Below are 51,181 nucleotides of genomic sequence, written 5' to 3'. Positions count from 1 at the left end.
CGAACCCCACTCTCGCCGCCATCATCGGCTGAACTTCGTCCCTCCTGTCCGGCTCCGTACGCCCGGGCAGGCTCGACGCACGATGATCCCGGTAAGCATGCGGATCGCGGCATGAGCGTGCGTCCGGGTTCCATGTGTCATCGATCTGGCCGAAGCTGGCTGCGGTAGCGTCCGGGGCCGGCAGCAGCAGCGTTGCGGGCGTGGCTCGCCACGATCACACGATAGCCATGGTGGAGAAGGAGCAGACCCATCGACGTCTCCGACACGATCACCTTGTGGCGGCCCACCGGACAGGCTGAGCTTGACCTTGTCGCGGCGTCCGGATGGCGGGCTTGGCCACCACGCCTTCCGGACCAGCCGGTCTTCTACCCGGTACTCAACCGTTGGTACGCCACAAAGATCGCCCGCGAGTGGAATGTTCCTGCCGGTGGCGTCGGGTACGTGACCCGGTTCGAGGTCCAACGTGCGTATCTGGACCGTTACGAGGTTCATCAGGTCGGTGGCCGCGAGGTGCTGGAGTACTGGATCCCCGCAGAGGAGCTTGCCGACCTCAACGCCCACATCGTCGGCGCGATCATCGAGGAAGCCGACTACCGCGGACCCGTGGGCGACCAGGAGTTCACCGACGTCCATCACGCGCTGGGCAGAGCGCTGCCGGCCGCGTGGCGGGGCTACCTGCAAGGTTCGTCATGGTTCCGGCGAGGGTGGATGACAGGCGGGGCCTATGTCCGGCTCAACACGCCACGCGAGATGCTCGAGTGGCACGACGCATGGGGCGAGAGCGTCGACGCGCACCCCGGCATCGCGATCATCGGCGGTGACGGGTCTCGCGAACAACTCGTGCTCGACCTGCGCAGCGATCCCGCACCGGTGCTGCTGGTCGACATCACCAGCAGCGGGTGGGACAACGCCAGCCGGCAAGCCGATGATGTCGGCGAACTCATCGACCGCCTCGAAGCGGGCACCTTCGCATTCGACTTCGAGGATTAGCGGACATCAGCGAGCGGCCCACCCCGCACCTCGCGGCAGAAGCGGATGCGGTGCGAGTCGGCTCACGGGCAGCCAGTCCTCAACGGTCGACGCCGTCCGGGTACCAGCCGGTGGCGGCAGCCCATTCCTCCGCGATGGTCACGACGAGGTCGACCACCGGGTCTTTGACGTCCGTGTAGACGTCCAGGTCGCCGACGGCGGCGGCCAGAGTGCCCTTGAACCGTGCGTACGCCGGCACTGCCGGCGGGTGCGCCCTGAACCAGTCCCGGAACAGCAGGGCGAGCCGCTCATTCGGTGAGCCTGCGAGCCGACAATGCAGGTTGACATGCCGCTCACCGGCGCTTCGCTTGTTCCAGTATCGCTTGGCCCACCTGTCTGGCGGGTCGTCACGACCGGCCGGAACATGGTCTCGCTCGTATGGTCGTCGGCAGAATCCGAGGGCGGCCAGTGGTTTATCGAACACGGCTGCGGCGGCGTCGAGGTCAGCGACGCTGACCTGCAGGTCTAGCACCGGCTTGGCTGCCATGCCGGGGATCGAGGTGCTGCCGATGTGATCCACCCTCCGCGCCACCGGACCCAGAACAGCCTGCAACTCGTGGATGAGCGCGGCTCCCTGCTGCTGCCAGGCTGGGTCAGGCGCAGCGATGAACGTGGAGGCGAGTGAATCTGGAACGAACACGTGTAGCAAGGTAACGCAGCGGTTTGGGTCGAGCCGCCCGACGCCACACTCCCAGGCCGCGTGACTGAAACTGTCACCTACCGGTGCAGCAGGCCCCGCGGCGGTGGAGGCCATGAAGGAGGTCGGTATCGACATCACCGGCCAAAGGCCGACCAAGCTGACCTGGGACGCCGCCAAGGACTCCGACGCGATCATCACCATGGGCTGCGGCGATGCCTGCCCCGTCCTCCCCGGCAAGCGCTACGAGGACTGGAAGCTCGAAGACCCCGCCGGTAAGGGCGTCGAGTCCGTGCGCCCGATCCGCGACGACATCAAGGGCCGCATCGAGAAGCTGCTCGCCGACCTCATCCCAGCAGACTGACCATGAACGACATCCGGAACCTGATCATTATCGGCTCGGGTCCGTCCGGCTACCGCCCCCATGTACGCCGCCCGCGCCAACCTCAGGCCGCTGGTCACCGAGGGTGTGCAGTCCGGTGGCGCGCTGATGACCACCACTGAGGTGGAGAACTTCCCGGGCCACCCGGGCGGCATCAGGGGCCCAGAGCAGATGGACCCCATCCGTAAGCAGGCCGAGAACGTCGGCGCCGAGTTCATCACCGACGACGTCACCCGCGTCGATCTGACCGGTGCCCTGGCGCGTCCGTCGGCTGGCGTCGGCCACGGTACGTGCAAGCCCGGCCCCCGCATCAGTCTTGCCGGCGTAGCCGCACGCGTACAGACCGCAACCACCGGCGACTCCCGCGCCGACGCATACCTCGACGTACCCGACCGTGCCCTTGCCGACCATGTCCTCAGTCACGCCGAGGTGGCGGCCCTTGTCGAAGTGGCCCGGACATGGGGACTCTCCGGCGGCCGAGTACACCTCCTCCACCAGTAATACCTCGCCGCTCTGCGTCGCGAAGTGGCGGCAGCCGGAACTCCGGGGCAATTTGCTGACCTGGAAGCGCAGTTACGCGAACTGACCCAAGCCCTAAAATCCGCTGCATCAGCCACCCAGGAATTCCGGCCAGATCCAGTCGGTGGACGTGAACGTCCCCTCTGACTGGACGTCTTGTTCGCCTTGCGTCTGATTAGCCCGACCACAAAGCTGAAGATCATCGATCGGCCTGCCGATTTCATTGCACCTTCACCCTGATCGACAGCATTCGCGAACGTTCAGCTTTAGCGCTTTTGCTACGCCATGAGTGTCTGGCCGGAGTTTGTCCCCAAGTCGCTAACGGCCGGCACACTACAGGGGTCGGCGCCCTTATGTATTGCCCGGTTGGCCCGCCCATATGGGGCCAAGGCCTCAAATCGGCAAACGTGAATCAGGATCAGACGTCCTCTCGGCAATTCCATGATCACCGACGGGCCACACCCGTTCCGCATCACCCTCCACGCAGGCCGCGACAGTACTACTGTCAGGTCAGGTGCACCTCAATCGACTACGCAAAGACCCTGGGGTAGCGGATCGCGGATTGGGCGGGTAGCATCATCGCCGCCACATTGAAACATGCGAACATATGATAGACGGGAGTGTTCGGTGGGCATGCTTCACCTGTGTCTTCCTTCGCCATCGATATCGCTGGCCACCGCGCTTGTCGCGATTCGATGAAAATAGGAGTCGTCGGCGTAGGCCGAATTGGTTCCGTACACGCACGAAATCTCGCCACGATGCTCCCCGCCCGTTCCCTGCTCATTCACGACGCCGACCCGGTGGTGGCTCACCGGGTGGCAGCCGATGTCGACGGCTCGGTTCGCCCGTCCGTGGCGGCCCTCGTCGAGGACGCCGACGCGGTGGTCGTGGCTACCCCGGCGACGGAACGGTTCGGTCTTCTGGTCGCGGCGATGACCGAGGGATTGCCGGTCTTCTGCGAGAAACCACTCGCCGCCGGTCTGGACGAGGCACGCGAGCTGGCGGAGGCCGCCCGTCGGACGGGTGCCCGGGTGCAGGTGGGCTTCCACCGCCGGTTCGACCCGGACTATCGCAGGCTCCACCAGCTGGTGGGATCCGGTGCGGCCGGTCGGGTGATCATGATCCGAGGCACCGCGTTCGACCGTCAGCCACCGGACGAGGGCTATCAGCGGACGTCGGGCGACATCTTCACCGACTGCCTGATCCACGATATCGACGCCGCGCGGTGGATCGCGCACGACGAGGTCGTGGCGGTGCAGGCGGAGGCTCACGAGTTGCCCGGCGGACCCACCGGTGGGCGCGAGATCGGCGTGGGCGCGGCGGTGCTCACCTTCTCCGGTGGCGCGATCGCCGTGCTCACCGCCTCGCGCCTGAACCCCCTCGGGTACGACCACCGTATGGAGGTGCTCGGCACCCGGCTGTCGGTGGCGGCCGGCCTGAACGCCATGACTCCGCTGCGGGCACTACAGGCAACCCGACTGCCCGGCACGCGGCTCAACACGACCGACCGGTCCTCCGAGGCGCTGACGTACGCGGGGTTCACCGAGCGGTTCGCCGCGGCCTACCGGGCCGAGATGCGCGCCTTCCTGGACATGGCCACCGATGGCGGTCCGAGCCCGTGCAGCCCTGACGATGCGGTCCGCGCCCAGGAGATCGCCGCCACCGCCACGGCGGCGACCCGCGCCGGCGTCAGGACGCCGGTGACTCCCTCGCGCGACGGCGCGCTGACCAGCTGAGCCACGGCGTCCGGCGGCACCGAACCAGCCGTGAACCCGAAGGATGGAGGGCCATGTCCACCCTGCCTCGTGCCGCACGTTCGTCGGCCCGGCAGGCCGTCGCCGGCGGCCTGCCGGAGGTGCAGGGGATGCCGGCGGTCGAACCCAAGGGATTCACCGTCCTCGCCCACGCCGACCACGGCCTGCGGTTCGTCGCGCACTGGGGGGCGGACTCGGGGCACGGCGCCGACCTCATCTACGAGGAACGCCCGGCGGGTGGCCGGGTGCTGGACGCCGGATCGACGAACTATCCCGGCGCGCTCGCGGTCGACCCGGGCCTGCAGGCACTGACCCGTAACGTCCTGCACCACATGGGCGTCGATCGGGACTGACGGGCGGACGAGCAGGGTGGGGCGGTCGGTTCTGCCCACCGCCCCACCCTGCGGCACCGGTCACCTGCCGCGCCTGCGCTGCGGCTGTGGGAAGACCCGCGACTCGACCGGCCGTGACGGCCGGCATCCGTACCGGAGGTGCTCTACAGTGGCCACGATCAACCCGATCGAGATCAGCGTCGTGGTGATGCATCACCCCCGCCGAAGCGACCGTATCCCGGCGTTGCTCGCCGCGTGCCGGCCGCTGCCCGTGCAGGTGGTGGTGGACCCCGACCCCGACGGGCCGCCGAGTCCGCTGCGTACCGCCAAGCGGGCTTGGGCGGCGATCGCACCGGGTGCCACCCATCACGTCGTCCTCCAGGACGACATCCTCCCGACGGCGGGGTTCGCCGAGCACCTGCACCGGGCACTGGCTGCCCGGCCGACCGACGGCGTGACGCTGTCGGTGCAGCAGACCAGCCCGCGCAACTCGTACGCGGTGCGTCGCACCGCCCTCGCCGGTCGGCCGTTCGCCCAGATGTCCGCCGCGGAGTGGACCCCCACCCTCGCTCTCGCCCTGCCGGTCGCGTACGCCGAGGAACTGGCGCGGTTCCTGGCGGGGATACCCGACGAGGAGGTCGACGACGATGGGCCCGTGACCAGGTTCTGTGCCGAGCGGGCGATCCAGGTGGTCGCCACCGTACCCAACCTCGTGGAGCACGCCGATCTGGTGAGCCTGTGCATCTACGGTGACCAGGGACGCCGACCGGCCATCGTCTACGCCGAGGATCTCAAGATCCCGTCAGCCTGGTGGGAGTCGGACCCCGCCGCCCCGGTGCCTGCCCCCGAGCGGCCCGGCGGTGGCGGGGTGGCCGTCGAACTACGGGAGTCGCGCTGCGGGCTGCGGCTGGTGTCCCTGTCCGCGGACGAGCCCCTGCAGCATCCGTTCACCTGGGACTGGCGGGACCAGGCGCAACTGGTGGGGGTGCCGGCCGAGCGGATGATCGCCGACTGGCGGACCGCCGTGACGGGGGCGGGATCCGGCTCGCCGGCCACGCCGGGCGGGGTCCGCCCGGCGCTGTCCCTGGAGATCTGGGCGGCGGGGTACCTGCTCGGTGCGGACCTCCGGCGCCACGTGCCGGCGGCCGACCCGGGGGCCGACCGGGACTTCACCGACCTGGTGCCGCCTCTGCGCAGATGTGCCATCCGCTCCTGGGTCGAGATGGGCCTCACCACGCGGGACCGGCGGACACTGACGCCGGACGGTTGGGCGGCGCTGGTCGACCTCGGGCTGCTGGCGGTCACGGCGGGAGGGCGGTTCGCGACGCAGGAACCGCTGCCCCGGTCCAGGCCCGACGATCACGACCCGGCCGAGCTGACCGGCGTGCTGCGCCGGATGGCCCACCGGGAGGCGTCCGCACTGCTGCTGCGGCCGAACCTCACCGCCTGGGTGGTCTCGCCGACCACCCGGGTCCTGGTGCGGGCGTGGCCCTGCCCGTGGTGCGGGACGGATGCCGGAGCGGCGGACCCGACGGCACTTGAACCGATGGACGAGGTACGGATGTGGCGGCCGGACGAGTCGGGTGAAAGCGCGGCGGTGACTCTGCACGCGCTGTCCTGCGAATGGCTGACCGCCAGGTCGGTGCTGCCGCTGGTGCGGGCTGTCCAGGACGACCGTGGGGACCTGCCGACGGACGTGTCCACCCGTGCGGCCGCGGTGGCCGAGGTGCTGGCCCGCGCTCCGGGCACCTCCCTGGCGGACCTGCTGGCCGAGGTGGACGCCCGGGAATCCTGGTGGACCGTGGAGTCGTTGACGGCGGGGCAGCCGGACCACACCCAGCCGGTCCGACCGGTGCTGCCGGCGTCGACCCGGCTGGCGCCCTCCGTCGCCCGGCCCGGCAGAGACCGGGATCTCGTCGGCCCGCACGTCCTCTTCCCTCACCGACTGGACGACGAGCCGGTCGGCCTGCGGGAGACGTACCTCCGGTACCGCGCCGAGGCGTACCCCTGGACCGAAGCCCGGCCGGTGCGATGACGCGCCGGCCGGCTGCCCGGCGCCGGGGGAGCACCGCCGACCGGATGGCCCGTGGGCGGGGCCGGACGGGACCGGTGTCACCGTCTGCTTCAGCTGTCACCTATCGGTGCAGCAGACCCGCCGCTCTCACCGTCGACGTGGCGTGCACCCGGGTCCGTAAGACGGTTCGGCTTGGACCCGCGACGTGACGTGCAGGTCCCCGCCCCGATGCACCACAGCCCGGCGGGGGCCGGGTGAATCCCGAACGGCCCGTCGCGGCTCGCGGGATGCCTGCCCGTTACCTGACCTTCGAAGGTCTCCCAAAAGACCGACCTTCGAAGGTCTCCAAGAAGACCGGCAGTGTGGGCTCGGCGAGCCGTTCGTGGTCCGGCTCGCCGAGTACACGCCTACACCTCTGGACCGAGCCAGGTCTCGTGCAAGACCGGCGGATCTCGGGGGTGTGGTTCGGAGGGCTCATGGCTCGCAGGGCGGGGGACCGGGTTCGTCGGGGGCGTACCGCTTCCACTCCGCCTCGGTGGGTGGGCCGTAACGGGCGCACAACTCCGCGTACGCGACCCGGGGCGCCGGCACGTACCAGGCCCGGGTCTGGGAGATCTCGTCCACCGACTCGACCAGGGCACCGTCGGTGCTCATGGCCAGGCCCGCGATCCGGGACGGGTGGCCGGTGCGGGTGGCGAGCAGGCGTGCGGTGGCGATCTCCCAGAAGCGGATCGTGCCGGGTTCGCGGAACGCCCCGTCGCTCACGGCGAGGACCGACCCGTCGGCGGTGAACGCCAGGGCCGTCGCCTCCTTCGCGTCGTCGGTTTGCAACCGGGTGAGCAGGGCACCGGTACCGGTGTCCCGGATCTCGACCGGTCCGTCGCGGCTGCCCGTCGCGAACCGGGTGCCTGCGGTATCCAGTGCCAGCGCGCTGATCGGGTACCGGTAGGTGGTGCGGTGGTCGTGGATCAGTGTTCCGGTGTCCGGGTCGTAGAACCGGACACCGGTTCCGCTGCCCGCGGTGACCAGGGAGCCGTCGGGGGCGAAGATCGCCTCTTGGACGAAGAAGTCGCCGCCGGTACGGATGAGCTGGATCAGCCGTCCGGTGGCGATGTCCCAGATCCGGACCCGGTCGTCGTTGCCGGAGGCGGCCAGGCGGGTGCCGTCGGGGCTGATCGTCAGACTTGCGATGTAGTCGCCGTCGGTGCTCACCGGCCCGGCGATCTGCTCACCCGAGCGCGGATCCCACACCCGTATGCGATAGCCGGCCCCGGCCGCGACGACGCGCCGGCCCGGGTCGGCGGCGACATGTGACACCGCGCCGGCGGAACCTGGCAGCGGTACCCCGTACGGCTGATCGGTCGTCGCCTCCCAGAGGCGGACGGTGCCGGCGCCGTCGACGGTGGCCGTCAGGGTCGACGTCCCAGCCGTGGTGACGGGCAGCGATTGCCCGCCGTCGAGAGGCCGTGGCGCGGTGGTCGGCGCGCCGGTGGTCGAGTCCCACAGCCGGATCCGGCCGTCGGCGCCGCCGGTGGCGAGGACGCGGCCGTCGGCGTTGAACGACGCCGACCACACCGTTCCGCTGTGGCCGGTGATCGGCGGACCCACCGGGACCAGTGCGGCCGGGTCCCAGAGACGGGCCGTCCGGTCGATGCCGGCGGCCGCCACCCGGGTGCCGCCGGGGCTGATTGCCACGGTGAGCACCGGGTCGGAGCCGGCGGGCAGTCCGGTGGGCCGGCGTCTGCCGACGTCCCACAGGGTGACGTCGCCTCGTTGACCGCCCGTCACGAGTTTCGTCCCGGTGGGGTCGAAGGCCAGGGCACGGATCGAACTCCGGGTCTTGATCGGGGAGCCGGCGGCCCGGCCGGTACGCGGGTCGCGGAGAACCACCGTCCCGTCGTCGGCGGCGGACGCGAGCCATCTGCCGTCCGGGCTGAACGCCACCGCCTGGACCCGGGTGGAATGCGCGATCGAGGCGATCTGCTGGCCGGTGCCGCGGTTCCAGAGACGGACGGTTCCGTCCCACCCGGCCGACGCCAGACGGGTGCCGTCGGGGGCGAACGCCACCGAGCTGACCTGGTCGGTGTGGCCGGTGAGCGGTCTGCCGGTGGGCTGCGCCGTCGTCGTGTCCCACAGCCGGACGGTGTTGTCCGCCGCGGCCGAAGCCAGCACCGTCCCGGCCGGGTCGTACGCCACGGCGGTGACCGCCCCGGTGTGCCCGGCCGATGGCGCGGCAGCGGGCCTCCCGGTGGCCGTCTGCCAGACCCTCCCGGTGGCCGCCTGCCAGAACCGAACGGTGCCGTCCTCGCCGCCGGACGCCAGTTGCCGGCCGTCCGGCGAGAACGACACGGCGTGGACCGCGCCGGAGTGACCGACGAAGCCGGACTGCCCCTCGGTGAGGCGCGTGGCCAGGGCGTCCCCGGCCTCGGCGGTGTGTGCCCGCTTCCAGGCGGCGACCGCGAGCCGGCGGGCGGTCACCGGCTGCGTGCCGTCGATGCTGCCACTCTGCGCCGCGAGCTGCCGGGACAGGGCGATGACGTGCTGCTCGTTCGCCTTCCTGGCGTAGCGGAGCGCGGCGACTGCGGCGACCGTGGCGACGAGGGTCAGCACGCACAGGCCGGCCAGCAGGGACCGGCGTACCCGGGTCGCCCGCCTGGTGGCCCGCTCGCTGGCGGCGAGGAAGTCGGTCAGGTCCTGGGGCAGCCGCCGGTTGGCTGACCAGTCCCGTCCTTCGCTGAGGTCCCGACCGCGGAGCAGCTCGGCGGGCTCGCGCCGGTCGGACCAGCGGTGCTGCTTCTCCTCGGCGCGCTGCAGCCACTGCTGGAACCGCTCGTCGTTGCGCACCCAGCCGCGCAACGTGGCCCAGTCACGGATCAGCGCGTCGTGGGCCAGCTCGGCGACCGGTTCGGTGCCGGGTGCCGGGGCACTGGTCACCACCAGCCGCTGGGCGGTGAGGACCGCCAGCACGTCGTCGGCCTCGCCGGCCAGCTCCCGCAGCTCGGACAACCGGCGCCGGCGGCGTACGGCGGGGATGTGGTGTGCAGCGTCGGCCGGGCGCACGAGCACCGTCAGAACGTCCCGGGTGGCGGCCTGCGGGAGACCGGTGACGGTCTGGTCGCACCAGGTCGTGATGCTGCCGCGCAGACCCCCGAACCTCTCGTACGCGTGGTGCGTCAGAACCCCGTCCGCCTGGCTCTCCCACAGCTGCTTCAGCGCCACCTCCAGCAGCGGCAGGACCGCCGTGGCCGCCCGGGGATCGGCGGCGAGGACGTCGTCGATGATCCGTTCCGGCAGGCCGTCCTGCAGCCGCGCGCCGCCTGCGGCGGCCGGTGCCGCGATGATGGCGTGCAGTTCGGCGCGGGTGAGCGTGGTCGGGATGTTGATGATTCCCGGGCCGACGAGGTCGAGCAGGGCGGGCGCTTCGGCGGCCAGCCGGGGGTAGAAGTCGTCCCGCATGACCAGCAGCACGGTGCGTCCCGGCCGCCCGGCGGCGACCAGACCGTCGAGGACCGGCTCCGCCTCGCGCGTGATGAGCAGGTCCTCGAACTGGTCGATCACCAGCAACTCGTGTTCCCCGAGCGGGAGGCCCGCGCCGTCCGGCCTGACCACGAGCGTCGACCACGTTGCGCTGCCCGGCAGCCGTCCTGCAACGAGTGCCGGGAGGACACCCGCCTGGACGAGCGACGACTTCCCGGCGCCGGACGGGCCGAGCAGCAGCAGGAGCGGTGGCCGGTCGGCCAGCGCGGCCATGACCCGGTCGACGGCGCCGGCCCGGCCGTGGAAGACCCCGGCGTGTTCCGGCCCGAACGGGTCCAGTCCCCGGTACGGGCAGGAACCGGACACCGCCAGCGCGGGCCAGGCCGACCGCAGGGCCGCGACGGACGTCGCATACCCGATGCCGGTGCCCCGGTTGAGCGCGTCCGGGCGGGTCACCGCAGAGACCATGCCGATCACCGCGTCGGCGCTGTCGTCCCAGACCGGGCCGCCGCTGAACCCCTGGGTCAGGTCGTTGGCTGCGGTGAGTTGTAGCAGCGCCGGTTGCAGCAGGTCACCGGCCCGCCCGTACCCGAAGTGGCCGCCGGGACCGGCCTGGGCGGGGAAACCGAAGGACCGCACCCGGTTCCCCCGCCGGCCGCCGGACTCGGCCAGGGGCAGCGGTCGCAGACCCCCGGGGACCGACTCCAGCCGTACGAGGGCGATGTCGTCGCCGTCCGGCGGCTGCCAGCCGTCGGCCAGCACCCGGCCGCTGACCATCGGGGTGCCTGCCGCCTGCGGGAACCGGAGCCGCACCGGGTCGCCGATCCGGGCCCCGGCCGCCAGCACCACGTGCGCGCAGCTGACCAGGACGTCCTCGGCGATCAGGAAGCCCGCCCCGGCCGCGGTGTCCCGCGCGTCGAGGATCTGGGCCACGCCGCGCGCCCACCGCAGGTCGACGGCATCGGTCACGCGATGTCCACGCTGCCCGATTCCTCCTGCACCAGCACCTCCGGCCCGTCCCGCCGCCACTTCATCTTGACCTTGAGGTTGCCGCTCATCGCCGTCTTGGTGATCACCGCACCGGCCTGGGCGGACAGGGCGAGTCCGAACTCGACCTCGAGTTCGGCCGGCTTGGCCCGGCTGAGGTGGTCGAGCAGGACCTGGGCGGCATCGACCACCGGGTCCAACAGGTCCTGCAGGGTCGCGGACATCTCGTGCACCCGGTCGCCGACGCGACCGGCCTTCACCGGACCACCGGCGGCGTCCACCTCGGCCGACTCGACCAGGACGACGCCGCCTCCGGCGAGCGGTATCCGAGCAAGCTCAGTCATCGACATTCCTTCACTGTTCGGACTCGAGCGCACGCCAGGGCTTGGGGAAGAAAGCCCAATGACCGTTGACGTACGTCAGACCGTTGTACGCCATCCCGTGCTCCTCGCCGGGAACCACCATGTCGATGGAGTAGATCGTCAGTCCAGGCCGCAACTGGTCCTTGATCTTCTCGTACCCGCCCGGGAAGTTGGCCTGGGTGTTCTTCCCCCAGGCCCGCAGTTCCTCGGTGGTCGCGCCCCAGACCCGTACCTCCGTCTGGTCCGGCTTGGCGAACGGCTCTGCCGTGGGCGGCATCGAGGCCCAGAGGCTTTTTTCGTAGAAGCGCTGCGCGCGCTCGGCGAAGGCCGGTTCGAACAGCGCCTGATAGTCCGCGGTCGTCGGGCGCAGGGAGGCGACCAGCGCGAGGTCGCCGTGCGCGGCGAGCTCCGCCATCAAGGCTCGGGCGCCCTGCTTGTCGCCGGGATAGGCGGCCTGCGCGGAGACGCCGGCGGGTTCCGGGGCCGGACGAGCGGGGGTGCCGTCCGAAGGGGAACAACCGCTGACCGCGATGAGCAAGGCTGCGGCGGCCACACTCCGTGACGCCCGAAGCGACTTCCGACTCCACACCATGAGGACTCCTGAACCGAGGTGACGCGCGCAAGAGTGGCATGGCCCTGAGATCGAAGTGTGCGAAGTTCGCGATTCGACACTGTCGACAATCAGACGCTCTGGGCAGGGGCGGCGGTTGCCGGGGAGGGGGTCAGGCCGCCGGATCGAGCCGGGTCAGTCGGACGACCTCGTAGCGGGAGTGGTCGCCCCGCTGGGGTCATACGGTCACGCGGTGGCGGCCCTCGACCGCCTCCAGGTCGACGTGCCGGACGCCGTCCGCCCGTCCGGCAGGCCGAGCGAGGGGGCGCTCCGCGTCCAGGGCGTTCAGGCCGGTGACCCGCCGCAGGGCGCCCTCCGGCGTGGCGACCGCTGATCGTGAGCAGTCGGACGGCGCCGGGGGGTGTCCCTGTGGGTTTCGTCAAGAGTTTGGGTATGACTCAGCTTCGAATCGGTATTGCGGTGGGCAAGATAGGCAACAGAGAGGTTGTTGGTGGGTCGCGCAATACAATCGGATTCGTTGCCATCAGGGGTGAAGGCGGAGTCATCAATTTGCGGTGGAACTCAGCTAGCGTGAATGTGCGAAATTCGGGCAGCGTGCGGCACCGGAAGTGTGGCGAGGTCGGATTGTGTCGCGGGCATTACCCGGCCGGCACCACCCGCCGCACATTCTCCGCCGGCCCGCCGGCCCGCCGGCCACCTGCCCAGCCTGCTCGGCGACCCGGCGCAGCGTCGCCGCCACCAGCAGTGTCGCCTCGACCTGCCGCCCATCGACGGTGAGGGCCTGCTCGGCGAACCGCTGGGGCACCGCGACGAACCGCTGCGGCTGACGCGCGGCGGGCCCGCCACGCCTGCTGCCCCGTCCACACACCCGCGTCCTCGGCCACAGGGCTTCTCACGTTGCTCTCGGCGCTCACAGTTGAAAAACGGCTCCAGATGAAACGCGCGCGCTACGCCCGCAACGCCGTCTCCGACGCCGGGATGAAGCCCTCGGGCGCATGCTGGGTGTCGACTGGTGTCGGAGGGCAGGGCTAAGCTGCGAGCAGGCATTCATCGACGCAAGGAGATGTCGTGTCGCGCCGTACCGGTAAGCCCTCCTACCAGTTGTCCGTGCCTGACACCCGCCGTGGTCGTCTGGTGCGTGTCGCCGTGGTCGTCGCGGTGATTGGGCTCGTGGGTGTTCTCGTGGGAGGCGTCGCCGGTTACACGGCTGGTCAGCCGGACGGTGTCGATGCGGCTATCGCCGACATACGCAAGGCCGAGGCGCAGCGTGACAGTCAGCAGATAGTCGAGCTGACGGCGACGGCCCGGCGCCTTCGTGAGGAGATTTCCCCCGTTCTCAGCGCCCTGGGGGCGGATGCTCCCATCAGTGGGCAACCGGGCCCCGAGCAGGCCCGCCAGTGGCGACAGACCATGCTGCGGGCGGCGGAGCCGTTCGCCAATCCTCCGTCGGGCACTACCGCCACCAATGTGGCGCGCGGAGGGCTGCGCAGCGCGGTGGAGCAGGCGTCCCTGGCTGTCGAGTCGTACTTCCTCGCGGTTACGGGCCCGCCCACCCAGCGGGCCGCCCTGACGGAGCTGGCGAAACGACAGGCAGTCCAAGCGGCAGCCGCTTGGTCCGTCGCGGCCACCCAGCTCGATCAGGTCAACATCGATGCCGGCCAAGGCCATCAGCACGTCTACCTGGACGCTGGCCCCGGCGGCGGCGCTCTTGCCCCAGACGGCGCGACCGAAGGCTCTGGCGGATGACCGATCGCCGGTAGGAGGCGAGACAACCGGTCTGCTTTCCTCGTCGGAGCCGCAGCCTTCGTGGTGCTCCGGCAGCCCCAGTCGTCCGGGGGCGCGAACGACTACTCGTACGGGTCCTTGGGGACGGTCACCTGTCGCCAGGATTCGACGTCGATGTAGGGGATCTCCTCGTCGTTGATGGGGTCGTGGGTGATGCGGCCGGTGACCTGGATGATCCAGGTGTCGTTGCCAGACCGGTGGGCGCGCTGCCAGCCATGCCGAGTGTGACCGGTCGGCCGTCGGCGGCGCAGCAGGACAGGATCATGCGGGCGAGGATCGGCTGTCCGTCGGGTCCCGGGGTGATGAAGCCGGTGAGCTGGACCCGGCGGTTGCCGATCGACTCGCCCTTGTCGAACAGGGCGCGGGAGGCGTAGTCGAACACGGTGGTCGTCGCCGGATCACCGGCAGGCAGGGGAGGGTAGTCGTAGTCCTGGTCAGTGGTGAGGGCGGTGCCCGCCTGGCTGGCGGCGTACGAGCCGAGGGCGGGTGGGGACAGGAGCAGCAGCCCAATAGCGGGAAGGATGAGCAGCCAGGCGACTCGTGGTTCGTGGTGGGTGTGTTCGTCGCGGAGATCTCCCGCCGTTGACCCGCTCGCGTTCTGCTCAGACGCTGGCACGCAGGACTGCGGCCCCAAAGAAGATCATGACGCAGGCCTGGGCCATCCGGTTCACAGCAGCACCTTCCCGGTGATGACGGCGACAGCGCCGGCCACCGTGAAGGTGGCCGGCGCGAATCGCGCGGCGAAGCGCCGGCCGAAGATGCCGGCCTGCATGGAGATGAGTCTCAGATCGACCATCGGGCCGACCCCCAGGAAGGCCAACCTGGCCGTGAGGGAGAACTGCGACAGGGAAGCGGCGACGATCGCGTCCGCCTCGGAGCAGATCAACAGGAGGACCGCGAGCCCGGCCAGGGCAAGCACGGACAGCGCCGGCTGGTCGGCGAGGGTCTGCAGCCACTGCTCGGGGACGACGACGTTGATGGTGGCCGCGGCCATCGCGCCGATGACGAGGAACCCACCTGGCGGTGATCGTCAACGACATGAGCGAGATCAGCATTGACGCCGCGTTGGTGCGTGACGGCGCGGCTTTGTCGCGGCGTCGGACAATCCTGTGTTGAAGGTGGCGAAGCCGCGGCGGTTGCCGAACACGCGGCGGGCGGTGGCGGACGTCCGGCTGGCCGAGATCAACGAGGGCGCGGGCAGTACAGGAGACGATCCGGCGCTCGACGCCCTGCTCTTGCGGTTGCATACCGAGACGGCATGCCGGCCTCCTGTGGGTGATCGATAACTGTAGGTGGGGAGAGTGGTATGAGCCACGGCGGTGCCGCAAAGGACCGCGAAGGCGAAGCCGAATCAATCGGCGAACCGGCCCTCGGCCTACGGGAGGTGCTGCTCAAGCTCGGTAGGCATCTGTGGGGTGAGGCGCGAAACACTCGGGGCGACCACAGGGCCGCCGTGCCGAGATCGCGACCGCCCACCGCGAAGGCGTGCCGGGCCGCACCCGGGAAAGAACCTGCTCCGAGTGGCCGGCGACCGGGCGTGGCCCTTTCCGCACCGAAGTTGGCGCCCGGTGAGGATCAGCGATGCGCGGCCCACCGATACGGCTGAGATCAACTGCCGTCACCAGCGGGCTGAGCAGGCGCTTGGTGTTGGTTTCACTGCCGTTGTCTTCAAGGATCGAGCCGTCGAGGAAGATCACTTGACACAGCTGGTTAACGCCATTAACTTACAGGAAGCGCCGTTAACCAAACCTGTGGAGGTCGTCAGTGACCGAGTACTTGAGCATCGCCGGCAACAACCTCGCCTATGAGGTGTCCGGGCAGGGTCCTCTCGTGGTCCTGGCGCACGGGATCGGCGACAGCCGGCACTCCTACCGTTTCCTCGCTCCGGCCCTGGCCGGCGCGGGGTACCGGGTCGCCAACGTCGACATCCGCGGCTGCGGCGACTCCAGCCTGGGCTGGGACGGCTACAGCCGCACCGACATCGCGGGCGACCTCGTCGCCGTGGTGCGCCACCTGGGCGGGCCCGCCGTGATCATCGGTCAGTCGATCAGCGGAGGTGCGGCGACCATCGCGGCGGCCATCGCGCCCGATCTGATCAACGGCGTCATCGAGCTGGCGCCGTTCACCCGCGTACAACCCCTCGATCTCGGCGGGCTGATGCGGGTGAAGCGCTTCCGGAGCGGCTACAGCCAGATGGCGCAGGTGATGGTTCTGGGGCGTCTGGCGAGCTGGAAGAAGTACCTCGACGTGGCGTACCCGGTCAAGCCCGCCGACTGGGACACCGAACTGGCGCGTATCGAGGCGAAGCTGAACGAGCCCGGCCGGATAAAGGTCCTGCAGGCCATGTGTAAGACCAGCCCGACCGACGCCGGCGCGCAGCTGGCCAACGTCACCTGCCCGGTCCTGGTCATCGAGGGCAGCCTCGACCCCGACTGGGCCGACCCCCGCGCCGAGGGCGAGAAGATCATCGCCGATCTGCGCAGGGGCGTCGGCGAACTCGCCATCATCGAGGGTGCCGGGCACTACCCGCACGCCCAGACACCAGATCAGGTCCTCGCGCTGGCCCGGCCTTTCCTCGACAAGACGCTGGCGAATGCCTAGGGCCCGGCTCACCCCGCTGTCGGTCACCGAAGCAGGCGCCGCCCTGATCGACGAGATCGGCTTCGCGAACCTCAGCATGGGCCTCCTCGCCGAACGGCTCGGCGTCAAGACCCCCGCGCTCTACAAACACGTCACCAGCCAGGCCGATCTGGCCCACCGCATCGCTGTCCGGGCCATGGCCGAGTTCGCTGACGCCATTCGCGACGCCATTCAGGGTCGGGCCGGCAGCGATGCCCTCGCCGCCGGCGCGCAGGCGATGCGGACCTACGTGCGGGAACACCCCGGCCAGTACGCGGCCGCCGATGCTGCTTCCCGCCCCACCGGGCCCGACGACCCGATCATCCCCGCCGTCGAACGGGTAGTCGCCTCCTGGGCGGCCATGCTGCGCGGCTACCACCTGGACTCCAGCCAGGAGATTCACGCCCTGCGGATGCTCCGCAGCGTCCTGCACGGGTTCTCGACCCTGGAAGCAGCCGGCGGGTTCCAGATCGACGCACCTGTCGATGACAGCTTCACCTGGATGGTCAATTTTCTCGACCGCGGCCTGCGCGACATCCCTACGGGCAGCGCCCCCGTCAGCTGACGGATCGTCGATGGCGCGACCCGACCATCTCATCCTGGAGGTCCGACATCAGCATCACCCGCGCACCCGTGATCACCGCGACGTCACCACTCGGCGGCCGCCGGTGGTGAACATCGACGAAGAGTCCAGAGACAGGGTCGAGCGGCACGCGAGCTGGGCCGAGCTGTTCTTCGATCTGGTGGCGGTGGCCGGCGTGGCCGCGCTGGCACACGTGCTCGGGCCTGAACTGGACGCGGCGGCGCTCGGTCTCTACGCACTGCTGTTCCTGGCCCTGTGGCTGTCCTGGACGACGTTCATGCTGTACGGCAACGTCGCCGCCGGCCAGACCCGCGTGTTGCGACTGATGGTCGGCATGTTCGGCCTCGGGACCATGGCCGCGTCCGTGCCAGGAGTGGCGCACACCGTCCTCGGGCACGGCAGCGACATCCGTCCGCTCAACGTCTTCGCCATCGCCTACATCGCCACGCGCATCTACGGGTCCAAGTCGTGGCAACGCGGCGCAGTGCTGCTGGACTTCCCGGTGGTGCAGTACTCGGCGGGACTGCTGCCCTGGGTCGCGTCACTCTGGGCCGACGAACACTGGAAGCTCGCGCTCTGGGCCGCAGGAGTCAGTCTCGACCTGCTGCTGATCGTGGTCCTGTCCGGCAGCCGGATCCTTCAGCGGGTCCAGTCGTACCTGACCGCGCCGGCACGTACTCGGCGTCGGCCACGAGCAGGGGGCCGCCACGACGCCACGGGACCCGTCATGCACGGAGTATCGGTCGATCCGGCCCACCTCTCCGAGCGGCTGGGCCTCTTCGTGATCATCGTGCTGGGCGAATCGGTGGTGCAGGTCGTCGCCGCCGCCAGCGAGGCACGGTACGACCTCGGCCTGCTGGCGACCGCAATCGCATCCTTCATCCTGCTGGCCGGCATGTTCGGCCTGTCCGTCGTCTACGGATACGCCGGCCTGCCGCACCTGCGCGCCGGCCGGATCCCCACCCGCGCAGCCCTCGGCCTGCACTGCCTGGTCACCGGCGTCGTCGCCACCATCGCCGTACCGCTCGCACTGGTGGTCCAGCACGGCTCCGACCCGCTGTCCGGCCCAGGTCGCTGGCTGCTGTGCGGCGCGGTCGCAGCCTACTTCACCCTCGGCGTCGTCACCGGCGTCGCCAGCCACAGTTCCGACCTGCCAAGGACGATCTCACGGGTCACCACAGGCATCGCCGCCCCACTCCTACTCGGACTGCTCGCCACCAACGTCAGTGGCCGCACGCTCGTGGTCTACCTGGCCCTGATAGTCCTGGCCCACCTCTGGTTCGAACGACGACTGACGCCGATCCAGGCTGCTCCCACTGAGGAAGCGCCACCGGCCGCGCCTGGTGGCTCATGGACCCTTCCGGTGCGGTGACTCGGCCCCTGACACACCTCTCCCTCCACGTGTGACCGACCAATCAGTCACCTAGACGGAACGGATCACATCATGAAGATGCTCCGCACCCTCGCCGCTGCCACCTTTCTTCTGGGCCTGACGATCTACCTCGCCGCCGAAGCGATCACGGCCGCGGCATGGAAGTCACCTCGCTACAGCTACGCCGACAACTGGATCAGCGACCTCGGATCCGCAACATCCGGGGTGTTCCAAGGCCGCGAACTCAACTCGCCGCTGCACGTCGTCATGAACTCCGGATTCATCGTTCAGGGCATCCTGTTCGGGATCGCCACAGCGCTGCTATCGCGGACGATCAGCGGGCGGCGTACCTTCACCGCCGTGACGGGGGTCGTGACCATGATCGGCTACATCCTGGTCGGGACCTTCCACGGTTCCCTGCAGGCGCAGCAGAACGGCACGCTTCCCCTGCACTTCACCGGAGCAACGCTGGCAATCGTCGGCGGGAACGTGCTTGCCCTCGTCCTGGGCATCCACTGGCGAAAGACTCCCGAGACGCGGCTGATCGGCCTCGTCAGCATCGTCGTCGGAGCATTCGGCCTGGTCTGCGTAGTCGCTCTCTTCCTCACCTTCGATGCCGGCCTGCCCTCGGGTGCGATCGAACGCGGCTCCGTCTACACCATCGTCATCTGGCAACTCGCCGTCGCCATCGCACTCCTCCGCAACCGGGCCAACTCTGGCGCACCCCGCGTCGCCGCGACCAGCTCATCCAGAGGCAACTGACCGCCGGCTCCACAACGCCGATCAACGACCAGAACCCAGCCCCAGGTCCGAAACCGCCATCACATCCGGTGAATCGACCCCGGTTTCCCCGACGCGAGGGATCGCGTCGGGGAAACCGGGGCAGCTGCTGCGGTGCCGCAACGGGCAGCCGATCACCTACCGGCGCTACGACCACCTGTGGGTGCGCCTCGGTGAGCACCTGCCGTGGGGTGCACGTGCCGCAGATCATCAGCACTGGTTGCGGCACACGACGTCGACGTGGGTCGAGCGGAACGTCGGCTACGCCGTGGCGCGGGCATACGCCGGGCACTCCGACAGCGGCAGCGATGTCGGGACCACCAGCACGTACGTCCGGGCGTCCGCCACTCCCACCGAGCTGGTTGGTCCGTTCAACTGCCGTGCCTCGGCACTTGAACGAATGCACGTGCCGGGTGGGCCTGCCAGACCTTTCGATGGGCTCGTCCAATACATGGATCAAACACCTGTTGTCGGCGAGAGTGGCCAGCGTCCCGGCATCGCGAGGAGGAGCCTGATGATCCCGTTGTCGTACGCTCAGCGCCGACTCTGGTTCATCGAACAGCTCGAAGGCCCGAGCACCCTCTACAACCTCGCCCCGTTGGTGCTGCGACTGCACGGCGATCTCGACCGGGTCGCGTTGGGTGCAGCGCTGCGCGACACCCTTGACCGGCACGAGGTTCTGCGCACGCTGCTCACCGTCATCGACGGGGAGCCCCGGCAGCGCATCGTCTCCGTCGACGAGCTGGGGTGGCAGCTCACCGAGGTGACGACGGCCCCGGACGAGCTCGACGCGGCCCTCGCCGACGCGCTGGGCCACGTCTTCGACCTGGCGCGTGAGGCGCCAATCCGCGCCTGGCTGTTCACCACCGCCCCGGACGAGCACGTGCTCGCCGTCGTGATGCACCACATCGCGTCCGACGGCTGGTCCATCGGTCCGCTCATTCGCGACCTCGCCACCGCGTACACGGCCCGCCACACCGGGCAGGAGCCCGGCTGGTCCGCGCTGCCGGTGCAGTATGCCGACTACGCGCTGTGGCACCAGGAACTGCTCGGCGACGAGCGCGACCCGGAGAGCCTCGCCGCGCAGCAGCTCGCCTTCTGGCGACGGTCTCTCGCCGGGATCCCGGAGGAGCTGACGCTGCCGTTCGATCGTCCTCGCCCGGCCGTGGCCGGGCACGACAGCCACGTGGTCGCACTCGACCTGCCCGCCGACGTCCACGCCCGTCTGGCCGAACTCGCCCGGCGCGAGGGCGTGACCATCTTCATGGTCGTGCAGGCCGCGATCGCGGTCCTGCTGTCCCGGCTCGGCGCCGGCACCGACATCACGATCGGCACTCCCGTCGCCGGCCGCACCGAGGTAGCCCTGGACGACCTTGTCGGCTTCTTCGTCAACACCCTGGTCCTGCGCACCGACCTGACCGGCGACCCCACCTTCACCGAGACGCTGGCCCGGGTCCGCCGGTCCACCTGGGACGCGTTCGAACACCAGGACCTCCCGTTCGACCGGCTCGTCGAGGACCTGTCGCCGACCCGCTCGCTGTCGCGGCACCCGCTGTTTCAGGTGATGCTGACGGTCAACAACGTGGATCAGGGCGCCCAACCGGCCGCACCGTTCCTTCCCGGTCTACACATCGAGTGGGACGACATGGCCGCCTCGGCGGCCAAGTTCGACTGCGAGTTCACGTTCGAGGAGGTCAGCAGCCCCACCGGTGCCCCAGCGGGGCTGCGCGGCACGCTCGTGGTCGCCGCCGACCTCTTCGACGCCGCCTCCGCCCGGCGGATCGCCGACCGGTTCGTTCGCGTGGCCACCGCCGTCTGCACCGAGCCGCACCGCCGTCTGAGCGTCATCGACCTGCTCGACGACGCCGAACGGCGTCAGCTCCTCGTGGAGTGGAACGGCAGCCCGGTCGAGCGTCCGGCCGCGACCCTGCCTGAGCTGTTCGCTGCCCAGGTCGCGCGCACGCCGGACGCCGTCGCGGTGCTGATGGGCGACACCACCCTGACGTACGCCGACGTCGAGACGCGCTCGGACGAGGTGGCCCAGGTTCTCCTGGCGCGGGGAGTGGGCCCGGAGTCCGTGGTGGGCGTATGCCTGGAGCGTGGCATCGACCTGCTGGTCGCCCTGCTCGGCATCCTCAAGGCCGGCGGGGCCTACCTGTCGATCGATCCGGCCTACCCGACCGACCGGGTGGCCTTCATGATCGCCGACGCCGTTCCGGTGGCCGTGATCACCTCGCCGCAGACGGAGGACGTGCTGCCACTCGGTGTCGCACGGCTGTCGGTGCACGACCGGGTTGCCGCCGGGACAACCGTGCCGCGACCCCCGCTACGCCCCGACAATCCCGCGTACGTCATGTTCACCTCGGGGTCCACCGGCCGCCCCAAGGGCGTCGTCGTCGAGCACCGCAGTGTCGCGAACCTCGTCGCCTGGGCCCGGGAACGCTTCGGCGGTGCCGGCTTCACCCGGGTGCTCGCCTCGACGTCGCTGAACTTCGACGTGTCGGTGTTCGAGCTGTTCGGGCCGCTGGTCAGCGGAGGCAGCATCGAGGTGGTGCCGGACCTGCTCGCGCTGGCCGACCAGGATCGCGAGTGGGACCTCAGCCTGGTCAGCGCCGTTCCATCCGCGCTCGCCCAGGTGTTGACCGGTGGCGTCCGCGCGACGGTCGGCACTGTCGCGTTCGCCGGCGAGGCGCTGACCCCGCGGGCCGTCGCGGACGTGCGCCGAGCGCTGCCGGGCGTGCGGGTGGCGAACATCTACGGACCGACCGAGGCGACGGTCTACTCGACCGAGTGGTATGCCGACGGCGACCTCCACGGCACGCCCCCGATCGGCCGCCCGGTCACCAACACCCGCGCCTACGTGCTCGATGGCGGGCTTGCTCCCGCTCCGGTCGGCGTCGCCGGTGAGCTGTACCTCGCGGGCGCCGGGCTGGCCCGCGGCTACTTCGGACGCGCCGCGCTGACCGGCGAGCGGTTCGTGGCCTGCCCCTACGCCGCCGGCGAGCGGATGTACCGGACCGGCGACCTGGTGCGCTGGAATGGTGATGGCCAGCTTGAGTACCTTGGCCGGACCGACGACCAGGTGAAGATCCGGGGCTTCCGGATCGAACTGGGCGAGGTCCAGGCGGTGGTCGCCGACCACCCGGACGTCGCGCACGCCGCCGTCGTCGCGGTCAACCGGCACGCCGACGACGACACCGACAAGCGGCTCGTCGCATACCTCGTTCCGGTTTCCGGCGCCGACCGCGCCGCGCTGCCCGGTGCCGTGCAGGCGTACTGCTCCATCCGCCTGCCCGGCCACATGGTGCCCTCGGTCTGCCGCGTTCTCGACGCGCTCCCGCTCAACAGCAGCGGCAAGCTCGACCGCGCCGCCCTACCGACGCCCGAATTCGCCGCCGCCTCGAGGAGCGGCCGTAGCCCGGCGGACGCCCGCGAGGAGTTGCTGTGCGCTGGCTTCGCCGAGGTGCTCGGGGTGGACCAGGTCGGCCTCGACGACGACTTTTTCGCCCTCGGCGGCCACTCACTCCTCGTCGTCCGGCTCGTCGACTGGCTGCGGCAGCGTGGTGTGACCGTCTCGGTCCGGGCACTGTTCCAGACTCCGACCCCGGCCGGTCTGGCCACCGCCGCCGGTGCGCGGCCCGTCGAGGTGCCGCCGAACGCCATACCGGAATCTGCCGACCGGATCACTCCCGAGATGCTGCCGATGGTGGCGCTGACGCAGGACGAGATCGACCGGATCGTGTCGACGGTGGACGGGGGTGCCGCCAACGTGGCGGACGTCTATCCCCTCGTGCCACTGCAGGAGGGCATCCTCTTCCACCACCTGCTCACCGAGGGCGGCGGACAGGACGCCTACGTCCTCCCCACCGTCCTGGAGTTCACCGGACGTGACCAGCTCGACCGGTTTCTGGCGGCGTTGCAGCACGTGGTCGACCGCCACGACGTCTTCCGCACCGCGGTGCTCTGGCAGGACTTGCCCGAGCCGGTGCAGGTGGTAAGCCGGCACGCCCGCCTGCCGATCACCGAGATCAGCCTGCGGCGGGGTGATCCGGCCGAACTGGTCGCCGCCGTGGGTTCGGCGATGGACCTCAGCCGGGCGCCGTTGATCGACACCCACGTCGCCGCTGTGCCCGGCGCCGCCACCTGGCTCGCGCTGGTCCGGATACATCACCTGGTCCAGGACCACATGGGTCTCGACCTCGTCGTGGCCGAGGTCCAGGCGTTCCTGGCCGGCCGGGGCACCGACCTGCCGGCCCCGGCACCGCTGCGCGACTTCGTCGCGCGGACCCGCGCCGGCGGCACCGCGCACGAGCAGCACTTCGCCGACCTCCTCGGCGACGTCACGGAGCCGACCGCGCCCTACGGCCTGCTCGACGTTCGAGGTGACGGCTCTGGCCAGGTCCATGCCGGTATCCGGCTCGACGACGAGTTGACCAGCCGGCTGCGTCAGGTCGCCCGCAGGCTCGGCACCAGCCCCGCTACCGTCATGCATGTCGTGTGGGCCCGCACGGTGGCCACCCTCGCCGGCCGCGAGGACGTCGTCTTCGGCACCGTCCTCCTCGGGCGGATGAACACCGGCGCCGCGGCTGCCCGCGTCCCCGGCCCGTTCATCAACACCCTGCCCGTCCGCGTCGACGTCGGGCAGGGGACCGCTCGGGAAGCCGTGGTCGCCATGCGCGACCAACTCGCCGGCCTCATCGAACACGAACACGCCTCCCTGGCGGTCGCCCAGCAGGCCAGCGGAGTCGCCAGCGAGGTCCCGCTGTTCACGGCGCTGTTGAACTACCGGCACAACGAGGCACCCGTCGTCGACCCGGAGCCCGACGTCGACGTCGACGGCCCGCGAATCGTCCTGTCCCGGGAGTACACCAACTACCCGCTCATGCTCTCCGTGGACGACTTCGGCGACGGGATGAGCCTCGCCGTCGAGGCGACTGCGCCGATCGACCCGGCCGCCGTCGCCGCCCTGGTGCGGACCGCGACCGTCGGGCTCGTCACCGCGCTCCAGGCCGACGACGACGCCCCCCTCGCGGACGTCGCGGTGCTGGACACCGACGAGCGGCGGCGGGTGGTGGAGAGGTTCAACGACACGACGGTGGCGTATGCGGGCGGGACCCTGGGGGAGCTGTTCGAGGCGCAGGTGCTCCGGTCGCCGGACGCGGTGGCGGTGGTGTTCGAAGGCGTGGGGCTGACCTACGCCCAATTGGACGTGCGGGCGTCAGCGGTGGCCCGGTTCCTGGTGGGACGCGGTGTGGGGCCGGAGTCGGTGGTGGGCGTGCGGATGTCACGCGGCGTCGACCTCGTGGTGGCGTTGCTGGGCGTGGTGAAGGCGGGCGGGGCCTACCTGCCGATCGACACCTCCTATCCGGCGGAACGGGTGGAGTTGATGGCCCGGGACGCGGCGCTGGTTCTGGAGTCGGTCGAGGGTCTGGATGGCCCACCGGCACCGGTGCGGGTCGACCCACGACACCCCGCGTACGTGATCTTCACGTCGGGTTCGACGGGTCGCCCGAAGGGCGTGGTGAATTCGCACGAAGGGATCGTCAACCGGTTGCGGTGGATGCGGGACCGCTGCCGGTCCGGCGTGGGCGACCGGGTGTTGCAGAAGACGCCCTTCACGTTCGATGTCTCGGTCTGGGAGTTCTTCTGGCCGCTGGTCACGGGGGCCACGTTGGTGGTGGCCCGACCGGGCGGTCATCAGGACCCGGCCTATCTGGCGGAGCTCATCCGGACCGAGCGGATCACCACCGCGCACTTCGTGCCGTCGATGCTGGAGGCATTCCTGCCGCACGCGGCGAGCTGCGCGGGGCTGACCCGGGTGCTCTGCTCGGGGGAGGCGTTGCCGCAGGGCGTGCAGGACCGCTTCTTCGAGCTGCTGCCCGGCGTGGAGTTGCACAACCTGTACGGCCCGACCGAGGCCGCCGTGGAGGTGACGGCGGCCCGCTGCCAGGCGGGTCACCCGGTGACGATCGGCGGGCCGGTTCCCAATACGCGTACCTACGTGCTGGACGCGCGGATGCGACCGGTGCCGGTCGGGGTGGCGGGGGAGTTGTACCTGGCCGGGGTGCAGGTGGCGCGGGGCTACGCGGGTCGGCCGGGGCTGACCGCCGAACGGTTCGTGGCATGTCCCTTCGGTGGGCGGATGTACCGCACGGGTGACCTGGTCCGATGGACCTCCGGCGGGGAGCTGGAATATCTCGGGCGAACCGACGACCAGGTCAAGATCCGTGGCATGCGCGTCGAGCTGGACGAGGTGCGGGCCGCGGTGGCCGGGCACCCAGGTGTGGCCGGTGCCGCGGTGGTGGTCCGCGACGGGCGGCTGGTGGCGTACGTCGTCGGTGTGGATGACGGGGTGCGGGAGTTCGTCGCGGCACGGCTGCCCGACTACATGGTGCCGACCGCGGTGGTGGTCCTTCCCGCGTTGCCGGTGACTGCCAACGGAAAGCTCGACCGCGCGGCGTTGCCGGCGCCGGAGTTCAGCACGGGACGCGGACGCGCGCCGGCCAATCCGCGCGAGGAGCTGTTGTCCGCGGCGTTCGCGGAGATCCTGGGGCTCGACGACGTCGGTGTCGACGACGACTTCTTCGCTCTCGGCGGTCACTCCCTGCTGGCGGTGCGGTTGATCAGCCGGGTCCGGACCCTCCTCGGGGTCGAGGTACCGCTGCGGGCGTTGTTCGACGCGGCGACCCCGGCGGGCCTGGCCGCCCGACTCACCGGCGCCGACCAGGCCCGCGCACCCCTGACCGTCACCGAACGCGCCGGCCGGGTGCCGCTGTCGTACGCCCAACGCCGGCTCTGGTTCATCAACCGGCTGGAGGGGCGGAACCCCTCGTACAACATGCCGGTGGTGCTCGACCTCGAAGGCGTACGACCGGAGGTGCTCGAGGCCGCGCTGCGGGACGTCATCGGCCGTCACGAGGTGCTGCGGACGATGTTTCCGACCATTGGGGACGAGCCCTACCAGCACGTGACCGACATGGACGCCCTCGACTGGTCGGTCACCGTCGCCGACGTGCCGGACCTCGACGCGGCCGTCGCGGAGGCGGCGGCGCACCCGTTCGACATGTCGCGCGAGGTGCCGATCCGGGCCTGGTGGTTCAACGAGGCGGTGCTCGTCGTCGTCGTGCACCACATCGCCGCCGACGGCTGGTCGATGGCCCCACTGGCCAGGGACTTCTCCACGGCGTACGCGGCCCGGCTCGCCGGTCGGGCACCGGGCTGGGCGGCGCTGCCCGTCCAGTACGCGGACTACACCCTGTGGCAGCGACGTGTCCTCGGCGACGAGGATGCCCCGGGCAGTCTGCTGTCGCAGCAGGTCACCTACTGGCGGCAGGCCCTGGCGGGCGTCCCGGAGGAGCTGGCGTTGCCGTTCGACCGGCCGCGTCCGTCGGTGGCCAGCCACGGCGGGCACGTGGTGCCGATCGACGTTCCCGCCGAGGTCCATGCCCGGATGATCGCGCTGGCGCGGGCGCAGGGCGTGACCGTGTTCATGGTCATGCAGGCAGCCCTCGCCCTGTTGCTGTCCCGGCTCGGCGCCGGCACGGACGTACCGATCGGGTCGGCGCACGCCGGGCGTTCAGACGACGCCCTCGACGACCTTGTCGGCCTGTTCGTCAACACCATCGTGTTGCGCGCCGACCTGTCCCTCGACCCCACCTTCGCCGAGCTGCTGCTCCGGGTACGGTCACGGGTGCTGGCTGACGCGGAACATCAGGACGTGCCGTTCGAGCGGCTCGTGGAGGAACTCGCCCCGACCCGGTCGGTCGCCCGGCACCCGCTGTTCCAGGTGGTGCTCACCAAACTGGACACCGTGGAGGCCGCCCTCGACCTGCCGGGCGTGGTGGTGTCCGGCCGGGAGGGCGGCACATCGACGGCGAAGTTCGACCTCGACGTGCTCGTCGGCGAGGTGTTCGACCGCGACGGCGCCCCCGCCGGCCTGCACGGCACCGTCACCGTCGCCGCGGACCTGTTCGACCGGCCCTGGGCGCAGCGGATCGCCACCTGGTGGGCGCGGGTCCTCGACGCCGTGACCAGCGACCCGCAGCTGCGGGTGCACGCCGTGGAGATCCTCGGCGACGACGAACTGGCCACTGTTCTGCGGACCTGGAACGACACCGCGGTCCCCGCCGCGCCGACGCCGATCCTTGAGCTGTTCGCTCGGCAGGACCCCGCCGCGGTCGCCGTCGTCGTCGACGGGACCCCGACCACGTACGGCGAGCTGGACGCACGGGCCAACCGCATTGCCAACTATCTGCGGGCCCAGGGCGTCGGTGCGGAGACCGTCGTCGGGCTGTGCCTGCCGCGCGGCGTGCAGATGGTCGCCGCGATCCTCGGCGTCTGGAAGGCGGGTGCGGCGTACCTGCCAGTCGACGCCCATCAACCGGTCGCCCGGATGGCGCACCTTCTCAAGGACAGCCTGGCGGTGCTGGTCCTCACCGACCATGACCTGTTCGACGAACTGCCCGCCGGCCGGGTGCGGATCGTCGCCCTGGACGACGGGATCCTCGCCCGCTGCGCCGGGACGACGCCGCACGCCACGGTCCACCCCGACAACACCGCCTACGTCATCTACACCTCCGGCTCGACGGGTCGCCCGAAGGGCGTCGCCGTGAGCCACCGGGCCCTGGCCAACTACGTCGCCTCCGTCCCGGACCGGCTCGGCTTCGCGCCAGAGGGTGGCCGCTACGCCCTGCTGCAGGCGCAGGTCACCGACCTGGGCAACACCATTCTGTTCGCCAGCCTCACCCGCGGTGGCGAGCTGCACATCCCGTCCGAGGACGTGGTCACCGACCCGGTGAAGGTGGACGCGTTCCTGCGGGACAACGCGATCGACTACCTGAAGGCCGTGCCGTCCCACCTCGCCGCCCTCACCGCGGCCGGCGCCGACGTCATGCCGCGGCGCGCCCTGGTCCTCGGCGGCGAGGCGGCCAACCTCGCATGGGTCCGCGAGCTCCTCGCCAAGGGCACCGTCTACAACCACTACGGTCCCACCGAGACCACCATCGGCGTCCTCACCACCCGGCTCGAGCCGGGCGACACCGTCCCGATCGGCACGCCCATCGGTGACATCCGCGCGTACGTCCTCGATGCCGCGCTCCGGCCGGTCCCCGCCGGCGTCGCCGGTGAGCTCTACATCAGCGGCCCGGGAGTAGCCCGCGGCTATGTGAGACGCCCGGGGCTGACCGCGGAACGTTTCGTCGCCTGCCCCTACGACGGTGGCGGCCGGATGTACCGGACCGGTGACCGCGCCCGCTGGAACACCGCCGGGCAGATCGAGTTCCGGGGCCGCACCGACGACCAGGTCAAGATCCGCGGCTACCGCGTCGAGCTGGGCGAGGTGCAGGCCGTCGTCGCCGCCCATCCCGAGGTCGATCAGGCCGCCGTCGTCGCCCGTACGGATGACGGCGGTGAGCAGCGCATCGTCGCCTATGTCGTCAGCGAGGACGCCGAGGACGACCTGCCGGGCTCGGTGTCGACGTTCGTGGCCGCCCGGCTGCCCGCCCACATGGTGCCGGTCGTCGTCGTGCTCGACGCCCTGCCGCTCACCAGCAACGGCAAGCTCGACCGGAAGGCACTGCCGGCCCTCGGCCTGACCGCCACCGCCGATGCCCGCCGACACTCGACCGACGTGCGGGAGGAGATTCTGCGCGTCGCGTTCGCCGAGGTGCTGGGCCTGCCCATGGTGGGGCCCGACGACGACTTCTTCTCTCTCGGCGGCCACTCCCTGCTCGCCGTGCGTCTCATCAGCCGGATTCGCACACTGCTCGGCGTCGAGGTCGAGGTCCGGGTTCTGTTCGAGTCGCCGACGCCGGCCGGGCTGCTGGCCCGGCTCGCCGAGGCGGACGAGGCCCGCGCACCGCTCACCCCCCGGCCACGGCCCGACCGGGTGCCGGTTTCCTACGGACAGCGGCGGCTGTGGTTCATCGCGCAGTTGGAGGGGCGCACCTCCACCTACAACATCAGTAGGTCCGTCCGGCTCACCGGCACGGTGCACCCGGAGGTCGTCGAGGCCGCCCTGCGTGACGTCCTCGACCGGCACGAGGTGCTGCGTACCGTCTATCCGGTCGTCGACGGCGAGCCGTACCAGCTGATCCGCGACGTGCGTGACCTCCCGCCGTTGCTGACCACCGCCACCCACCCGATCGAAGCCACTGCCGCCGTCGCGCTCGCCGAGGCGAACGAACTCGACCTGTCCACCGACGTGCCGCTGCACGCCTGGCTCTTCACCGAAAGCCCCGACGAACACCTCCTCGTCGTCGTCGTGCACCACATCGCCACGGACGGCTGGTCGTGGGCGCCGCTGGCCCGCGACTTCGCCACCGCCTACGCCGCGCGCAGCGAACACCGCGCCCCCGACTGGGCGCCGCTGCCCGTGCAGTACGCCGACTTCGCCTTGTGGCAGCACGAGGTGCTCGGCGACATCGCCGACCCGGGCAGCGTCATCGCCCGGCAGGTCGCACACTGGCGCGACGCGTTGGCCGGTGCCCCCGAGGAGCTGTCGCTGCCATTCGACAAGCCCCGCCCGGCGGTCGCGAGTCATCGGGGCCACGCCGTGCCGGTGCACATCCCGGCCGAGGTGCACGCCCGACTCATGGAGATCGCCCGCACCGAGGGCGTGACACTGTTCATGGTCCTGCACGGGGCGCTCGCCACCCTGCTGTCCCGGCTCGGCGCTGGCGACGACATTCCGATCGGCTCGGCCATCGCGGGACGTACCGACGAGGCGCTCGACGGGCTCGTCGGCTACTTCGTCAACACCTTCGTCCTGCGTGCCGACCTGTCGGGCGACCCGTCGTTCGGCGAGACGCTGCGCCGGGTACGAGAGACCAGCCTGGCCGTGTTCGGCAACCAGGACGTGCCGTTCGAGCGGCTCGTCGAGGAGTTGGCGCCCACGCGCTCGCTCGCCCGCCACCCGCTGTTCCAGGTGATGCTGCTGCTGGAGAACACCGCGGAGGTCACCGTCGACCTGTCCGATGTCGACAGCGGCCGGGGAGCGCCCGGTGGTGCGGCGACGGTCAAGTTCGACCTGGATTTCAGCATGGCCGAGACCCGCACGGCGGACGGCGCACCGGCCGGACTCGTCGGCCGGCTCACCGGTGCCGTCGACCTGTTCGAGGCCGCCTCGGTGGAGCGCATCGCCGAGCGGTGGGCCCAGCTGCTGCGAATGCTCGCCGCTGACCCGGCGCTGCGCCTCGGTGCCGTCGACCTCTTCGAGGAGGCCGAACGCCACCAGGTTCTGCGCGACTGGAACGACACCGCCCTCGACCGGTCGGGCGATACCGTCGTCGCACTGTTCGAGGCGCAGGCGGCGCGGACGCCGGACGCCACCGCGGTGGTGTTCGCCGCCGTCGAGCTGACGTACGCACAGCTCGACGCGCGGGCGAATCGGCTCGCGAGGTACCTCGTGGAACGCGGTGTCGGCCCGGAGTCGATCGTCGCCACGGTCTTCGAGCGGACCGACGACCTGATCGTCGCGTTGCTCGGTGTCATCAAGGCCGGCGGCGCGTACCTGCCGATCGATCCGGCCTACCCATCGGACCGCACCGCCTACGTCATCGCCGACGCGGGTGTCGTGTGCCTGCTCACCAGCACCGATCTGCGCGATCACCTGAGCGGCTTCGGCGTCGACTCCGCCGGCGGCGTTCCGGTGGTGTTCGTGGACGCTCCGGACGTCGCCGCCGACCTGGCCGGGCGCGATCCAGCCCCGCTGGGCGTGGCGCTGCGCCCCGAACACCCGATGTGGGTGATCTACACCTCTGGCTCCACCGGGCGGCCGAAGGGCGTCCTCGTCGAACATCGCGCCATTGAGAACTTCCTCGTCGCGATGCAGGACCGGTTCCGCCTGAGCGTCGATGACCGGCTCCTGGCGGTGAGCACCGTCGGGTGCGACATGGCCGGCTTCGAGTTCTACCTGCCGCTCGTCACCGGTGCGCGGATCGTGCTCGCCTCGCAGGACCAGGTGCTCGACCCGTGGGAGCTGCGCCGGCTCGTCCGTGACTCCGGGACCACCATCGTCCACGCGACTCCCAGCCTCTGGCGTGGCCTCGTCGCCGACACCGACGATCCCGTCGACTGGACCGGCGTCCGGGTCATGGTCGGTGCCGAGGCGCTGCCCTCGGACCTCGGCCGCACGCTTGTGGAGCGCGCTGGCGGTTTCGACAACCTCTACGGCCCGACCGAGACGACGGTCTGGTCGACCGCACGGCACACCACGACGGACGCGGTCGACATCTCCGCGATCGGCGGACCGGTCGGCAACACACAGGTCTACGTGCTTGACGCGCACCTTGCCCCGGTGCCGCCCGGAGTGGCCGGCGAGCTCTACATCGCCGGTGACGGGCTGGCCCGCGGCTACCTCGGCCGGCCGGGGCTCACCGCCGAGCGGTTCGTCGCGCGTTCGTACGCCGACGCTGGCGAGCGGATGTACCGCACCGGCGACCTCGTCCGCTGGAGCGCCGACGGTGAGCTCTCCTTCGTGGGCCGCGCCGACGACCAGGTGAAGGTACGCGGGTTCCGGGTCGAGCTGCGCGAGATCGAGGCGGTGCTCGCCGCCCACGAGGGTGTCGGGCAGAGCGCCGTGCTGCTGCGGGAGGACACCCCGGGGGACCGGAGGCTCGTCGGCTACGTCGTCCCGGCCGACGGTCGGGACGTCGATCCGGAGCTCGGGCAGCTGGTCCGCGCCGCGGCACAGGATCGACTGCCGGGGTACATGGTGCCGGCCGCGATCGTGGTTCTCGACCGGTTCCCGCTCATGCCCAACGGCAAGCTGCACCGTAAGGCGCTGCCGCGGCCCGAGTACGACACCGGCGACGTTACCCGCACTCGCAGCGACGCGGTGATCGAGGACACCCTGTGCGAGGTGTTCGCCGAGGTGCTCGGCGTGCCGAAGGTCGGGGCCCACGACGACTTCTTCGCCCTGGGCGGGCACTCGTTGCTCGCGGTGCGCTGGGCGGAGCTGCTGCGCGAACGGGGCCTGACGTTCGCCGTACGCGACCTCTTCGTTGCGCCGACGGTCGCCGCGCTCATCGAACGGATGGATCTGTCCACGATGGCCGACGGGCTGGACGTCCTGCTGCCTATCCGGACCAAGGGTGATCAGCCGCCGGTCTTCTGCCTGCCGCCCGCCGGCGGGCTCAGCTGGAGCTACAGCCCGCTCTCCCGGTTCGTGCCGAAGGACACCCCGCTGTACGGGTTGCAGGCGCCAGGTCTGGACGGCAAGCGCCCGCTGTCGACGTCCCTGCGCGATGCCGCCACCGTGTCGCTCGAGCACATCCGTTCGGTGCAGCCCACCGGGCCGTACCACCTGCTCGGCTGGTCCTACGGCGGCGTGCTCGCCCAGGAGATCGCCGTGCAGCTACAGGCTGCCGGTGAGACCGTCGGAGCGCTGATCATCCTTGACCAGTACCCCAAGGACCCGGGAATCCAGGCGGTTATCGGCGACGAGCCCGCACCCGACGAGGAGACCCAGCTCGCGGCGCTCACCGAAGTCGTGCGCAAGGAGGCCGGTGCCGTGCTCGGCAACGCTCCCGACGAGGAGCTGCGCCGCTTCGCCGTCCTTTGGCGCAACAACTTCACCTGCATCAACGCCCACGAGTACGGCCGGTTCGACGGCGACGCGCTGCTGGTCGTCGCCGACCGGAACATCCCGGAGGGCGCGCCGACGGGCGAGTTGTGGAAGCCGTACATCACCGGCGAGATCAGCGAGGTCCGACTGCCCTGCGGGCACGAGGACCTGAACACTCCGGCCATGCTGGGCCAGATGTGGGCCGCCGCCGCGAGGTGGTTGGGTCGGAACGGGGACGCGGCCAGCAGCTGACCCGCGGCCGGAGCCCGGGGCGGCACGCACTGCGGCGGGCCGGTCTGGCACCTGGTTCGACGCCAGCCGAGCAGGCGTGGCGCCCTCACCTGGGCGCCGCCTGCTCGGCTGGCGGCCAACCTCCTGCCGGTGAGGGCACAAACGCCGATGACGGCTGGTCCCGGGCACCGTGGCCCGGGACCAGCCGTCGCCTACGCGTTGACGCGGGGCACGCCGCGCGTCAGCCGTCCACCCAACCGTGGGAGCGGCTGAACTCGATGAACCTCTTGCGTACCTCGATGATCTGGGAGCCGGTCAACGACGGCGCGCACTGCAGGAGCATCTCGGTCACGGCCCCGACGAACTCGGCGGATGCGAGAACGTCGCACATCTCTTCGTCGCCGTCCGTGCGGACCCGAGGTCGGATCTCGTCTCCATGGGGCGACGCGGGCGGTGTCTCGGCCGTTTCCAGAACTCGGACCGACCGGGCGCGCAGTCCGCGGTCGCCATCTACGGCGTCATACTCGATCGGCAGGCCGATCCGCACCAGTTGGCGTTGCTCGCCGAAGTCGTTGGCATGGAAGAAGACGTCCTCACCGCCGCCCGTCGGGGCGATGAACCCATAACCACGCACATCATCGAATCGGATGATCTTACCCACAGAAGACATCACACCACCACGTATGCTCAAACGCCTGAACGCCTACCGACAAGGTTGCCATCCGGGTTCACGCAGGTGAACCGGTTGGCGGTGAAGGACCTACGGGTCCTTCGGTGACGCACTACGTGACGCCCTGTCCAAATCCCGTATCTGAACACGCGTCCATTCCCACGGACTTCCGCACTATTACCCAGCATCTCCCGACGGGCGGACCCGACGCCATTGCCCGGGCTTGTCGGGGGCCTATTCCCTGGCCCCAGGATGACGATCTCCCACTGCCCTCCCCATGTGGTCAGGATTCACCACTTCCACCACGCCCGGGAACCCGATGGTCGGGGATCACGCGGCGAAGCATGGCGCGATCATCTTACGCCGGCGAACCGAACCCGTCTGCGACGGAACACGCGCGAATGCCATCGCGGGGGCAATGGCGCCGCCCGCCGATCGGTCCGGCGGGGCCGCCGCACGGACGTGTCCAACTGCGGACCACCCCGGTTGTACGACAGCGGTACGCGCATCGAGGGCCGTCACCGAGCCCGCGATCGTTCCCGCTATCCGCGCCGGCCGCCACCGGGCAACGCGCGCTCATGCTCCCCTGGAGGGAAGGGCTCCCCGTTCTGTCGAGGTCTCGGTGTCGTCGCCGACGCGTCCAGCTCGTCCGACCTCCCCGGTCGGCGGGTGCCGCGGCGAAGCCCGGTGGAAGACCGCCACCAGGCCGGCCAGGGTCAGCAGGAACAGCGGCACCCACACCAGGCGGTGCAGCAGCCACCGGCCGTCGGGTGTGTCGAGCAGACCGGGCAGATGCCGGCCCACGAGCAGGCCGGCGAAGACCACCAGCAACATCGCGGTCTGGTGCCAGCAGAACAACTCCATCGCAGTCCGGTTCAGCAGGGTGACCGTCCTCGCCAGCCGGGGGCGACGCAGCGGTCCGGCCAGCCTCGCCCGCAGGAGGAGGAATACCCCGAGTTGGGCGAACGCCAGTGACACTGTGAAGAGCGACGGCGGGTCGAGATTGGACCACCGGTCTCCGGGAACGCCGACGGCGCTGGCCGGATACCCGACCACGAGCACCAGAAGCGCCCCGGCCGTGCCGCCGAGGGCCAGCAGGCCCGCGCCCGCATACCGGGGCAGTCGGTTCTCGGCCATCGCGATACCCAGCAGATAGGGCACCGACCAGCCGATCACGGTGACCGCGATCTTCCACCCGAGCGGCAGACCGTTGGCGCGCAACCCGTCGGTGATCCCGACGACGCAGATCGCCGGCAGGATCGACCACAGCCCCCACCGGGCCACGAGCTTGATCAACGGCGTGGTGAGCGCCACCAGCGCGAGGTACACCGGCAGGAACCACAGGGGATGGGTGACGAGCGACGTGACGACGTGCTGGGTTCTCGCGGGTGCGTCGATGGCGTCCAGGAGCAGCAGAGCCGGCACCCACACCGCGGCGAACAGCAGCAGCGGCCGGACCAGCCGGTGGTACCGCGCGCCCAGCCGTGGCACCCGCGCCCAGCGGGCCCGGTGGCCCTCCCGCGTGCGGGTCGGGTCCGCCTTCGCCCGCCGCCGCGACCGGGCGGCCGCGTAACCGCCGGCGAAGAAGAACAGCCCGAGGGTCTGCAGGAACCAGCTCGCCGGCGCGAACTGCGGGATGTACGACAACGGGCTCTCGCCGTGCAGCGTCGACGGCAGGTAGGGATCACTGACGATCGCGGAGACCATCCAGTGCCCGAGCACCACGCCCAGGATGGCGACAGCCCGCAGCGCGTCCACCGTATGGTCTCGATGGGCCGGTGTCGACGTTCCGTCTGTCCGCTCAGGTGCCACACCCGGGATGGGCCGTCTACAGGTATCGGTCATGGTGTCTCCCGTGCGTCGGTGCCGAGCAGTGCGATCGAGGTGAGGCTGGCCTGCGACCGCGTTCCCACCGCCAGGTAGTGGTCGTGGTCCGGAACGTCGTCGGCGGGGAAGATACTGGCCCCGAATCCCGGTGTGGCCGGCTGGGTGCCGTGGCCGAGGCCGCGCAGGCGGGCACCCGGCACCCAGCGCATGTTGTCGCGCGGGGAGAGCGCGGCCCAGACGCGTGCCTCGGTACCCAGATCCGTTGCCCTGTCCACCCCCATGCCCGGGCTGCCGAAGGCCGCTATGTCGGTCACCTGGACCGGCAGCCGGTGCGCTGCGAGGCCGATCACCGTCGATCCGTAGCTGTAGCCGAGCAGGGCGATCGTGGCTTGCGGACGGAGCAGGGTCAAGCCGGCTACGAAGCGCTCCAGGGCGGCCGCTCCGGTCTCGGCCAGATCCTCACGCGCGGCGGAGAGGTCCACCCCGTCCGGGGCGTCGTATCCCAGCCAGACCACGACCGCGAAGCTCTCCGCCGGTACCTGGTAGCCATGCGCGGAGTGGTACAGGTCCTGGCCCTGCGTCGAGGGGGACCGGGCGGGTTTGCCGCCGACGCCACGCCAGAAGTTGCCAGCTCGGTTGCCGGCCCCGGGCACCAGGACGGCGATTCGATCCGCGTGGTCGAGGTCGCCGAAGACCTGCGCGACCTGGCCCTGCCCTCGGGGGTCGAACAGGAGGTACTGTCCGGCCCGGTCCCCGTACGGCGGACCCGCCAGCGCCATCGCCCGCCGGTTCGCCTCGTACCGCAAACCCGGCGGAGCGCCGTCCAGATTTCCGACCACACCCGGGTACGAGGCCGCCAGTCCACGCTGCTCCTCGGCATCGAGGGTGGCGAGGAACGCCCGGATCTCGGCCGGCTCGGCACGCGTCGGGTCGGGCAGGTGTCGGGGATCGGCGAGCCAGGCTGCGGCGCCCACCGGCGGGGTCACCCGCACGGCGCCGGACGGTGGAAGCAGGTTGGCGGCGGTCGGTGCGAGAGATATCAGGACGCCGGTCAGCCAGGTGAGCAGGCTCCTGCGCCAGCGGCGGGGAACAGGACGGGTCACCGTTGTCTCCGGTCGGTGCCGTTCCGGACGTCGGTGACGAGACCTGCGGTATTCACGCCGGACTGGTCGACAAGTCGGTGCATACCTCTGACGGTGTCAAAGATGGGCAGTGATTGTCATCGGTCCGTCGATGACACTGAGGTGCCCGGGTTAGACCACTGGCTTAGGTCCGCGGACTGATGATGACGGCTGACGGGGCCGGATAGGATCGGCCCATGTCGGTCGTTGCCCCTGCTCAGCTGCCCAGAAGGGTCTTGGGGCAGTCCCCTTCCTGGCTCGTCTGGGGCAGCTTCGCCCTCTCACCCCTGCTGCTGTTTCTCTGGGTGAGAACCGGCAATCCGGCGAACTGGCCCCTTGGCCTCCGCTTCATCGTGCCCAGCCTGCTGATGGCGCTGCCGGTCGTCGGGCTGCGTCGCCGCCCGTTCGCCGCGCTGGTGGTGATGTTGCTCGACGTGGCGTTGGTGGAGCTGTTGACGTCCTCGGCGGTGATCTACGACGCGCAGTTCCACAGCGTGCTACGCACCATCCAGACCGCCGCGCTGGACGTCGCGGTCGGTTATGTCGCGGCTCTCCGGAAACCGCGGATCTCGGTGGCCACCGCGGCCTTCGTGCTGGTCGTGCAGCTGACGGTAGCGGTCGCGTTGCAGATCAGTCCGGCGGACCTCAACGAGCGGGTGACACAGAATCTCCTCGCCGTGACGGTCGCCTGGATGGTCGGCAACTCGGCGCGGCAGCGCCGGTTGTTCGCCGAGGCGCAGCGGGTCGAGGCCGCGGCGAGCGCGGTACAGGCCGAACGGCTACGGATCGCCCGGGAGTTGCACGACGTGGTCGCGCACTGTGTGGGGGTGGTCGCGATGCAGGCCGGCATGGCTCGACGGGTGTTCGACACCCAGCCGGAGGAGGCCCGCAACGCGCTGACCGAGATCGAGCAGACTGGCCGGGAGACGCTGGCGAGTCTGCGCCGGATGCTCGGTTCATTGCGTCGTGCCGACCTGAGTTCCGGCTCTGCACCACTGGATCCGGCGCCGCGCCTGAGCGACCTCGACCAGTTGGCCGAGCGGTCCCGGGCCCTCGGCGTGCAGGTGGAGGTCCGGTCGCGCGGCGCAGATTCACCCCTGCCGTCGGACATCGACCTGTCCGCGTATCGGATTATTCAGGAAGCGGTGACCAACGTGGTACGGCACGCCGATGCACGGCATTGCGAGGTCGTCGTCGACCGGCGACCGGACGAGTTGTCCATCCAGGTGATCGATGATGGCCGCGGCGCGGCCGGCACGGGCACCGGCTTCGGCATCGTCGGGATGCGGGAACGGGTCAGCCTGCTCGGCGGGGAGTTCGATGCCGGCCCTCGCCCCGAAGGTGGGTTCCGGGTGGAGGCCCGGATTCCACTGGTTCCCGTCCGATGACCGTCCGCGTGGTGCTGGTCGACGATCAGCCGTTGATCCGGAGCGCGTTACGGATCCTCATCGTCGACAGCGGCGACCTGACGACTGTGGGGGAGGCCGGCACCGGCGACGAGGCGGTCGCCGTGGTGAGCCAGACGCGGCCGGACGTGGTGGTGATGGACATCCGGATGCCGGGCATGGATGGCATCGAGGCGACCCGGCGCGTGATGGCCGGCCCCGACGCTCCCCGGGTACTGATCCTCACCACGTTCGACGACGACGAGTACGTGTACGCCGCGCTGCGCGCCGGTGCCAGCGGCTTCCTGGTCAAGGACACCGGACTGGACGAGATTCTCAGTGCCATCCGGGTGATCGCCGCCGGTGAGGGCCTGATGGCGCCGCGGGCGACCCGGCTGCTGATCGAGCAGTTCGTCCGGGGTCCGCAGTCCGCCCCGCCGCCCGTTCCGAGCCGCAGCGCCGACATCATCACCGAGCGGGAGCGCGAGGTGCTGACGTTGATCGGTCAGGGTAAGGCCAACAGCGAGATCGCCAGCGAGTTGTGGATCAGTGTGGCCACCGCCAAGGCGCATGTCGGCCGACTCTTGACGAAGCTCGACGCCCGCGACAGGGTGCAGCTGGTGATCATTGCCTACGAGATGGGGTTGGTCTCCACGTCCCGCTGAGGCGCTGCCGCCGACCCCGCCGACCCCGGCCGCCAGGTGCGCCAGCGAGGCGGTGCCTTCGGCCAGGTAGTGGTCGTGACCGGCCAACGGTGATCGCCGCCCGAGGGCGGACGACGGCCAGACCGTCGACGACGTGCAGCAGCTCGACGGCGCCGAGCGTGGCCAGCCGTTGTCGGGTGGCGGCCAGACCGACGCCGCCGGGCGGCCGGTAGCCCAGCCAGGCGATCACGGCGATCCGGGCGTTCCGGCCCTCAGCAGCGGCGACGGCGGCTCGGTGCAGGTTGCCGGCCTGCCCCGCCGGTGCCCGGTGTGCCCGCCCGCCCAGGCCCCGGCGGAAGTCGACCGACCCGAGTGTTGGCGCCCGGCACCAGCACGGCGATCCGGTCGGCATGGCACGGGTCGCCGTACACTACAGCTATCCGGCCGGCGTCCTCGTCGAACAACAGGTACTGCCCCTCCCACGAACGGTACGGCCCGAGGTGCATCTGTTGACGGTTCGCGGCGTATCGCAGTGCCGGTGGCGCACCCTCGAGCTGCCCGACGACATCGAGGTGGCGGCGGGCGAGCTCCGCACCCTCGGCGGGGACGAGATCGGAGAAGAAGCGGCGCACCGCCACCGGGTTGGGCCGGGACAGCGGCCACCCCGGTCGGTGGACACCGGGCGCGTTGGGGTGGACTGCCGGAGTAGGGCCAGCAGTTCGGGGCGGGCGGCCTTCCCGGCGGCCGGGTCCGCGGTGGCGGTTCCCGGGCGGACGAAAGGCGGCCGCGAAGATTTCTACGGGAGGGTGGAAGTCACCCGCTGACAGTGCCGTACGACCGATGGTCTGGGCATCCACCCGGTGATGAATACCCTCGCGGAGATGTCACCCGGGGGCGTAAGCCCCCGGGGGGTGCCGCTCCGGTAGACGATTGTCTAGTGTCGTGCGTGATCTCACGACCCCTGAATGTTGCGGAGAACTGGATGCCCGGCCTCAACCGACCGGCCCTCACCCACGCCCTGACCAACCTGGTTGCCCGTCACACGCGCTTCCTGGACAATGAGCTGCCGACCATGCGTACGCTTGTCAAGCGCGGTGACGTATGCGTCGACGTCGGGTCCGCCGCGGGCGTCTACACGCAGGCGCTCTCCCACCTCGTCGGCCCCAGCGGGCTGGTGCACAGTGTGGAACCGCTGTCGTTCTCGCACCCGCTGTGGACCCGGGTCTTGGCCGCCAAGGAGCGGCCCAATGTGCGTTATCATCCGATCGCGTTGGGTGCCGAGCCGGGCCGGATGGCGATGCGGGTGCCCTTCGGCCCAGGCGGGGCGGCGACGAGCCGCTCATTCCTGGACTGGCACTCGCAGGGCGTCGGCTCCAACGACGAGTTCACCCACCACGCCGACGTCATGGTCGACGTGCTCACGCTCGACGGCCTGGCGGAGAAAGTCGGTCTCACCAGGCTCGATTTTCTCAAGATCGACGTCGAGGGTGGCGAGCTGCACGTGCTTCACGGCGGTGTGCAGACCGTCGAGAAGTACCTGCCGAAGATGTACATGGAGATTGAGGAACGGCACACGGCCCGGTACGAGTACGGACCGGACGACATCGTGAAGTGGTTGCGCGAGCGTGGGTACACCATGTATTCGTGGCGCAACGGCTGGCACGCGACCGATCGGGTGCACGATCACGTCAACAACTACGTCTTCCGGGTGCCGCCTCGGTAGGGCCGGTCGGCGTGGCGGTGACGTCCCACTGACGGCAGCCGGCGAGGACCGGTAGGACAGGTGGCAACGACCATCCGCCGGCCCTTGCCGGCCGGGCCGTGCTGTCGTTCAGGCGCTTACCCGGGCCGGCGCACCGCCGGCCCGCTCGCAGACCCGGACGAACGGCAGCTCCTCGATCGGCCGCTCCTCGAAGTGAGCGAGGAACAGGTCGGCGGTTTCGCGCGGTCGTTCCAGGTGAACCATGTGGTCCGCGTCGGCGATCAGGGCGAAGACGCCGTGCGGGCTGGTCCGGGCGACCCGCCGCGAGATCTCGGGCGGGGTGTACGTGTCGTGTTCACCGGTGACGACAAGCAAGGGGGTCCGGATCGCCGGCTCGGGTTCGAGGTGATCGCGGGCCATCAGGCGCAGGGTGTTCTGCACGTACTTCTCGGCCTCGTCCGCCGTGATGGTGCTGAAGCGGCGATTGAGGATCCGGTCGACCCCGACGCGGTGCACGACGGTCCGGTCGGTGTCGGGGCACATGAACAGCGCCACCGTCGCCGCCGCGAACTCTTCCATGCGCTGTTCCCGCAGCAGCGTCAGGCTGTGTTCGACCGCAGGACGGATGGCATCCGGGATCGAGGTCAGACAGGCCAGGACGACGAGGTGGCCGACCAGTTCGGGATGACGTTGGGCCATCCGGTATCCGATCATCGCCCCGTAGGAGCCGACGGCCATGTCGACGTGTGTCACACCGAGTTCGTCGAGTCCCTGACGGAGGGTGTCGACCAGGAAGTCGGTGTCGTAGTCGGCGGGCAGGGTGTCCGCCGACCCTGAACCGGGCAGATCCACGGTGATGACGGGACGCGCCTCAAGGAGGAACTGCTCCAGCCTGCCCCACGACTCCTTGCGTTGGAACGCGCCCCCCACCAGCAGGACAGGGACGGCATCGGACACCCGCCCGACGACCGAACGAGTCTCGAAAACGAAGCCATCCCGAATGTGTTGACGGACAGTTACCTCTGGCTTGCTGCTCATGCTGATTCCTCTCTGACGACGACGGCAAGAGGGATGCGGCTCCTGGATGCCGATCGCTTTCAGCGGTGCCGAAACGTCCGTGGACGTGGTAATGAGCCACTCAAGCGGGCGGGCACGACTGCGGCGGGCCGTGTCGTTCAATTGCCCCTGCTCGTCAGTTGAACAGCGCCGTCGGAGCGTCTGCCAGGTGTTCGCCCGCACGCGTCCACACGATTGATCGGCCTCGGCAGATGGCCCATAGTCGTCGGCGACGTCCCTGAATTGTCGCTTCGGCGATCAGTTCGCGGTGAAGAGGAGACTGCACAGTGACGAATCCGTTCGAAGACCCCGACGCCAACTATCTGGTACTCGTCAACGACGAGGGGCAGCATTCATTGTGGCCGGTCTTCATCGAAGTCCCCGCTGGCTGGGAAACGGTTTTCGGTGAGGCGGGTCGACAGGACTGCCTGAACTACATCGAGAAGAACTGGACCGACATGCGCCCGAAGAGCCTGATCAAGGCCATGGAGGGCAACGGCTGAGGTCCGGCCGGATCCACTGCGTTCCCGGGGCGCCGGCCTGACAACCCGTGCGCCCCGGCCCTGGTGCACCGCGGGGACGTCGGCGACTCGTCGCCGGACAGCCGCGCACTGTGCTGATGGCGTCTCCTCGATCTGCCCCGGGAGGGTGCATGCGTTCGAAGCTCGGCCTTGATGTCGGCCTGGCCGACTCGTGCCGTGAGGTGGCTGCGGAAATCGCCCGTGACGTTGGCCAACGGACCGCCGGTAGGACCACCGTGTCGGTGGAGCGCACCGTCGCCCGTCTGCTCGGTGTGGACGGTGTCGACGCGCTCGACGTGCCGCTGCCGAACGTCCTCGTCGACCAGATCGAGGAGCACGGCGGGCTGGCCAGGGGCCTGGCCTACTGGCTCGGCAACGCCATCATCGCCACCGGTGCCGAGCCGCTGGAGATCGCCAAGCTGGTCGGCGCGGGCGAACTCGACCTTCACCACCTGCCCCTCGCCGAGGACCACCGGATTCGGCAGACCATCCGACAGCATGCCGCCGCGGCGCTGGAGAAGATTCGTGGCACCCGGGCCGAGCGTGCGACGTTCCGGGCCGGCCTGGACGGCGGCACCGCCGACGCGGTCGAGACCTACGTGCTGACGGCCACCGGCAACGTCTACGAGGACGTCGCGCACGCGGAGGCCGTCGCGGAGAACGGCGGGGACATCGTCGCCGTCATCCGGTCCACCGCGCAGAGCCTGCTGGACTACGTTCCCTTCGGCCCGACCACCGAGGGGTTCGGCGGCACCTTCGCCACCCAGGCGAATTTCGCCATCATGCGCGAGGCGTTGGACCGTTGGTCGCGGGCGAATGGCCGCTATGTCAAGCTCTCCAGCTTCTGTTCGGGCCTCTGCATGCCGGAGATCGCCGCCATGGGCGCCATCGAGGGCCTGGACAACATGGTCAACGACGCCCTCTACGGCATCCTCTACCGGGACATCAACCTGCGCAGGACGCTTATCGACCAGCGCTTCTCCCGGATGATCAACGGCTACTTCGGAGTCGTCATCAACACCGGCGAGGACAACTACCTGCGGACCGCCGACGCGGTCACCGCGGCGCCGTCCGTCGTCGCCTCCCAGATGATCAATTACTTCCTCGCCCGGGACAGTGGCCTGCCACCCGAGCAGATCGGTGTCGGCAACGCCTTCGAGATCCACCCGGACGTCACCAACGGCCTCCTGTACGAGTGGGCGCAGGCGCAACTGACCCGGGAGCTGTTCCCGGACTGTCCGGTCAAGTACATGCCGCCCACCGTGCACATGAACGGCAACCCGTTCCGCACCCATGCCGTCGACAGCCTGTTCAACCTTGTCACGGTCGCGACCAAGCAGGAGATACAGACCATCGGCGTACCCACCGAAGGTGTCTTCACCCCGCACATCCACGACCGCGTCCTCGGGTTGGAGAACACCCGTTACGTGGCCAACTTCGCCCGGGATCTCGGCGACGACATCGAGTTCCGCCCCGGCGGCATCATCCAGACCCGTGCCGCGCAGGTGCTCGCCGAGGCACATCAGATGCTGCTGGAGATCGCCGAGATCGGGCTGTTCGACGCGATCGGCAAGGGCTACTTCGGCAACGTGTCCCGGCATTACGACCACGGCCGCGGCGCCGAGGGCATCGTCGAGTTCGACACCGGCTACTACAACCCGTTCATGGAACTGATGGGGGTCGACCTCGATGCGTGAGACCGCTGACCTGTCCGCAGTCCGGCCGTACGGTGACCACCTCAACGACGGCCTCGTGCAGGTGACCTTCACCCTCCCGGTGCCGTACGGCCTGGCGGCCCGGCACGCGGCCCTGGAACTGGCCCGCACGATGCGGCTCACCGAGCCGGAGGTGGTGCACTACCAGCGGCTCTGCGACGGCTACACCTACTTCGTGGTGATCGGTCAGTGTCGGCAGTCGGTCGACTTCGCCACCCTGCGCGAGGGCGCGTTCGACATCCAGTACCTCACCGAGCACGAGATCGATCGGTTGATCGAGGAGCAGATCGGCCGGCGGGTCGTCGTGATCGGCGCCAGCACGGGCACCGACACCCACAGCGTCGGCATCGACGCGATGCTCAACCTCAAGGGCCTCGACGGCCGGCATGGACTGGAGGCCTATCACGGCTTCGAAGTCCACAACCTCGGTAGCCAGGTGCCCAACGCCCGACTGGTGGAGCGGGCGATCGCGGTGAACGCCGACGCCATCCTGGTGTCGCAGACGGTCACCCAACAGAATCTGCACCTGCACAACCTCACTGAGCTGGTGGAGATCGCCGAGGCTGAGGGGATCCGGGACCGGACGCTGTTGATCTGCGGCGGGCCGCGCGTCTCCCACGAACTGGCCAAGGAGTTGGGCTTCGACGCCGGGTTCTCCAAGGGCACCTACCCGGACCACGTCGGCACGTACATCGCCAAAGAGCTGGTGGCCCGCCGTGCGATCGCCTCGACGACCGCGACCGCGGGGTGAGCGCCCACCACCTGGCCGATCTTGTCACCGAGGCGCAGCGCGTCGCGGTCATTGGCCTTGCCAAGAACACGGGCAAGACCCGTACCCTGGTCGCGCTCCTGGCCGAGCTGCACCGGCGCGACCGTACCGTCGGGCTGACCTCGGTGGGACGCGACGGTGAGGCCACCGACGTGGTCGACCCGCGGATCACCAAGCCGCGCATCCCCCTACCGCCGGGTGGCCTGGTCGCCACCGCGGAGCCGTTGCTGCGCGCCGCGGGGCTGCCGTACGAGGTGGTGAGCCGCACGGGCTACTCGACGCCCCTCGGGCGGACCATGATCGCCCGGCTGCCAGCCGGCGGCGCGGTCGAGGTGGCGGGCCCCAGCTCCAACCGTGGCACCGCCGAAGTGACCGCGGCGATGCGGGAACACGGCGCCGACATCGTGCTCGTCGACGGCGCGATCAACCGTCGGGCGGCCTCCTCACCGGCCGTCGCCGACCTGGTGCTGCTGGCCACCGGCGCCGCCCTGCACACCGAGTTCGCGCAGGTGGTGGAGCAGACTGTCGCAGCGGCCGAGGTCTTCGCCCTGCCCTGTTCGGGCGACCCGGCGGTGTACAGCGCCGCCGCGACAGCGGCGGGCAGCGTCGCGATCACCGGCTCCGGAGCGGTCGTGCCCGTCGACCGGGCGCTCACCCTGGGCGGCGCCGGCGCCGACCTGAGCCGATTGTTGGCGGGGCCGGACGGGGCACAGCACGTCGTGCTGAGTGGCGCGCTGTGCGAGTCGTTCGCCGAGGAGATCCGGCGCGCGGCGCGCGGCCGCAAGGTCTCCCTCGTCGTGACGGACAGTTCCAAGGTCTTCCTAGCCCAGCGCACCAGCGACTGGTACCGCCGGCAGAACGTGTCAATCGAGGTGCAGAAGCCGACGGTGCTCGCCGCGGTCAGCGTGAACCCGGTCGCGCCGTTCTCGCACCGGTTCGACTCCGTCGCGCTGCGCACCGAGCTGTCCGCCAGGCTGCCCGGCCTCTACTTCTGCGACCTTGGGCCGCACGTCGACTGATCGCGCGGAAGGTAGCGCACGGGTCACCCGGCCCGGTCGGAAAGACCGACGACGCGGGTGCCGCGCTCGATTCGTCGACGTGCCCGGCGGGGCGCTCAACCACGCAGACGCACGGGCATCCGCTCGGGGCCGTTGACCACGATCGAGCGCAGTAGCGTGGGCTCCTCGGCCAGGTCGATCCGCACCGACCGGTTGATCAGCTCCTGGTAGAGCAGCCGTAGCTCGACCCGGGCCAGCACGTTGCCCACGCAGAAGTGCTCGCCGAACCCGAGCGCCAGGTGCCGGTTCGGCTTGCGGGTGACGTCGAAACGGTCCGGGTCGGCGAACACGCTCTCGTCCCGGTTGGCCGACGGCAACCACAGGGTCACCAGATCGTTCGCGGCCAGCGTCGTGCCCCGGATGTCGACCGGGCGAGTGACCGTCCGCACGATGTGGGTGGCCGTGGAGGTCCACCGCAGGACCTCGTCGACGGCGGACGGCAGCAGGCCGTGGTCGGCGGCCAGCATCGCCCACTGGCCGGGGTGCTCCAGCAACGCCAGCATGCCGCCGGATGCCGCGATCCGGGTGTTCTCGGTACCGCCGACCAGGAGGTTATCGCAGTTGAGGATCACGTCGTCGGCAGGTAGTCGCTCACCGTCGATCTCCGCCGTGGCCAGCACGCTGACCAGGTCCTCACCGGGCCTGCGCGCCTTGGCCATCCGCAGGTCGTCGAAGTAGGACATGATCTGCAGGTGGGCGATCCGCTGGCTGCCCGCGTCGCCGGCACCGAACGCCTGACTGGTGAGGCCGTAGAGCAGCTCCCAGTCGGCCTCCGGTATACCCATCATGTCGCAGATGACGTACAGCGGCAGCCGGCCGGCGATGTCGGTGACGAAATCGCAGGTGCCCAGCTCCAGCGCCCGATCGACCACCGTCTGCGCGATCTTTTCTAGCTTCGGTTCCAGGCTGCGCATCGCCCGTACCGCGAACCAGGAGTCGACCAGGTTGCGCAACTGGCGGTGCCGGGGCGGGTCGGTCAGCGCCAGCGTCCGGCCCCCGCCAGGGTCCTCCCCGTGTCCGGCCGGCCGTAGCAGGATTCCCTTGGCGGAGCTGAACGTCTCCGGGTCCCGGTAGGCGGCTCGTACGTCGTCGTAGCGGGTCAGCGCCCAGAAACCGGGCAGCTCGGTCGCGGGGTGTCGATAGACCGGCGCGTGTGCGCGCAGCCACCGCCACTGACTGAATGGGTCGCCGTTGCGATACAGGTCGGGATCGACCAGGTTGATCGTGGGGCGCGGTTCCAACTCGGCGGGCATGCCGAAACCTCACCACCACCGTGGCGGGGGCGTCGATACCGGTTCAACCGGCGAGTCGACGCAGTTGAACAGCTGTTGGTCATCTGGCGCCGGCGGAAGGCTACCGGCAGCATGATTCGCGGCCCACCCTGCGAGGCGGATGTTGTGGTGCCACGTCACGACCAGACGGTGCAGCGGATGAAGCCAGATTGCCGTCGTGCCCCGCCGTTCCGGTCGTTCGTCGAGCGATGGGAGAGTGCGGATGCCTGCAGCTGAGGGTGAACTCCGGGAACTGATGGCTGGCCAGCTCGGCATCTGGTACCTCCAGCAGTTCGCTCCCGAGAGCCCGGTCTACCACGTCGGGGAGTACCTCGAGATCCGTGGTCCGCTGGATGCTCCCCGCTTCGTGGAGGCGATGGGGCGGGCGATCCGCGAGATCGACACGCTGTCCATCCGCCTCCAACCGGTGGCCGGCGACCCGCGACAGTACGTCGACCACGCCCGGCCTGCGCCCACCGGTTTCGTCGACCTCAGCGGCGACGTCGACCCGGAGGCCGCCGCCGACCGGCTGATGCGGGCGGACCTGGCGCAGCCACCCGAACTCGACGGTGGGCCGCTGGGTAACTTCCAGCTCATCAAGCTGGCCGAGGACCGCTTCTTCTGGTATCAGCGGGCGCACCATCTCGTCGCCGACGGGTACGCCGGCGGCCTGATCGCCAGCCGTACCGCCACCGTCTACGCCGCCCTCGGAGCCGGTACCGATCCGGCCGAGGGCGCCCCCGACTCCGTGACCGTCCTGCTGGACGCCGACCGCGAGTACCGGGCCTCCGACGAGTTCGCCGCCGATCGGGCGTACTGGCGTGCCGTCCTCGCCGACCTGCCCCGGCCGGCCGGGGCCGAGGTGGCGTCGGGCCGGCGGCTCGCGGGCCCCGCCGCCCGCCACACCGACAACCTGCCCAGCGCGACATCGGTCGAACTGAAGGCGGCCGCCCGCCGGCTCGGCACCAGCCTGGGCGGCCTGATGATCACGGCCGCGGCGCTGTACCGGCATCGGGCCACCGGCGAGAACGACGTGGTGATCGGCGTACCCGTGCGTGGCCGCAACGGCCGGCAGACGCTCGCCATCCCCGGCATGACCTCCAACGTGATGCCGGTGCGCTGCCGGATCCGCCCCGACATGCCGGTCGGCGACGTGGTCCGGCAGGTCTCCCGGGCCGTCCGCGACGGGCTGCGCCGCCAGCGGTACCGCTACGAGGACATTCTGCGCGACCTGAAACTGCTGGACAGCAACGGCCTGTTCGGCCTCGAACTCAACTTCGTGTCGTTCCTCTTCCCGGTCGAGATCGCCGGCTGCACGACCACCGCGCTCAATCTCTCCAGTGGCGCCGTCCCCAGCGTCCGGATCAATGTCTTCGACGTCCCCTCAGCCGAGGGCACCCAGGTCACCGTCGAGGTCAACCGGGAGGCGTACCCGTCCCTGGCCGAAGCGGACGTCTGCCGCCGCTTCACCGCCGTGCTGGACTGGCTGCGCGGCGCCGAGTCGGACGAGCCGGTCGCCCACATCGACGTCCTCGACGCCGACGAGCGGGTCCGGCTGCTCGACACCTGGAACGACACCGCCGTCGCGCTACCCGAGGCCCTGGTGCCCGAGTTGGTGGCCGCCCGGGCGGCAGCCTCCCCGGACGCTGTCGCGGTGGTCTGCGGCGACGAGCGCCTGACGTACGCCGATCTCGACGCGCGGGCCAACCGGCTGGCGCGGTTCCTCGTCGCCCAGGGCGTCGGCGTCGAGTCGGTGGTCGCGCTGTGCCTCCCGCGCGGCGTGGCAGCGGTGGAGTCGATGCTGGCCGTCTGGAAGGCCGGCGCGGCCTTCGTCCCGATCGACCCGGACTACCCCCCGAACCGGGTGTCGTTCATGGTCGCCGACAGCGGTGCCGCGCTGGTCCTCGGTGTCAGCGACGTGCTCGACGAACTGCCCGCCACCCGGGTCCGGGCGGTCGCTGTCGACGACCCCCACACCGCCGCGTCGGTGGCGGCCTGCGTCGCGGATCCGCTGCCGGTCCCGACGGCTCGTGACGCGCTCGCCTACATCATCTACACCTCGGGGTCGACCGGGCGGCCGAAGGGCGTCGCCGTGACCCACGGTGGTCTCGCCAACTACGTCCTCTGGGCGGCCGGCGCGTACCGTGCCGCCGAGACCGGCGGCAGTGCGCCGCTGCACTCCTCGCTGGCGTTCGACCTGACCGTGACCAGCCTGGTCGTGCCGCTGATCTCCGGCGGCACGATCTGGGCCAGCCCGGCCGGCGGCGCCGACGGCCTGACCGACCTGATCCGGGACGCGGGCGGCTTCGGGCTGGCCAAGGTGGTGCCGGCGCACCTGCCGCTGCTGACCGCTGCCCTCACCGACACCGAGGTGGCCCGCGCCGCCCGTACCTGGGTGGTCGGCGGAGAGGCACTGGCCGGCGCGGACGTGCGTGCCCTGCTGGCCCGCGCCCCCGACTCGGTGGTGGTCAACGAGTACGGTCCCACCGAGACGGTGGTGGGCTGCTGTGTGTACGAGGTCGCCGCCGGCGACCCGGTCGCCGCGTCGGTGCCGATAGGCCGACCGATCGCCAACACCCGGATGTACGTGCTCGACGGCGCGCTCAGCCCGGTGCCGGTCGGTGCCGCCGGTGAGCTGTACATCGCCGGAGCACAGCTCGCCCAGGGGTACGTCGGACGACGCGGCCTGACCGCCGAGCGCTTCGTGGCCTGCCCGTTCGGCAGCGCGCAGCGGATGTACCGCACCGGTGACGTGGCCCGGTGGACCACGGACGGCCAACTGGAGTTCCTCGGCCGCGCCGACGACCAGGTCAAGATTCGCGGCTTCCGGATCGAACCCGGCGAGGTGCAGGCTGTCCTCGCCGCCCACCCGTCGGTCGACCGCGCGGCCGTGGTGGCCCGCGAGGACATCGCCGGCGACCTGCGACTGGTGGCGTACGTCGTCCCGGACGACCCGGACGACCTGGGCGACGTCGATCTGCCGGCGGCGGTCCGGAAGTTCGCCGCCGTCCGGCTGCCCGAGCACATGGTGCCGGCCGCCGTGGTGCCGCTGGCGACCCTGCCGCTGACCGCCAACGGCAAGCTCGACCGTGCCCTGCTCCCGGCCCCGAACTACGGCGGGGGTGGCATCGGCCGGCGTGAACCTGCCGATGCTCGTGAGGAGCTCCTCTGTGCCGCCTTCGCCGACGTGCTCGAACTGCCCACCGTCGGAGTCGACGAGGACTTCTTCGCCCTCGGAGGGCACTCGCTGCTGGCCGTCCGGCTGATCAGTCGGATCCGGACGCTCCTCGGCGTCGACCTGGAGATTCGGCAGCTCTTCGACGCCCCCACCCCGGCCACTCTCGCCGCTCGGCTGGCCGGTGGCGGCCCTGGACGACCGCCGCTGCGCGCTGGTGTCCGCCCCGATCCGATCCCGCTGTCGTACGCCCAGCGTCGGCTGTGGTTCGTCGCGCAACTGGAGGGGCCGGGCGCCACCTACAACAGCCCCGTCGCCCTGCAACTGTCCGGCCCGGTGGATTCGGTCGCCCTCGACGCGGCACTGCGCGACGTGATCGGCCGGCACGAGGCGCTTCGCACGGTGTTCCCCACCGCCGACGGCGAGCCGTACCAGCGGATCCTCGATCCGAACGAGCTGCGCTGGGAACTCGCTGCTCGCGCCGTCGCGTCCGAGGACCTCGAGGCCGCGGTGGCCGCCGCGGCGGCGTACCCGTTCGACCTCGCCACCGAGGTGCCGATCCGGGCCTGGTTGTTCACCACCGCGCCCACCGATCACGTTCTGGTGCTCGTCGTGCACCACATCGCGAGCGACGGCTGGTCGGTCGCCCCGATGTCGCGCGACATCGCCACCGCGTACGCGGCTCGTCGGGTGGGTCAGGTGCCGGGGTGGTCGCCGTTGCCGGTGCAGTATGCGGATTTTGCGGTGTGGCAGCGGGGGTTGTTGGGTGTGGAGTCGGATGTGGGGAGTGTGGGTTCGCGGCAGGTGGGGTTTTGGCGTGGGGTGTTGGCGGGTGTGCCGCAGGAGTTGCGGTTGCCGGTGGATCGGGTGCGTCCGGTGGTGGCTGGTCGTGGGGGTTGTGGGGTGGGGTTGGTGGTGTCGGCGGGGGTGCATGCGCGGGTGGTGGAGGTGGCGCGGGTTGAGGGGGTGACGGTGTTCATGGTGTTGCAGGCGGCGTTGGTGGTGTTGTTGTCGCGGTTGGGTGTGGGGGTGGATGTGCCGGTGGGGACGGTGGTGGCGGGTCGTGTGGATGAGGCGTTGGATGAGGTGGTGGGGTTTTTTGTGAATATGTTGGTGTTGCGGACGGATGTGTCGGGTGATCCGTCGTTTGTGGAGTTGTTGGGGCGGGTTCGTGAGGTGGGGTTGTCGGCGTTCGAGCATCAGGATGTGCCGTTCGAGCGGTTGGTGGAGGAGTTGGCGCCGGAGCGTTCGCTGTCCCGACACCCGCTG

The 51,181-nt window shown here is 70.3% G+C and carries 31 protein-coding genes and 4 pseudogenes; 21 read left to right on the top strand and 14 right to left on the bottom strand.

Annotation, left to right across the window (positions count from 1 at the left end):
- Window positions 1-249 precede the first annotated feature (249 nt).
- Window positions 250-597, top strand: a pseudogene (locus tag GA0070216_RS32045) (ADP-ribosylation/crystallin J1); the annotation flags it as partial.
- 472 nt (window positions 598-1,069) lie between these two features.
- On the opposite strand, the gene GA0070216_RS32040 reads toward GA0070216_RS32045, so the two are convergent.
- Complete coding sequence (locus GA0070216_RS32040) at window positions 1,070-1,669, bottom strand: GrpB family protein (RefSeq protein ID WP_218108350.1); 600 nt, start codon at window positions 1,667-1,669, stop codon at window positions 1,070-1,072.
- Window positions 1,670-1,751: 82 nt separating this feature from the next.
- Between GA0070216_RS32040 and GA0070216_RS32035 the strand changes: the two are divergent.
- The 5 genes and pseudogenes from GA0070216_RS32035 to GA0070216_RS32015 form a co-directional block, all read left to right on the top strand.
- A pseudogene (locus tag GA0070216_RS32035) lies at window positions 1,752-2,030 on the top strand (arsenate reductase/protein-tyrosine-phosphatase family protein); the annotation flags it as partial.
- 2 nt (window positions 2,031-2,032) lie between these two features.
- Window positions 2,033-2,294, top strand: a pseudogene (locus tag GA0070216_RS32030) (thioredoxin-disulfide reductase); the annotation flags it as partial.
- Window positions 2,295-3,262: 968 nt separating this feature from the next.
- Window positions 3,263-4,303, top strand: coding sequence for a Gfo/Idh/MocA family protein (locus GA0070216_RS32025; RefSeq protein WP_091254142.1), 1,041 nt, complete (start codon window positions 3,263-3,265; stop codon window positions 4,301-4,303).
- 53 nt (window positions 4,304-4,356) lie between these two features.
- Window positions 4,357-4,674, top strand: a complete 318-nt coding sequence (locus tag GA0070216_RS32020; RefSeq protein WP_091254139.1) for a hypothetical protein — start codon at window positions 4,357-4,359, stop codon at window positions 4,672-4,674.
- A 148-nt stretch (window positions 4,675-4,822) separates the two neighbouring features.
- A complete protein-coding gene (locus GA0070216_RS32015; RefSeq protein ID WP_091254136.1) occupies window positions 4,823-6,688 on the top strand; it encodes a hypothetical protein in 1,866 nt (621 codons plus the stop codon).
- A 453-nt stretch (window positions 6,689-7,141) separates the two neighbouring features.
- Here GA0070216_RS32015 and GA0070216_RS32010 read toward each other — a convergent pair whose 3' ends face one another.
- The 3 genes from GA0070216_RS32010 to GA0070216_RS32000 are packed head-to-tail and all read right to left on the bottom strand — an operon-like array spanning window position 7,142 to window position 12,046.
- Window positions 7,142-11,113 carry an nSTAND1 domain-containing NTPase gene (locus GA0070216_RS32010; protein WP_218108349.1) on the bottom strand — a complete coding sequence of 1,324 codons (3,972 nt, stop codon included), beginning with the start codon at window positions 11,111-11,113 and terminating at the stop codon, window positions 7,142-7,144.
- Window positions 11,110-11,475, bottom strand: a complete 366-nt coding sequence (locus tag GA0070216_RS32005; RefSeq protein ID WP_091254123.1) for a CU044_2847 family protein — start codon at window positions 11,473-11,475, stop codon at window positions 11,110-11,112. The genes GA0070216_RS32010 and GA0070216_RS32005 overlap by 4 nt, the downstream gene beginning before the upstream one ends.
- Before the next feature lie 10 nt (window positions 11,476-11,485).
- A complete protein-coding gene (locus GA0070216_RS32000) occupies window positions 11,486-12,046 on the bottom strand; it encodes a hypothetical protein (RefSeq protein WP_091254121.1) in 561 nt (186 codons plus the stop codon).
- A gap of 250 nt (window positions 12,047-12,296) precedes the next feature.
- Here GA0070216_RS32000 and GA0070216_RS34895 point away from each other — a divergent pair, with 250 nt between their 5' ends.
- Window positions 12,297-12,437 carry a hypothetical protein gene (locus GA0070216_RS34895; RefSeq protein WP_176739251.1) on the top strand — a complete coding sequence of 47 codons (141 nt, stop codon included), beginning with the start codon at window positions 12,297-12,299 and terminating at the stop codon, window positions 12,435-12,437.
- A gap of 695 nt (window positions 12,438-13,132) precedes the next feature.
- Entirely contained in the window at window positions 13,133-13,810 is a 678-nt protein-coding gene (locus tag GA0070216_RS31995) for a hypothetical protein (protein ID WP_091254118.1), read from the top strand.
- Between the two features lie 127 nt (window positions 13,811-13,937).
- On the opposite strand, the gene GA0070216_RS31990 is transcribed toward GA0070216_RS31995, so the two are convergent.
- The 3 genes and pseudogenes from GA0070216_RS31990 to GA0070216_RS34195 all read right to left on the bottom strand — a co-directional run bounded on the left by GA0070216_RS31990 (window position 13,938) and on the right by GA0070216_RS34195 (window position 15,546).
- Window positions 13,938-14,465, bottom strand: coding sequence for a hypothetical protein (locus tag GA0070216_RS31990; protein ID WP_245722876.1), 528 nt, complete (start codon window positions 14,463-14,465; stop codon window positions 13,938-13,940).
- A gap of 51 nt (window positions 14,466-14,516) precedes the next feature.
- Window positions 14,517-14,867: pseudogene (locus tag GA0070216_RS31985) on the bottom strand (permease); the annotation flags it as partial.
- Window positions 14,868-15,240: 373 nt separating this feature from the next.
- Complete coding sequence (locus tag GA0070216_RS34195) at window positions 15,241-15,546, bottom strand: hypothetical protein (protein ID WP_141723271.1); 306 nt, start codon at window positions 15,544-15,546, stop codon at window positions 15,241-15,243.
- A 67-nt stretch (window positions 15,547-15,613) separates the two neighbouring features.
- On the opposite strand from GA0070216_RS34195, the gene GA0070216_RS31975 reads away from it, so the two are divergent.
- The 5 genes from GA0070216_RS31975 (at window position 15,614) to GA0070216_RS31955 (ending at window position 33,019) form a co-directional block, all read left to right on the top strand.
- Entirely contained in the window at window positions 15,614-16,450 is an 837-nt protein-coding gene (locus tag GA0070216_RS31975; protein ID WP_091254115.1) for an alpha/beta fold hydrolase, read from the top strand.
- Window positions 16,443-17,033, top strand: a complete 591-nt coding sequence (locus GA0070216_RS31970) for a TetR/AcrR family transcriptional regulator (RefSeq protein WP_091254112.1) — start codon at window positions 16,443-16,445, stop codon at window positions 17,031-17,033. Before GA0070216_RS31975 ends, GA0070216_RS31970 begins: the two co-directional genes overlap by 8 nt.
- A 106-nt stretch (window positions 17,034-17,139) precedes the next feature.
- Window positions 17,140-18,423 (top strand): low temperature requirement protein A, encoded by a 1,284-nt coding sequence (locus GA0070216_RS31965; RefSeq protein WP_245722875.1) that lies wholly within the window; start codon window positions 17,140-17,142, stop codon window positions 18,421-18,423.
- A 72-nt stretch (window positions 18,424-18,495) separates the two neighbouring features.
- Complete coding sequence (locus GA0070216_RS31960; protein ID WP_091254106.1) at window positions 18,496-19,185, top strand: DUF998 domain-containing protein; 690 nt, start codon at window positions 18,496-18,498, stop codon at window positions 19,183-19,185.
- 532 nt (window positions 19,186-19,717) lie between these two features.
- A complete protein-coding gene (locus tag GA0070216_RS31955) occupies window positions 19,718-33,019 on the top strand; it encodes an amino acid adenylation domain-containing protein (RefSeq protein ID WP_176739250.1) in 13,302 nt (4,433 codons plus the stop codon).
- Window positions 33,020-33,239: 220 nt separating this feature from the next.
- On the opposite strand, the gene GA0070216_RS31950 is transcribed toward GA0070216_RS31955, so the two are convergent.
- The 3 genes from GA0070216_RS31950 to GA0070216_RS31940 all read right to left on the bottom strand — a co-directional run bounded on the left by GA0070216_RS31950 (window position 33,240) and on the right by GA0070216_RS31940 (window position 36,598).
- Window positions 33,240-33,668, bottom strand: coding sequence for a cold-shock protein (locus GA0070216_RS31950; RefSeq protein WP_091254099.1), 429 nt, complete (start codon window positions 33,666-33,668; stop codon window positions 33,240-33,242).
- A gap of 576 nt (window positions 33,669-34,244) precedes the next feature.
- A complete protein-coding gene (locus GA0070216_RS31945) occupies window positions 34,245-35,426 on the bottom strand; it encodes an acyltransferase family protein (RefSeq protein WP_176739249.1) in 1,182 nt (393 codons plus the stop codon).
- 83 nt (window positions 35,427-35,509) lie between these two features.
- On the bottom strand, window positions 35,510-36,598 hold the full coding sequence (locus GA0070216_RS31940) for an alpha/beta hydrolase (protein ID WP_141723270.1): 1,089 nt from the start codon (window positions 36,596-36,598) through the stop codon (window positions 35,510-35,512).
- 215 nt (window positions 36,599-36,813) lie between these two features.
- On the opposite strand from GA0070216_RS31940, the gene GA0070216_RS31935 reads away from it, so the two are divergent.
- Together GA0070216_RS31935 and GA0070216_RS31930 are read left to right on the top strand one after the other, a co-directional pair.
- Window positions 36,814-38,004: a sensor histidine kinase gene (locus GA0070216_RS31935; protein WP_091254088.1), complete on the top strand. Its 1,191-nt coding sequence runs from the start codon at window positions 36,814-36,816 to the stop codon at window positions 38,002-38,004.
- Window positions 38,001-38,666, top strand: a complete 666-nt coding sequence (locus GA0070216_RS31930; protein ID WP_091254085.1) for a response regulator — start codon at window positions 38,001-38,003, stop codon at window positions 38,664-38,666. Before GA0070216_RS31935 ends, GA0070216_RS31930 begins: the two co-directional genes overlap by 4 nt.
- On the opposite strand, the gene GA0070216_RS36770 is transcribed toward GA0070216_RS31930, so the two are convergent.
- Both GA0070216_RS36770 and GA0070216_RS36765 read right to left on the bottom strand, forming a co-directional pair.
- On the bottom strand, window positions 38,626-38,946 hold the full coding sequence (locus GA0070216_RS36770) for an alpha/beta hydrolase (RefSeq protein WP_425413213.1): 321 nt from the start codon (window positions 38,944-38,946) through the stop codon (window positions 38,626-38,628). The two genes, GA0070216_RS31930 and GA0070216_RS36770, sit on opposite strands and share 41 nt — an antisense overlap.
- Window positions 38,918-39,151 carry an alpha/beta hydrolase gene (locus GA0070216_RS36765; RefSeq protein ID WP_141723272.1) on the bottom strand — a complete coding sequence of 78 codons (234 nt, stop codon included), beginning with the start codon at window positions 39,149-39,151 and terminating at the stop codon, window positions 38,918-38,920. Before GA0070216_RS36765 ends, GA0070216_RS36770 begins: the two co-directional genes overlap by 29 nt.
- Window positions 39,152-39,627: 476 nt before the next feature.
- On the opposite strand from GA0070216_RS36765, the gene GA0070216_RS31915 reads away from it, so the two are divergent.
- Window positions 39,628-40,368 (top strand): FkbM family methyltransferase, encoded by a 741-nt coding sequence (locus tag GA0070216_RS31915; protein ID WP_091254070.1) that lies wholly within the window; start codon window positions 39,628-39,630, stop codon window positions 40,366-40,368.
- A 108-nt stretch (window positions 40,369-40,476) separates the two neighbouring features.
- Here the strand turns inward: GA0070216_RS31915 and GA0070216_RS31910 are convergent, their stop codons facing one another.
- The gene (locus GA0070216_RS31910; RefSeq protein ID WP_176739248.1) at window positions 40,477-41,586 is read right to left on the bottom strand and encodes an alpha/beta fold hydrolase; all 1,110 of its coding nucleotides are present in this window, start codon (window positions 41,584-41,586) and stop codon (window positions 40,477-40,479) included.
- Window positions 41,587-41,690: 104 nt separating this feature from the next.
- Between GA0070216_RS31910 and GA0070216_RS31905 the strand changes: the two genes are divergently transcribed.
- From GA0070216_RS31905 to kamB, 4 genes are all read left to right on the top strand, one after another.
- Window positions 41,691-41,906 carry an MbtH family protein gene (locus GA0070216_RS31905; protein ID WP_091254065.1) on the top strand — a complete coding sequence of 72 codons (216 nt, stop codon included), beginning with the start codon at window positions 41,691-41,693 and terminating at the stop codon, window positions 41,904-41,906.
- A gap of 149 nt (window positions 41,907-42,055) precedes the next feature.
- On the top strand, window positions 42,056-43,621 hold the full coding sequence (gene kamD / locus GA0070216_RS31900; protein WP_091254061.1) for a lysine 5,6-aminomutase subunit alpha: 1,566 nt from the start codon (window positions 42,056-42,058) through the stop codon (window positions 43,619-43,621).
- Window positions 43,614-44,390 (top strand): lysine 5,6-aminomutase subunit beta, encoded by a 777-nt coding sequence (gene kamE / locus GA0070216_RS31895; RefSeq protein ID WP_091254057.1) that lies wholly within the window; start codon window positions 43,614-43,616, stop codon window positions 44,388-44,390. The genes kamD and kamE overlap by 8 nt, the downstream gene beginning before the upstream one ends.
- Complete coding sequence (kamB, locus tag GA0070216_RS31890; protein WP_091254055.1) at window positions 44,387-45,427, top strand: lysine 5,6-aminomutase reactivase subunit KamB; 1,041 nt, start codon at window positions 44,387-44,389, stop codon at window positions 45,425-45,427. The genes kamE and kamB overlap by 4 nt, the downstream gene beginning before the upstream one ends.
- A gap of 95 nt (window positions 45,428-45,522) precedes the next feature.
- On the opposite strand, the gene GA0070216_RS31885 is transcribed toward kamB, so the two are convergent.
- Window positions 45,523-46,719 carry a cytochrome P450 gene (locus tag GA0070216_RS31885; protein WP_091254052.1) on the bottom strand — a complete coding sequence of 399 codons (1,197 nt, stop codon included), beginning with the start codon at window positions 46,717-46,719 and terminating at the stop codon, window positions 45,523-45,525.
- A gap of 241 nt (window positions 46,720-46,960) precedes the next feature.
- On the opposite strand from GA0070216_RS31885, the gene GA0070216_RS31880 reads away from it, so the two are divergent.
- On the top strand, window positions 46,961-51,181 hold a 4,221-nt coding region (locus tag GA0070216_RS31880; protein ID WP_141723268.1), incomplete at its 3' end, for a non-ribosomal peptide synthetase.

The organism is Micromonospora matsumotoense (assembly GCF_900091525.1).
GTDB lineage: Bacteria > Actinomycetota > Actinomycetes > Mycobacteriales > Micromonosporaceae > Micromonospora > Micromonospora matsumotoensis.
The sequence above is the reverse complement of the archived record's forward strand: the minus strand, read 5'-3'. Positions and strand labels throughout refer to the sequence as shown.

What these genes read in the sequence shown, in the direction of transcription:
- GA0070216_RS32020 (WP_091254139.1), top strand. Translation starts at nt 4,357, where the DNA reads ATGTCCACCCTGCCTCGTGCCGCACGTTCGTCGGCCCGGCAGGCCGTC.
- GA0070216_RS31970 (WP_091254112.1), top strand. Translation starts at nt 16,443, where the DNA reads ATGCCTAGGGCCCGGCTCACCCCGCTGTCGGTCACCGAAGCAGGCGCC.
- GA0070216_RS31960 (WP_091254106.1), top strand. Translation starts at nt 18,496, where the DNA reads ATGAAGATGCTCCGCACCCTCGCCGCTGCCACCTTTCTTCTGGGCCTG.
- GA0070216_RS32025 (WP_091254142.1), top strand. Translation starts at nt 3,263, where the DNA reads ATGAAAATAGGAGTCGTCGGCGTAGGCCGAATTGGTTCCGTACACGCA.
- GA0070216_RS31950 (WP_091254099.1), bottom strand. Translation starts at nt 33,668, where the DNA reads ATGTCTTCTGTGGGTAAGATCATCCGATTCGATGATGTGCGTGGTTAT.
- GA0070216_RS31915 (WP_091254070.1), top strand. Translation starts at nt 39,628, where the DNA reads ATGCCCGGCCTCAACCGACCGGCCCTCACCCACGCCCTGACCAACCTG.
- GA0070216_RS31930 (WP_091254085.1), top strand. Translation starts at nt 38,001, where the DNA reads ATGACCGTCCGCGTGGTGCTGGTCGACGATCAGCCGTTGATCCGGAGC.
- GA0070216_RS31935 (WP_091254088.1), top strand. Translation starts at nt 36,814, where the DNA reads ATGTCGGTCGTTGCCCCTGCTCAGCTGCCCAGAAGGGTCTTGGGGCAG.
- kamD (WP_091254061.1), top strand. Translation starts at nt 42,056, where the DNA reads ATGCGTTCGAAGCTCGGCCTTGATGTCGGCCTGGCCGACTCGTGCCGT.
- GA0070216_RS31885 (WP_091254052.1), bottom strand. Translation starts at nt 46,719, where the DNA reads ATGCCCGCCGAGTTGGAACCGCGCCCCACGATCAACCTGGTCGATCCC.
- GA0070216_RS31955 (WP_176739250.1), top strand. Translation starts at nt 19,718, where the DNA reads ATGATCCCGTTGTCGTACGCTCAGCGCCGACTCTGGTTCATCGAACAG.
- kamE (WP_091254057.1), top strand. Translation starts at nt 43,614, where the DNA reads ATGCGTGAGACCGCTGACCTGTCCGCAGTCCGGCCGTACGGTGACCAC.
- GA0070216_RS32005 (WP_091254123.1), bottom strand. Translation starts at nt 11,475, where the DNA reads ATGACTGAGCTTGCTCGGATACCGCTCGCCGGAGGCGGCGTCGTCCTG.
- GA0070216_RS36765 (WP_141723272.1), bottom strand. Translation starts at nt 39,151, where the DNA reads ATGCACCTCGGGCCGTACCGTTCGTGGGAGGGGCAGTACCTGTTGTTC.